We start from the raw sequence: 57671 nt of genomic DNA on the forward strand, positions 1-57671 counted from the left end.
GGGGTTTGCAGGTGTGCCGATATGTACCCGCAAGCGTTCCAAGGCCTGATGGCGGCGCTCTGCGTTATACAGCTGCGCCACCCAGGCTTCAGCCTCAGGCGAGGCCAGGTGTGCAGCCACTGCTCGGTGTAGGGCAGGCATGCTCTGAAAGCCGCGAATGATCGGGGTGGCGGTGGGGGTATAGAGCATCACGCGCCCGTCAGGCGTGCGAAGCGTGAACAGAGGTGCGTCGGCCTCGCCTGTATAACCCTGTACGTGCACTGCAGAAACATCCCCAGGCTGACTCAGGCCGGCCAGGGTCAACGGTTGGTGAGGAGCCACTCCAGCGTAGTGTTCGAGCGCGCTAAGGTCTTGAGGCAATAGCAGCCCTTCTGTCAAAGCCTGGCGAGCGGCGCCTAGCAAGCGCACTTTGGTCAGTAACCTGAAATCGTTACCGTGGGTTTCCCAGAATCGCTCGGTGCGTTGGCGGACATGGTCAGCGAAATCCAGCGCCCAGAAGTCTTCCATCACGGCACTGGGCAGCAATGGGACCTCGTTGCGTTCGTTGTATTCTGTAGCGCCCGGCCCTTGCTGATAAAAGCCGCTGTAAAGGTCCAGGTTGTCAGGGGCGTGCTGAGCGGCTTCGTCGAAACGCCTCACTACCAACTCAGTAAAGGTGAGGGATTCGACCGGAGGTCCGTTATGTGCCCAGCCCGTGAACGGCCCGTGGCGGGTGTGGCTGGTTTCGAAGCGGTGCCACCAGACCTTGTCTGGGTTCCATTGCACACCCGTGTGTTTTAAAAGGCATTGCGCCGCCACTTGCCGAGCCAGCGTATGCAAATCGGGCCAGGCGTCCATGTAGGCGCGCACACGTTGGGCCACGGCATGGGCTTCATCCAAAGGGGTTGAGGGAGGGGGCGATAGGAATAGGTTGGCGTGCATCGTGAGCGCTCCATGCAGTTCAAGGAAGCACTATTAACCGGGATGCGCAGCTGATGATGGTGGTAGATATTCCCTGCCCGGTATGAGCCACTGGCCCCAGGCATTGCACCTGGGGCCATTGACATCAACCGATGGTCATCAAGCTGGCATTGCCGCCGGCTGCCGCCGTGTTCACGCTGACAGAGCGCTCGATGACCAAGCGCTCCAAGGCAATGGCGGTTTCACCCTGCGACAAGCCCTGTACACCTACGATGGCACCCCCACGGTTGGCGATGATCTCGCAGACTTGACGCAGTTGGTCGGAATCACCGTGGTGGATGACAGCGTCAAATACTGCCTCGTCCCGCTTCCAGTCAGCGATTACCTGCACACGCGCTTGTACGTCTTTAGGCAGCTTGCCGAACACTGAACGGGCAGGCTCGCCTTCCACCAGCACGGCGCGGCTACCAACGGCCAGCGTCGCCGCCACTTGGCATAGCAGGTCAGCTTCGTTGTCTGCCAGGCACAGCACGTGTTCACGAGGGAGCACCATGTAGGTGTTGCGCTCGCCGGTCGGGCCAGGCAACAGGCGCGATACGCCGCTTTGAGACTGGGCCGCATACTGGCCGCATACGTCAGCCAGTGTTGCCTGTTGACTACCTTGTGCCCAGGCCTGCAAGGCATGCAGCGGCTTGAGCAACGCCTCGCGAACCCGGCTATCCGGTGCGCTGGTGTCGCCACGCTCGAAGGTACGGTTTACGGCATCGCTTGGACGGGTGGATAGCAGGCGATACAGGTACAGCGGGCCACCGGCTTTCGGGCCAGTGCCGGACAAGCCCTCGCCGCCAAAGGGCTGCACACCCACCACGGCGCCCACTACGTTGCGGTTGATGTACATGTTGCCAGCGTTGACGGTTTCGGTAACCCTGGCGATGGTTTCATCGATACGGGTATGCACACCCAAGGTCAGGCCATAGCCAGAGGCGTTGATTTGGGCGAGCAGGGCGTCAAGGTTTTTGCGCTGGTAACGCACCACGTGCAGGACCGGGCCGAAAATCTCGCGCTTGAGTTCATCAAAGCTTTCCAGCTCGATCAAGGTTGGCATCACGAACGTCCCTCGACGGCACTCGGCGGTGTCGGTGACAGCCATCTGGTAAACGGTGCGGCCTTTTTCGCGCATGGCTTGAATGTGCGCCTCGATCCCGGCCTTGGCTTCGGCATCGATCACCGGGCCGATGTCCACGGCCAGGCGTTCGGGGTTACCCAGGTGGGCCTGAGCCATCGCGCCCTTGAGCATTTCGATCACCCGGTCGGCACTGTCTTCCTGCAAACACAGCACGCGAAGGGCCGAGCAGCGCTGGCCAGCACTGTCGAACGCCGACGACACCACGTCGATCACAACCTGTTCGGTGAGCGCGGACGAGTCTACGATCATCGCGTTCTGGCCACCGGTTTCGGCAATCAGCGGAATCGGACGGCCCTGGGCATCCAGGCGGCCTGCGATGTTACGTTGAAGCAACCGGGCCACCTCGGTAGAGCCGGTGAACATCACGCCTTTGACACGTTCGTCCCCAACCAGGCCCGCACCCACGGTTTCCCCGCGACCTGGCAGCAGTTGCAGCACGCCTTCGGGGATGCCAGCTTCCAGCAGGATACGTACCGCCTGTGCCGCTACCAGCGGCGTCTGCTCGGCAGGTTTGGCCAGGACGGGGTTGCCTGCTGCCAGTGCAGCAGCCACTTGGCCAGTGAAGATGGCCAGGGGGAAGTTCCATGGGCTGATGCAAACCACCGGGCCAAGTGGGCGGTGGTCATCATTATTGAAGTCGTGGCGTGCCTGTACGGCGTAGTAGCGTAGGAAATCCACCGCTTCACGCACTTCGGCTATGGCGTTGGCAAAGGTTTTGCCCGCCTCGCGTACCAGCAGGCCCATCAGTGGTTGAATCTGCGCTTCCATCTGGTCTGCAGCACGTTCCAGAATCGCAGCGCGCTCGGCAGGTGGCGTGGCTTGCCAGATTGGGCCATTGATCAACGCGCATTGGAGCGCGGCATTCACGTCGGCAACATCGGCTTCCTGCACGTGGCCTACCAGGTCACGGTGGTCGGACGGGTTGAGTACAGGCTGAGCCGGTGCCTGGGAGCTTTCGCAGCCCAGCATCGGGCCGGCGTGCCAGCTGTTATGGGCTGTAGCCAGCAATGCACTGCTCAAGGACGCCAGGCGATGTTCGTTGGCCAGGTCGATACCTGCCGAGTTGCTGCGCTCGCTGCCGTACAGGTCACGCGGCAGGGGAATACGCGGGTGTGGCAAGCCGAGCGCACCTTCCTGAGTACCCATTTGTTCGATGATTGCCACAGGGTCGGCCACCAGTTCCTGAATGGAAATGGTGTGGTCGGCAATACGGTTGACGAAAGAAGTGTTTGCGCCGTTTTCCAGCAGCCGGCGTACCAAGTAGGCCAACAGCGTTTCATGGGTGCCAACCGGTGCATAGACCCGGCACGGGCGGTTCAGTTTGCCATCGGCTACCTTACCCACGACTTGTTCGTACAACGGCTCGCCCATGCCATGCAGGCATTGGAATTCGTACTGGCCAGGGTAGTAGTTCTGGCCAGCAAGCTGGTAGATGGCCGACAGGGTATGGGCGTTGTGGGTCGCGAATTGCGGATAGATCGCTTCGGGGACCGACAGCAGCTTGCGAGCGCAGGCGATGTAGGACACATCGGTGTACACCTTGCGGGTATACACCGGATAGCCTTCCAGGCCTTCGACCTGGGCCCGCTTGATTTCGCTGTCCCAATAGGCGCCTTTTACCAGGCGGATCATCAAGCGATGGCGGCTGCGGCGGGCCAGGTCGATCACATAGTCGATCACGTACGGGCAGCGCTTCTGGTAGGCCTGGATCACGAAGCCAATACCGTTCCAACCGGCCAGTTGTGGCTCGAAACACAGGCGCTCCAGGAGGTCCAGAGACAGCTCCAGGCGGTCGGCTTCTTCGGCATCGATATTCAGGCCGATATCGTATTGCTTGGCCAGCAGGGTGAGGGACAGCAAGCGTGGGTACAGCTCTTCCATCACGCGTTCGTACTGAGCACGGCTGTACCGGGGGTGAAGGGCGGACAGCTTGATGGAAATGCCTGGGCCTTCGTAGATGCCGCGCCCATGAGAAGCTTTGCCGATGGAGTGAATGGCCTGCTCGTAGGAGGCCAGGTATTTCTGGGCGTCGTGCTCAGTCAGCGCAGCTTCACCCAGCATGTCGTAGGAGTAGCGGAAGCCTTTGTTTTCAAACCTGCTGGCGTTGGCCAAGGCTTCGCCAATGGTTTCGCCGGTGACGAACTGCTCGCCCATCAAGCGCATGGCCATGTCCACGCCCTTGCGGATCATGGGCTCGCCACGCTTGCCGATGATACGGCTGAGGGAGGAGGTGAGCCCCGCTTCGTTATGGGTAGACACCAGTTTGCCAGTAAGCAGCAACCCCCAGGTCGCTGCGTTCACGAACAGGGACTTGCTGTTACCCAGGTGCGGCTGCCAGTTGCCGTTGCTGATCTTGTCGCGAATCAGTGCGTCGCGGGTGCCTTTGTCCGGGATGCGCAGCAGCGCCTCGGCCAGGCACATCAGCGCTACACCTTCCTGGGATGACAGCGAGAACTCCTGCAACAAGCCCTGCACCAGGCCTGCACGGCCAGTGGCGTTTTTCTGGTTGCGAAGCTTTTCTGCAATGGTGGCAGCCAGCTTATTGGCAGCGCCCGCCATGGGAGCAGGCAAACGGGCCTGCTCCAACAGCATGGGCACCACCTCCTGCTCGGGGCGGCGGTAGGCACCTGTAATGGCCGCCCGCAGTACTGATTGAGGGTGAATGCTTTCGGCGAATTCCAGGAACGGCTGGTGCGCCGGGTCGGGTTGGACCTCACCCGCGTCATCGCCTGCATTGGCGGCGGCCCCGTTGATTTCGGTCAGAGACGCTCCACCCTCGAGCTTTTCAAGGTAATTGAAGATCGCTTGCTTGATCAGCCAATGCGGCGTGCGATCAATGGACTGTGCTGCGGTCTTCAAACGTTCGCGAGTCGGGTCGTCAAGTTTGACCCCAAGGGTGGTCGTCGCCATTTTAATTGTCCTCATCGGGTTGCCACTGTCGCGTGGCTTGTGCGTTGGGCAAGACTATCCCTGCATATGAGCGGGTGCAACCCGGTGCAACCCTAAATATTGAACTATTTCTTAGGCGGTAGCGTGGTACGAAAAAAGCCGAACGCGCACTATTTTTGTGCGTTTTCACTAATTTAACTCGTATCCACAGCGTATTTTTCCATTTTTCACGTAGGACAATTCCTAAACTACCTTTCCTGCCTTGTAACACCGGCGAACCACTCCCTAGGATGCGCCTTCTCGGTGCAACCCTGGTGCACCTCCAATAACAAGGACATGAGACCCGCCGAATGAGTTTGAGTAACCCCACCCTTATTTCTTTCCTTGTTTATATCAGTGTCATGCTGCTGATCGGCCTGCTGGCCTGGCGCGCTACGCGCAACCTTTCCGATTACATCCTCGGTGGGCGGCGGCTTGGCGGGGTAGTCACTGCCTTGTCCGCTGGCGCTTCAGACATGAGCGGGTGGCTACTGATGGGCCTACCGGGTGCGATTTACGTCAGCGGGCTATCAGAAGGGTGGATTGCCTTGGGCCTGGTGATAGGCGCCTACCTGAACTGGCGCCTGGTGGCAGGCCGCTTGCGTATTCATACGGAATACAGCGGCGATGCGCTCACGTTGCCCGATTACTTTGCCGCTCGGTTCAATGACCACAGTGGCCTGCTGCGCGTCATCTCTGCGCTTGTGATTCTGGTCTTTTTCACCATTTACTGCGCTTCAGGCATCGTGGCCGGTGCTCGCCTGTTCGAAAGCACGTTCGGGCTGCCCTATGAAACGGCCTTATGGGTAGGCGCAGGCGCCACCATTGCGTATACCTTCATCGGCGGTTTTCTAGCTGTCAGTTGGACCGACACCGTGCAAGCTTCCCTGATGCTGTTTGCATTGATCCTTACGCCAATCGTTGTATTGCTCGCAACGGGAGGCGTGGACATTACGTTCATGCACATCGACGCGGTAAACCCGGCCAGCTTTGACATCCTGCGAGGTACCACTTGGCTAGGCATTATGTCTCTGCTGGCCTGGGGGCTGGGCTATTTTGGGCAGCCTCATATCCTGGCGCGGTTCATGGCGGCCGATTCTGTGAAATCCATTACCAAAGCACGCCGTATTTCCATGGCCTGGATGATCCTGTGTTTGGGCGGCACCTGCGCAGTAGGGTTTTTCGGCATCGGGTACTTCCAGGCCAACCCCGAGATGGCCGGCGCTGTGACAGCCAACCCAGAGCGGATCTTTATCGAAATCACCCGCATTCTGTTCAATCCATGGGTAGCTGGCGTATTGCTCTCGGCCATTCTTGCCGCCGTCATGAGCACCCTGAGCTGCCAGCTGCTGGTGTGCTCCAGTGCACTGACGGAAGATTTCTACCGTCATTTCCTGCGTAAATCTGCATCGCAGCGTGAGCTGGTCTGGGTAGGCCGTGCAATGGTATTGCTGGTGGCGTTAGTCGCCATTGCACTGGCTGCAGACCCGGACAGCCGAGTGCTGAGCCTGGTAAGTTACGCCTGGGCCGGCTTTGGTGCGGCATTCGGGCCCGTCGTGATCATCTCGGTACTGTGGAAAGGCATGACCCGTTACGGCGCACTGGCAGGTATCGTGACCGGTGCCACAACTGTGGTGGCGTGGAAGATGCTGGGCGCACGTGAAGCCTATGCGTTCATGGCCCAAGTGTACGAAATCATTCCCGGCTTTATCCTGGCTTGTGCGGCCATTGCGCTGGTAAGCCGGTTGACCCACACCAGCGAAACCGTGAAGCAGCGCTTTGCGGCAGCCGATCAGGCCTGGCGCGCCCAGCGCAACTGAACGCCACCTGGCTCCTTGGCCTTTGGCTGAGGGGCCAGGGCGCGGTAAACTCCGGCACCCTGCAGGAGTATCCATGAACTACCGTCACGCCTTTCATGCCGGCAACCACGCCGACGTTTTCAAGCACCTGGTACTGAGCCGGCTTTTTGCGCTGATGACGCGTAAAGAGCAACCGCTGGCCTACCTGGACACTCACGCGGGCGTCGGCCTCTACGACCTGCAAGGCGACCAGGCGAGCCGGACAGGGGAGTACCTTGAAGGCATCGCACGGCTTTGGCAGGCGGAAGCCCCGCCAGAGCTGGCCGCCGACTACCTTCGCATTGTGCGCAAGCTGAACCCGGAAGGTGAGTTGCGTTATTACCCCGGCTCCCCTGAGCTGGCACGCCGGCTGGCCCGCCAGCAGGACAGCCTGCAGTTCAATGAAAAGCACCCCGATGACGGCTTGGCGCTGAAGGACAACATGAAGCGCGACCCCCGCGTGGCTGTTCATCGGGGCGAGGGCTGGCACGTGCCTAGGGCTTTGCTCCCTACGCCGCAAAAGCGCGCGATCATGTTGATAGACCCGCCTTTTGAGCAGCCGGATGAATTGAAGCGCTGCGCGTTGGCTATTAAAGAAGCGATTGCCCGGATGCGCCAGACGGTGGTGGTAGTGTGGTATCCGATCAAGGACGAGCGTGGCATGCGGCGGTTCTATCAGGAGCTGACCAGCACAGGCGCCCCCAAGTTGTTGAAGGCTGAATTGTTTGTGCACCCGGCAGACACGGATACCCGGCTCAATGGCTCAGGCCTGGCCATCGCTAACCCGCCCTGGGGACTGGAAGAAGAGCTGAACACCCTTTTGCCGTGGCTGGCCCAGTTGCTTGGGCAAAGCGGTGGAAGTTGGCGAGTGGACTGGCCGATCCCTGAATAACCGCGTTAACCCGGCAGGCACACCCCCGTGCCGCCGATGCCACAATAACCTTGGGGGTTTTTGGCCAGGTACTGCTGGTGATAGGCCTCGGCGTAGTAGAAAGCAGGCGCTTGCTGAATGTCAGTCGTAATGGTCGCTAGCCCAGCCTTGAGCAGCTCAGCTTCGAATACCGCCTTACTGTCGAGAGCTGCCTGCAATTGCGCTTCGCTGGTGGTATAGATCACCGAGCGATACTGGGTGCCTTTATCGTTGCCCTGGCGCATGCCTTGGGTAGGGTCATGGGACTCCCAAAATACCTTCAGCAGGTCTTCGTAGCGGGTAGCCTTGGGGTCAAAGACCACCATTACCACTTCGCTATGGCCTGTCAGGCCTGAACAGACTTCTTCATACGTGGGGTTCGGGGTGAAACCCCCTGCGTAACCTGCGGCAGTGGTATAGACGCCCGGCTGCTGCCACAGGCGCCGTTCTGCTCCCCAAAAGCAGCCCAGGCCAAAATAGGCAGTGGCCAGCCCCGCAGGGAAGGGGGGCTGAAGCGTATGGCCGTTCACGAAATGCTCAGGTGGCACTGTCATAGCTGTTTCGCGGCCCGGCAAGGCCTGTTGTGCGGTAGGAAGGTCGTTCTTGTGTACGAGAATCTGAGAGCGCAGGACCATGGGCTTCTCCGCAATGGTTTGATGGCAGACCCTCAGTTTGCCTCAGGCAAGCAGGGCTGTCAGGCTGCTGGGCCACGGGGGTAGCGCTTGAGCGCCTCTACCAATCGAGCAGAGGGAATCGGCCGGTCGAACAGGTAGCCCTGGCCTACGTCGCAGCGATGGCGCCGAAGAAAGTTGAGCTGCTCAGCGGTTTCGATACCTTCGGCAACCACTTTTAGCTTCAGGTTGTGGGCCATGGCGATCACGGCAGACGTGATTTCCATATCATCCTGGCTGGTGGGGATATCATTAATGAAGCTGCGATCGATCTTGATGATGTCGATCGGGAATTTCTTCAAATAGCTCAAGGAGGAGTAGCCGGTACCGAAATCATCCATGGCTAACGAGAGGCCCAGGCCTTTGAGCTGCCCTAGCAGCAAGCGGGTGTCCTCCGTAGCTTCCAGCAAAAGCCCTTCGGTTAATTCCAGCTCAAGCAGGCTGGGCGACAGTTGCTCTTCCGTGAGGATCTGGCTGATGGAAGCGACCAGGTCCGGGTCTGAGAACTGCTTGGGAGACAGGTTGATTGCCACATGCAATGGGCCATACCCCGCTGCCGTCAGGTGTTTGCTCATGCGGCAGGCCTGGCGAACCACCCATTTTCCAATGGGAATGATCAAGCCCGTTTCTTCGGCAACACTGATGAACTGGTCTGGGCGAATCATGCCCTTTTCAGGATGATTCCAGCGTAGCAAGGCTTCCATGCCCAACAAACGACCGGACCGTAAGCACAGCTTGGGCTGGTAGAACACTTCCAGTTCATTCTGGGTCAGCGCGCGTCGCAGGTTGTTCTCCACAAACAGCTTGTAGCTGGCCTCGGCATTCAGGGCCTCGGTAAACACTTGCACCTGATGTTTGCCATTGGCCTTGGCCTTGTGCAAGGCAAGCCCTGCGTTTTTCATGAGCGTTTGTGGGTCGCGCCCGTGCAAGGGTGAGCAGGCCAGGCCTACCGAGGCCGTCACATTGATAAGCTGATTGTCCACGAACATGGGCTTGTCGAGCGTTTTCAGTACCTGCAGTGCCAACTGCTGCCCGGCTTCGGGGTCGGTATTGTCCAGCAATACTGCAAATTCGTTACTGGCAAACCGTGCCAGGGTTGCAGAAGGGTCAAGGCTGTTGCGCAACCGTCGAGCCAGGCTGATCAACAGCTTGTCGCCGGTCTGATGACCCAGGCTGTCGTTGATCCGCTTGAAGTTGTCGATGTCCACAAGCATGAGCGCTACGGGAGTTTCCACGTCCGAGGTGAAGCGTTCATCCAGGCTGCGAATGAATGATGGCCGGTTACCCAAGTTGGTCAGGTTGTCGGTATAGGCTAGGCGCTCGATACGCTGTTGCGCCAGTTTGGACTGGGTTATGTCTTCGTAGATACCAATATAGTGAGTCAGTTGCCGCTGATCGTTGAATACCTTGGAGATCGACAACTGCCCCCAATAGGGTTCAAGGTTCTTGCGACGGCTTTTGAACTCGCCCTGCCAGCTGTTGCTTTTGGCCAGGCTGGAGGGTGCGTCGAACAACAGTTCGTTCAGGTTTTCCAGCGCAGGCAGTTCGGACAAGCGATGGCCATGCACCTCATCAGAGGTGTACTGGGTAATAGCCGCAAAGCTTGGGTTCACGTACTCCACCACGCCGTCGCAATTGACCAGCAGGAAGGCATTGGCGCTCTGCTCCACCGCGCGTTGGAACAGATGGAGCGCACTGGCCGCAGTACGGCGGTTGTGGTTGGTGATCACTTGAGCAAACTGGTCTGCCAACTCGCCTGCAAAGGCAATTTCATCCGATTGCCAGGTTCGTTCTGTACTTTGCTCAAGGCACAGCACGCCTACCACTTGGCCATCCACACGTATGCTGGCATCCAGCACTGAAACCATCTTGCCGTGAGGGTCTTGGGGTTCCGAGTGGCGAGGTCTGGGCTCGCCTACCGTGTTATTGGGATCTACCACACGGCTGCGGTGCAGTGCGTCCAAGTAGCCGGCATATCGACTGGCATCAATGGGCGCTGGCATGAAATAGGTGTGGCTGGCGGCCTCGTAAGCCCGGATAGGCACCAGACGCTGCCCTTCAAGGTGCCAAAGGCTAGTGCCATCGATCTGAAAGAGATCGCACGCGCTGCGGGTGATCAGTTCGGCCGCTTCACGTAGCGGATCATTGGTACTGTAACGCTGGCGGGCCAGGCGCAGGATAAGGTCTTGCTGGCCTCGCACGCGTTCCAGGTGCTGAAGCTGTTCTCGCTGGGCGCGGTGGTTCACTTCAAGGGCAATCTGCAACTCACCCTGCTGGCCTTGGGCAGCCGCGCCAAACGCTCCCATGCCGCCTGGCAGATCGTCCACGACCAGCAGGTAACCCCTGAGCAACTGGCGGCTTTGCTGTTTGTAAGGCTCGCCTACTTCCAGAATGCTCAGCGGGCCATGGGATGAATGGAGTACGTAGCGCACTTGATAATGAGAGCGTTTGGCCAGCTGCTCCCCTACAGCCTCATGCAACTGATCGCGGGCTTCGGGTTCCATCAGGCTGGCATAAGGAGCGCCCACCAGTGCGCAGAGTTCTGCGGCAGGCATACCGAAATCTTTTTCACAGCTTGGGTCCAGGTACAATAAGGCCCAATTGGGCTCGTTCAGCCGCTCGAAACGCAGCATGCCCAAGCGGGAGGGCACCGGTAGCTGCGTAACGACCTCGGCCGCCATACGATTGGCGGCATCCGGCTGGCTTTTCATAAGCGCTCGCTTGAGAAATTCGGTTTACACAGATCCGTCTGATGAAAGGGGTGTGCCTGGCAAGGTTGCATCATGGAAGCGCGGCTGACAAGCGCAAGAATGGCCTTGTGCCTTCATTCGGCGCGCTAAGCGTCGGATTGAGTTCATAAGGGAGTCAGTGTTTAGTCAAAAGCAACCGCTCCACTATAGTCGACATCTAATTGGCGTCAAATAGCGAATTGCGCAGTGCCTGCTTTTTGTGCGGTAACTAAGCCTTTCACAGGACGCAAAACGTGCAGCCGCAAAAAACCCCGCCGAGGCGGGGTCTAGGGTTCAAGCAAGTGTTTCAGCGGGCCGCACCTTCACTTGGCGCAGCAGCGCATTACAACAGCATGGACCGGATATCACCCAGTACGTCGCTTAGCCGTTTGGTAAAGCGGGCTGCCGCAGCGCCATTGATCACTCGGTGATCGTAGGACAACGACAACGGCAGCATCAGGCGAGGCTGGAACGCCTTGCCATCCCACACTGGCGCCATAGCAGCCTTGGATACACCTAGAATCGCTACCTCGGGCGCATTGACGATAGGCGTGAAGCCCGTACCGCCAATATGCCCAAGGCTGGAGATGGTGAAGCAGGCACCCTGCATGTCATCCGATGCCAGCTTCTTGGTGCGCGCCTTTTCAGCCAGCGCAGCGGCTTCGGCAGCCAGCTGCAACAGGCTTTTCTGATCGACATTCTTGATCACAGGCACCAGCAGGCCGTCCGGCGTATCCACAGCGAAGCCGATATTCACATACTTCTTGCGAATGATCGCCTTACCGCTAGGTGCCAGCGAACTATTGAAGTCTGGCAGCTCCTTGAGGAGGAAAGCGCAGGCTTTAAGCAGCAATGGCAGCACAGTGAGCTTCACGCCCGCTTTCTCGGCAACCGCTTTCTGCGCCACCCGGAAGGCTTCCAGCTCGGTAATATCGGCCTGGTCGAACTGGGTCACGTGAGGCACGTTCAGCCAGCTGCGGTGCAGGTTGGCGGCGCCCACCTGCATCAGGCGCGTCATTGGTACTTCTTCCACTTCACCGAAGCGGCTGAAGTCTACGACCGGAATTGGCGGAATGCCCGCACCACCGGTTGCGCCGGCAGTAGCAGCGGGCGCTGCCTTGGCCTTGGTCATCATCGCCTTGACGTACACCTGTACGTCTTCTTTGAGGATACGACCGTGAGGGCCGGTAGCGCTGACTTGGGCCAAGTCCACACCGAACTCGCGAGCCAGCAGGCGCACGGCCGGGCCGGCGTGCACCTTGCCACTTGGCGCGGCCGCTGGCGCAGCCGGTGCTTCGGTAGGTGCAGCGGGTACCTTGGCCGTAGGCGCAGCAGGGGCTGCAGATGCCTGGGGGGCTGGTGCTGCTGCCGGTGCTGACGCCGGTGCGCTGCCCGCCACTTTCAGCTTGAGAATCAGGTCCCCGGTGCCTACGTCGCTTTCCAGCTGGGCGATCACGCTTTCCACAATGCCCGCTTCCGGACTCGGGATTTCCATGCTGGCCTTGTCGGATTCCAAGGTAATCAGCGACTGGTCTTTCTCGACCTTGTCACCCGCTTTGACCAGTACCTCGATGATCTTGGCTTTGCCCGACGAACCGATGTCCGGTACGTGAATATCCTTCACGGTATCAGCAGTAGGTGCCGCTGCCGGCGCCGCAGTAGGAGCAGGTGCCTGGTTCTCGGCAGTAGGGGAGGGTGCGCTCGCAGCGGGTGCAGGCGCAGCGCCTGCACCTTTGAGCTTGAGAATCAGGTCACCGGTACCGACTTCGTCGTTCAGGTTCACGCTGATGCTTTCCACTACGCCAGCAGCCGGCGAAGGAATCTCCATGCTGGCCTTGTCCGATTCCAGCGTGATCAGGGACTGGTCTGCTTCAACCGTGTCGCCCACTTTCACCTGGATCTCGATCACTTGGGCCTTGCCCGAGGAGCCGATGTCTGGAACATGCACGTCCTGGCCGGCACCGCCGCTGCTAGCCGCAGGAGCGGGTTCGGACGGCCGGGTTTCCTCGGCTTCATCCACTGCGCTGGCCGGTGCAGGAGCAGGCTCGGCGGCAGGTGCTGCAGCTTGTGCATCGCCCTCGACCTCCAGCTCCAGCAACTCGTCGCCTTCCTTCAGGCGATCGCCCAGGTTGACCTTGATGGCTTTGACCACGCCAGCCTTGGGTGCCGGTACTTCCATACTGGCCTTGTCCGACTCGAGTGTTATCAGGCTTTGTTCGGCTTCGATACGGTCGCCGACCTTTACCTGAATCTCGATAACTTCCCCTTCACCGCTGCCGATGTCAGGTACGCGAATAAGCTCACTCACGAATGTTCTCCTCAGCAGTCCAGGGGGTTGCGTTTGTCAGGGTCAATGCCAAACCGGGCAATGGCTTCGGCCACGACCTTCGGTTCGATATCGCCACGGTCTGACAAGGCTTCCAGGGCAGCCAGCACAATGAAATGGCGGTCCACTTCAAAGAAGTGACGCAGTTTCTTGCGACTGTCGCTACGGCCGAAGCCATCAGTACCCAAGACCTTGAATTCCTTGCTTGGAACCCACTGGCGGATCTGTTCGGCAAACAGCTTCATGTAGTCGGTGGATGCAATCACCGGGCCCTTGCGACCGCTCAGGCACTGCTCTACATAGGTCTGCTCAGGTTTCTGACCTGGGTGCAGGCGGTTGCTGCGCTCTACGGCCAGGCCATCGCGACGCAGTTCGTTGAAGCTGGTAACGCTCCATACGTCTGCACCCACGTTGAACTCCTCACGCAGGATTTTCGCGGCCTCACGCACTTCACGCAGGATGGTGCCCGAACCCATCAGCTGCACATGATGTGCGGCCTCGCGGGTGTCGTCTTCGAGCAGGTACATGCCCTTGATGATGCCTTCTTCAGCGTTCACCGGCAGCGCAGGCTGGGTGTAGGCTTCGTTCATCACGGTGATGTAGTAGAAGATGTCCTGCTGTTCTTCCATCATCTGGCGCATGCCTTCGCGGATGATCACCGCCAGTTCATAGCCATAGGTGGGGTCGTAGGTACGGCAGTTCGGAATGGTCGCTGCCATCAGGTGGCTGTGCCCGTCTTCGTGCTGCAGGCCTTCGCCGTTGAGGGTGGTACGGCCGGCGGTGCCGCCGATCAGGAAGCCCCTGGTGCGGCTGTCGCCAGCGGCCCAGGCCAGGTCGCCAATGCGCTGGAAGCCGAACATCGAATAGAAGATATAGAACGGCAGCATGGGCTGGTTATGGCAGCTGTACGAGGTGCCAGCCGCGATGAAGCTGGACATGGCGCCCGCTTCGTTGATGCCTTCTTCGAGGATCTGACCCTTCTTGTCCTCGCGGTAGAACATCACCTGGTCTTTGTCCACAGGCTCGTACAGCTGGCCCACGGAAGAATAGATGCCAAGCTGACGGAACATACCTTCCATACCGAAGGTACGAGCTTCGTCCGGAATGATCGGAACGATGCGGTGGCCCAGTTCCTTATCCTTGACCAGCTGGGTCAGGATGCGCACGAATGCCATGGTCGTGGAGATCTCGCGATCCCCTGAACCATCGAGAATGGCCTTAAGGGTTTCCAGCGGCGGCACAGGCACGTTGAAGCTCTTGGCCCGGCGTTGCGGTACGAAACCACCCAGAGCGGTACGGCGCTCGCTCAGGTACTTGGCTTCGGCACTGCCCGGCTCAGGCTTGTAGAACGGCAACTTTTCCAGGTCTTCGTCGCGCACTGGCACGTCGAAGCGGTCACGGAATTTGCGCAGGCTGTCCACATCCACTTTCTTGGTGTTGTGGGCCGTGTTTTTCGCTTCGCCAGCACCCGTGCCATACCCTTTAATGGTTTTGGCCAACACCACGGTCGGCTGACCGTTTTTGTTGTTCACGGCGTCATGGTAGGCCGCATAAACCTTGTACGGGTCGTGGCCACCACGGTTGAGCTTCCAGATCTCGTCGTCGGACAGGTCAGCGACCATGGCCTTGAGTTCGGGTGAGTTGAAGAAGTGCTCGCGTACGAAGGCGCCGTCTTTGGCCTTGTAGTTCTGGTATTCGCCGTCGATGACTTCGTCCATGCGACGCTGAAGGATACCGTCGGTGTCCTTGGCCAGCAGTGGGTCCCAGAAGCGGCCCCACACCACCTTGTTCACGTTCCAGCCACCGCCACGGAACACGCCTTCGAGTTCCTGGATGATCTTGCCGTTACCGCGAACCGGGCCATCGAGGCGCTGCAGGTTGCAGTTGATGACGAAGATCAGGTTGTCCAGCTTTTCGCGGCCTGCCAGAGAGATCGCGCCCAGGGATTCAGGCTCGTCGCACTCACCGTCACCCATGAAGCACCAGACCTTCTGCTTGCCGGCCGGGATATAGCCACGAGCTTCCAGGTACTTCATGAAGCGCGCCTGGTAGATCGCCTGGATCGGGCCCAGGCCCATGGATACCGTTGGGAACTGCCAGAAGTCGGGCATCAGCCAAGGGTGCGGGTAGGAGGACAGGCCCTTGCCGTCCACTTCTTGGCGGAAGTTGTCCATCTGCTCTTCGCTGATGCGGCCTTCCATGAAGGCACGGGCGTAGACGCCAGGCGAGGCGTGGCCTTGGAAGAAGATCAGGTCGCCGCCATGCTCATCTGTAGGGGCCTGGAAGAAGTAGTTGAAACCGATGTCATACAGCGTCGCACTGGAAGCGAAGCTGGAAATATGTCCGCCCAGGTCCGGGTCCCTGAGGTTGGTGCGAACGACCATAGCCAGCGCGTTCCAGCGTACCAGCGAACGGATGCGGCGTTCCATGAACAGGTCGCCAGGCATGCGTGCTTCGTGGGTAACAGGAATGGTATTGCGGTAGGGCGTGGTGATTGCGTAGGGGAGTTGCGAACCACTGCGGGTGGCCAACTCGCCCATGCGAGTCATCAGGTAGTGAGCGCGGTCTTCGCCTTCTTTGTCGAGAACCGACTCCAGGGCGTCCAGCCATTCCTGGGTTTCGACGGGATCGAGGTCTTGCATGGCTTGCTCCAGGGCGGAAAGGCCACCAGAATCGATGACCTGAGTTTGCGACTGGCCTTGTGGGCAGACGACATGAATTCTTGGATCACCGGTTGGTTGGCCCGGCGTCCTGTAGTTTTACTACAAATCAGCGTGCATTTCATGCACCGCAGCAACAGGGGCATCAGGAAAACCACCCACCTTAACACTTCAATTCCACATAGGCTTGTCTGCGGAACTGATCGAGCTGACCAGGAAGTAGCCCTGGAAGGTTAAACTACGACGGTTGATGCCAATATTGATCGATTTTCCGCTATTTCTAGCCTTTGTTGGACAGTCTGATCAATAGCGCGGTTTCTCTGGCCCGAACACTGTGCGCATTTGAGCGCCACCAAGGATAGACCATGACCCTCCCGGCGTTGATCCCCCTACCCGACGTACTGCGCGACATGGCAGCTACCCGCTTGGCCAGCCTCGCCCAAGTGCAGGCGTGGCCTGCACGTTACCTTCAAGCCTTTGAGCGGGTAAGCGCAGCCAGCGACTTTGTATTCGAGCAAGCCAGCCGAGACACAGGGCTGTTGCCAGCACTGATCGACAGTGGCGACCTGGACCGCGCCTATGCCCCCGGCGAGCTGCGGCAGCAGATACAGGCCGCCGTGCGTGAGTGTGGGGATGAAGAAGCGCTCGGTCGAATCCTGCGCCGTCAGCGGGCCCGTCACCAAGTGCGAATCATCTGGCGCGATCTTATGCGTGTCACTGACCTGCAAGGCACTTGCAGGGACCTGTCCGACCTGGCCGATGCCTGTATAGACGAGGCCTATCAATGGCTGTACCCGCGGCATTGCCAGCAGTTTGGTACACCTGTCGGCCACCGTTCCGGTGAGCCTCAGCAATTGATTGTGCTGGGCATGGGCAAGTTAGGTGCCGGTGAGCTGAACCTGTCTTCGGACATCGACCTGATCTTTGCTTATCCGGAAGGCGGTGAAACCCAAGGCGTCAAGCGCCCGCTGGACAATCAGGCCTTCTTCATCCGCCTGGGCCAGCGGCTGATCAAGGCATTGGACCCTGTCACGGTCGATGGCTTTGTGTTTCGGGTGGACATGCGTCTAAGGCCTTATGGCTCCGTGGGTGCGTTAGTGCTCAGCTTCAATGCCCTGGAGCAGTACTACCAGGACCAAGGCCGAGACTGGGAGCGCTACGCAATGATCAAGGCGCGTGTGGTGGCCGGGGACCAGGCCGCTGGCGCCCAGTTGTTGCAGATGCTTCGGCCCTTCGTGTACCGCCGCTACCTGGATTTTTCAGCCATCGATGCGCTTCGCACCATGAAGCAGCTTATTCAGCAGGAAGTGCGACGCAAAGGCATGGTCGACAATATCAAGCTTGGTGCCGGTGGCATTCGCGAAGTCGAATTCATCGCCCAGGCGTTTCAGCTGATTCACGGGGGGCGTGACCTCAGCCTGCAGCAGCGACCACTGCTGGGCGTGCTGGACACCTTGGAACAGCAAGCCTACCTGCCGGCCAATGTGATCGCCGAGCTGCGAGAGGGCTATGCCTTCCTCCGCTACACCGAGCATGCGTTGCAAGCCATCGCTGATCGGCAGACCCAGACGCTGCCTGACAACGACCTGGACCAAGCTCGTGTGGCCTTCATGATGGGCTTCAGTGACTGGCCGTTATTCCATGCCAGCCTGACGCACTGGCGCGAGCGAATTGCATGGCATTTCCGCGGTGTGATCGCTGCCCCCGATGAGGACGAAGACACTGGAGAGGTCGTAGTGGGGGCCGAATGGCTGCCCCTCTGGGAACAGCAGCAGGACGATGAGGCCGCCCGCCAGCAGTTGGCCGCAGGTGGTTTTGTGGACCCCGCCAAAGCTTTGGAGCGCTTGGCCAGCCTGCGTAACAGCGGCCAGCTTCGCGCCATGCAGCGTATGGGGCGGGAGCGGCTGGATGCGTTTATCCCTCGGCTGCTGGCCCAGGCCAGCGAGCAGGCCGAGCCTGACCTGGTGCTTGAGCGTGTATTACCTTTGGTAGAAGCCGTGGCCCGCCGCTCAGCCTACCTGGTGCTGCTGGCTGAAAACCCGGGTGCCTTGCGCCAGCTGCTGACACTGTGCGCTGCCAGCCCCTGGATTGCCGAGCAGATAACCCGCTTCCCGCTGCTGCTGGACGAACTGCTCAACGAGTCACGGTTGTTTCATCCACCGCTGGCGCCAGAACTGGCTGCCGAGTTGCATGAGCGCCTGGCCCGCATTCCCGAAGACGACCTTGAACAGCAAATGGAAGCCTTGCGGCATTTCAAGTTGGCCCACAGTTTGCGCGTAGCCGCTTCGGAAATCGCCGGCACGTTGCCGTTGATGAAAGTCAGCGACTACCTGACCTGGCTGGCCGAAGCCATTCTTGCCCAGGTACTGGAATTGGCCTGGCGCCAGACGGTCGCCCGCCATGGCACCCCTGTACGGCCTGATGGCTCCCCGTGCGCGCCGGGCTTTGTGATTGTGGGCTACGGCAAAATGGGTGGCCTGGAGCTGGGGCACGGGTCTGACCTGGACCTGGTGTTCATTCATGATGCCGATGGCGCGGCTGAAACGGACGGCGAGCGCCCTATCGACGGGGCTCAATTCTTTACCCGCCTGGGCCAACGCATCATTCACCTGCTGACCGCACACACCAACTCAGGGCAGTTGTACGACGTGGACATGCGCCTGCGGCCTTCTGGTGCGGCGGGGCTGCTGGTAAGTTCGCTGGGCGCCTTCGAGCGTTACCAGCAACAGGAAGCCTGGACCTGGGAGCATCAGGCACTGGTTCGGGCACGCGTGCTGGTGGGCGATAGGGATGTTGCGCAGTCGTTTGAACGCATCAGGGCTCAGGTACTGGGCCGCAAGCGTGACGTGCAGCCTTTGCGCGATGAAGTCAGCGAGATGCGCGCCAAGATGCGCGACAACCTTGGTACACGGCTGACCCTGGCCGGGACGGCGGCCAATGCCTTTGACAGCCAGGCACGGTTTGACATCAAGCAAGACGCTGGAGGTATCGTCGATATCGAATTTATGGTGCAATACGCGGCCCTGGCGTGGTCGCGCCAGCATCCTTCATTGCTGCGCTATACCGATAATATCCGGATTCTCGAAGGGCTTGAGCAGGCAGGGTTAGTGCGCCCTTCCGATGCCAGCCTGCTGCGAGAGGCCTACAAGGCCTACCGCTCCGTTGCCCACCGTCGGGCCTTGCAGAAGCAGGCCGGGGTGATAGCCGGAGACCAGTTCGTAGCCGAGCGCCACGAGGTGATGCGGGTCTGGGCTTTGCTCGGGCTGCGTTAAACTCTGATTTCCGGGGAGGCGTTGGCCTCCCTGACCGTTGCGGAAAACCCATGAGAATTTTGATCATCGGGCCCAGTTGGGTCGGCGACATGGTGATGGCCCAGACGTTGTTCCAGTGCCTGAAGGTCCGTCACCCCGATTGCCAGATCGACGTGCTCGCTCCGGAGTGGAGCCGGCCCATCCTGGAGCGCATGCCTGAAGTTCGCCAGGCGCTGAGCTTCCCGCTGGGGCATGGCGCACTGGAGTTGGCCACCCGGCGCAGGATCGGCCGCGCGCTTAAAAGCCAGTATGACCAGGCTATTGTATTGCCCAATTCGCTCAAGTCGGCGTTGGTACCCCTGTTTGCAGGGATTGCCCGGCGCACGGGCTGGAAAGGTGAGTTCCGCTATGGCCTGCTCAATGACCTGCGCCTGCTGGACAAGGCGCGCTACCCCTTGATGATCGAGCGCTTCATGGCGCTGGCATTCCCGCCAGGGGAAACACTGCCCACGCCGTACCCTCAGCCACGCTTGCGAATCGACCCCGCCAGCCGTGAGGCTGCCCTGGCGCGCTTTGGCCTGGTGCTGGACCGGCCGGTGCTTGCATTGTGCCCCGGTGCCGAGTTTGGCGAGTCCAAAAGGTGGCCAGCCGAGCATTACGCAGACGTGGCCGAGGCGCGTATTCGCCAGGGCTGGCAAGTGTGGCTATTTGGTTCGAAGAAGGACCAGCCTGTGGCCGAGGCAATTCGCGAGCGGTTGATTCCTGGCTTTAGGGAGGAGTCTGTCAACCTGTGTGGTGATACGTCTTTGGCCGAAGCCATCGACCTGATGTCCTGTGCAGACGCGGTGGTATCCAATGATTCAGGCCTGATGCACGTGGCCGCCGCGCTTAATCGCCCATTGGTCGCCGTATACGGGTCCACGTCGCCTGGCTTCACACCGCCATTGGCTGACCAGGTAGCCGTAGTACGGCTGGGTATCGAATGCTCCCCGTGTTTTGATCGTACGTGCCGTTTCGGCCATTACAATTGCTTGCGCCTGCTGGAGCCGCAGCGGGTGGTCGATGCGCTCAAGGGCATGGAAGCGCCAGATACCGTTCAGCTGATGGCAGGGGCCGATTAAGTGCGGGTATTGCTAATCAAGACGTCTTCACTGGGTGATGTCATTCATACGTTGCCGGCGCTCACGGACGCTGTCAGGGCCGTTCCCGGCATTCGCTTTGACTGGGTTGTGGAAGAAGGCTTTCGTGAAATTCCCACCTGGCACCCGGCAGTCGATAAAGTCATTCCCGTTGCCATCCGCCGCTGGCGCAAGAACCTATGGCAAACGGTGAAAGGCGGCGAGTGGCGCAATTTCAAGGAACAGGTGCGTGAACATACCTATGACCTGGTGATTGACGCCCAAGGCTTGGTTAAAAGCGCCTGGCTTACCCGCTACGTAAAGGCCCCGGTGGCCGGCCTGGACAAGCGTTCGGCACGTGAACCCATTGCAAGCCGGTTCTACGACCGCAAGCTGGGCGTGGTTCGCGGTCAGCACGCGGTGGAACGGATACGCCAGCTGTTCGCTCTGGCCTTGGGTTACGACTTGCCAAACACTTTTGGCCAGTATGGCCTGAGCCGCTCACGGCAACATCAGGTACCCCATGCCATACCCTTCGTGGTGTTCCTGCACGGTACTACCTGGGATACCAAACACTGGCCCGAGGCCTATTGGCGTGAACTGGCCGAGCGCCTGGGCCTGGCCAACATCGGCGTGCGGTTGCCTTGGGGCAATGACGCAGAGTTCCGGCGTGCCCATCGCATTGCCGCTGGCCTGAACAATGTCGCAGTCCTGCCTAAGCTCAACCTGGCAGGCGTGGCAGACACGCTAGTGAAAGCGCGCGCCTGCGTGGCCGTGGACACGGGCCTTGGCCACTTGGCAGCGGCACTGGATGTGCCCACCCTGTCGCTGTATGGCCCAACCAACCCGGGGCTTACCGGGGCTTATGGGCGCACCCAGGAGCATTTGGCCAGCAACTGGCCCTGCGCCCCATGCCTGCAGAAACACTGTACCTACAAGCCGACGCCGGAAGACCTGCAGCGGCATGACATAAAACGTGAGTGGCCCTTGTGCTTCACTCGCGTCAACCCTGAGCGAGTAGCAGGGCGCCTGAGTGCGCTGCTACTGGCCGAGGACCTGCGTTAATGCAACTGGCTTTCGTGCTGTACAAATATTTCCCATTCGGCGGCCTGCAGCGTGACTTCATGCGCATTGCCCTTGAATGTCAGCGCCGTGGGCACCAGATTCGCGTGTATACGCTCATCTGGGAGGGCGATGTGCCGGAAGGTTTTGAAGTGCTGGTCGCCCCGGTCAAAGCCCTGTTTAACCACAGGCGAAATGAAAAGCTCAGCGCCTGGATGGAGGCAGACCTGGCCAAGCGCCCGGTGGACCGGCTGGTCGGCTTCAACAAGATGCCAGGCCTGGACGTGTACTACGCTGCAGACGGTTGCTACGAAGACAAGGCGCAAACCCTGCGTAACCCCCTGTACCGGCGCTGGGGCCGTTACCGTCACTTCGCCGAGTATGAGCGCGCTGTGTTCGCACCCCAGGCTCGCACTGAAATCCTGATGATTTCCGAAGTTCAGCAACCCCTGTTCGTCGAGCACTACGGCACGCCAGCGTCCCGCTTCCATTTGCTGCCGCCAGGTATTTCACAGGACCGCCGCGCGCCGGCCAATGCCGCCGAGGTGCGTGCTGCGTTCCGGGAGGAATTCGGCCTGGGTGCGCAGGACCGCCTGCTGGTACAGATCGGCTCGGGCTTCAAGACCAAGGGCGTAGACCGCTCTCTCAAGGCGCTAGCCGCGTTGCCCCAGGCCTTGCGTCAACGTACGCGCCTGTTCGTGATTGGCCAGGACGACCCCAAGGTGTTCCAGCTGCAAAGTACCGCGTTGGGCTTGAACGAGCAGGTAACGTTCATGAAAGGCCGTAGCGATATTCCGCGCTTCCTGCTGGGTGCCGATGCCTTGATCCACCCGGCCTACAACGAAAACACCGGCACTGTGCTGTTGGAGGCGCTGGTCGCCGGGCTGCCGGTGCTGGTTTCAGCCGTGTGCGGCTATGCCCACTACATTAACGAAGCCCAGGCGGGCATCGTGCTGGGCGAGCCGTTTGACCAGGCAGAGCTCAATAGTCAGCTCAAACGGCTGCTGGAGCAGGATGAGGCACGCGCCGAGTGGGCACGCAATGGCTTGGCCTTCGCAGCAACGGCGGATTTATACAGCATGCCCGAGCATGCGGCGGACGTGATCCTGCAGGAGCGTGTGGCATGAAGCTGATGCTGGCCGAGCCCTTCAAGCACCTGTGGTCTGCGACTGATCCGTTCGCGGGGGTCGAGGCCCTTCAGGGCGAGGTGTACCGCGAGCTGGAAGGGCGGCGTACCTTGCGTACGGAAGTGGAAGGGCGCGGCTACTTCGTGAAAATCCACCGCGGTATTGGCTGGGGTGAGGTGTTCAAGAACCTGTTCAGCGCCAAGCTTCCTGTGCTGGGGGCGGGCCAGGAGTGGGCCGCCATCCGCCGCCTCCATGAGGCAGGCGTGCCCACCATGACAGCCGTGGCCTATGGCGAACGCGGTGCCAACCCGGCAGCTCAGCATTCGTTTATCGTGACCGAAGAACTGGCACCTACGGTCAGCCTGGAAGACTACAGCCTGAACTGGCGTACTCAGCCGCCGGCACCGCGCACTAAATGGGCGCTGATCGAGCGTGTTGCCCAAATGACAGGGGGCATGCACCGCGCCGGCGTTAACCACCGCGACTGCTATATCTGCCATTTTCTGCTGCATACGGATTGCCCGTTCAACCCGGTCGATTTCCGCCTGTCGGTGATCGATTTGCACCGGGCACAAACCCGCCCTCGCATTTCCCGGCGCTGGCGCAACAAAGACCTGGCGGCCTTGTACTTCTCTGCTCTGGACATCGGCCTCACGCGCCGCGACAAGCTGCGCTTTCTGCGTACCTATTTCCAGCAACCCCTGCGCGACGTGATGCGCAACGAGGCGCAGTTGTTGCGTTGGCTGGAGCACAAGGCAGGCAAGCTGTATGACCGAAAGCTGCGTTATGGAGATGCGCTCTGATGGCAGGCTGGCAGCTGGACCCTAGCGACCAGGGGCTTTCCAATGTATTTGGCAGCCTGGACGCGGTGTTCGCCCTCCAAGGTGAACGCCTTACACGCGACCCGCTCTCCGAGCTGGTCAAAGTAATGCATGAAGGTGTGGCCTACTACGTCAAGCGTTACAACAGTGCAGGTAAAGGCTTACGCCGTTATCTAGGCAAACCGCGGGTAAAAGCTGAGTGGCAAAACCTCAAGCGGTTCGCCAAGTGGGGTATTCCCACGGCACATGTGGTGGGGTTCGGGCTGGAACGCGACAACGTATCGTTCGAGCGCGGCGCCATGATTACCCGCGAGCTTCCCGCCACCGAAGACCTGCTCGCACTGGTAAAGCGCCAAGACCTTCGCCTACGGGACAGGGCCTGGGTGCAGCAGGTGAGCCAGCAGTTGGCGCGGCACACCCGTAACCTGCATGACCACCATTTCACCCATAACGATCTCAAGTGGCGCAACCTGCTAGTGGATGAGACAGGCAAGGTCTACCTGATCGACTGCCCTAATGGCGCCTTCTGGTGGGGCTTCATGTTGCGTTACCGGATCACCAAGGACCTGGCCTGCCTGGACAAAGTCGCCAAGTACCAGTTGTCTGCCACCCAGCGATTGCGGTTCTACCTGCAGTACCGCGGGCGCCAGCGGCTCAATGCGTCGGACAAGAAGCGTATCCGGCACATTGTGAGTTTTTTTGAGGGCCGGGAATAACGTGAAGCCTTTTATCGCACCGGGGGATCAACCCTTACTCGCCCGCCATGGCCTTGTGGATTTCGAGGCCTTGTGGGCGCTGCCTCTCACAGCCGTGGACGAAGCCAACGTAGGCCGGGGTGGCTGGAGCCAGGTGTTTCGGCTGGACGTCGGCACCCAGGGCTTTTATCTCAAACGCCAAGCCAACTACCTCACCCGCAGTGTGCGCCACCCCTTTGGCGAACCCACTGTGGCCAGGGAGTTTCGCAACATTCGCCTCTACACCCAGCGGGCTGTGCCCGCGCTTGAGGCCAGCTACTTTGCCGAGCGCCATAGGGGCGGCGAGTGGCAGGCCATGCTGCTGACCCGGGCCCTGGATGACTGGAGCGAGCTGGGCGCCTGGCTGGCGCAATGGCCAGTGCTGATGCCTGCACGCCGTGCGGCACTGGTAAAGGCCTGTGCCGAACTGGCGCGGCAGCTTCACGGTGCGGGGCTTGTGCATGGCTGCTTCTACCCCAAGCACATCTTCCTGAGGGCCGAGGGCGAAGGCTTCCAGGCCCGCCTGATTGACCTGGAGAAAACCCGCAGCGCCTGGCTGGGGCAACGTGACCACGTGCGTGACCTTGAGCCTTTGCTGCGCCGCGCCACGGCATGGTCTGAGGGCGATATTCGCGGCTTCCTTGCCGCCTATCTTCAGGCGGCGCCCACAGACAAGCGGGTTACCACCTGGCTGGAGCAACTGGTAGCCCGTCGGCGCCATAAGGAGACACGTTGATGTCGTTGCACCTGTTGGCTAAGGCGGGGCGCACCCCGGCTTTGCCACTGACACTGTCGCTTGCAGATGCTGCGGGCCCAGCGGAGCTGCAACTGCTGACGCTGCTTCGCGTCTTGCCAGGGCAGCGCTATGTAGGTGCAGGCGTATGGCGTGGTCGCCCAGTCCTGGCCAAGTTGCTGGTAGGGCCGCGCGCCGCCAAACAATTCCAGCGTGAGCGTGAAGGGGCACGTTGGCTGGCCGGCCAGGGTATTCCTACACCTGCCCTGGTGGCCCAAGGGCTACGCGACGGAGAAGGTGGCTGGTTACTGTTCGAGTTCCTTCAGGGCAGTGAAAGCCTAGGTGCCGCTTGGAACAAGGTGGAAGCGTTGGCGCCATTGGCCGATGCACAACGTGATGTGCTTGGGCAAGCGCTTGAATCCATTGCCGCGCTGCATGCTCAGGGCTTGTGGCAGGAAGACTTGCACCTGGACAACTTGCTGCGCCGGGATGGCCGTGTGTACGTGGTCGATGGCGGTGGTGTACGCACGGAACAGCCTGGCGCGCCGCTGTCACGCCAGCGAGTGCTTGAAAACCTCGGCGTTTTTTTCGCTCAACTGCCTCAGGCGCTGGCCCCTTTTATCGAGGAGCTGCTAGTGCATTACCTGTTGGCCAACAGTGAACATGCCCTTCCCATGGAAGCCTTGGAAAAGCAGATTGAAAAGGTGCGTACATGGCGCTTGCGTGATCTGCTGGCCAAGGCCGGCCGGGATTGCACCCTATTCAGCGTAAGCCAAACGCCTTGGATGCTCCGCGCCATGCCCCGTGACGAAGAGACGGCTATGGTACCTGTGCTAGAGCAGGCCGATGCATTGATCGCCCGAGGGCACCTGTATAAAACCGGGGGTGCCGCCACAGTTGCCAAGGTTACGGCCGATGGCCGCGTGCTTCTGATCAAGCGCTATAACATCAAGAACGTAACCCATTGGTTCAAGCGTTTCTGGCGGCCCAGCCGGGCTTGGCACTCCTGGATCGAAGCGCAGCGGCTTCGCTTTCTCGACATTGCCACGCCTCGACCGCTGGCCGTGTTGGAAAATCGCACCCTCGGGCTGCGCGGCACAGCTTATCTGGTAACTGAACACCTCCCAGGCCCGGACCTGATGCAGTGTTTCAGCACCCATGTACAAGACGGGAGCGTGCCGGAGAGGCAGCTGCAGGCGCTTGATCAATTGTTCGCCAGCCTGATCCGTGAACGTATCAGCCATGGCGACCTGAAGGGCAATAACCTGTTCTGGGCACAGGGCCAGTGGGCCCTGATTGACCTTGATGCCATGCAGCAGCATTCAAGCATTGCCAGTTTCGCCCCAGCCTTTGCCCGCGACCGGGCCAGGTTCCTGCGAAACTGGCCCAAGGGCAGCTGCCTGTACCGGCTGCTCGACAAGCGGTTGCCCTTGCTGTAATGCCGCGGTGCCCAGGTAGGCTACAGGTCAAACCAATCGCTGCTCAGGCTGCTTTGCCGCACTTTGGCCTGCCAGGTGCCGCCTTGTGCCTGGCGTACCATAAGCGTCAGTGGGGACTCCAACGGCTGTGCATGTGCCAGGCTCACAATGTAGCGGCCCGGCAATAGGCTGGGGCGTACGGCTAGCACGTGGTTTCCGATACGTAGGTAGTGGCGGTTCTCGATTACGGTGACCTGATTGGCTTGCAGGCTGGCGGGAGGCGCGGGCAACTGCGCCAGTTGCAGCAGTGCGGCTTTGTCAGGCTCAACACCTTTCCAGCGTATCGCGTCCACCATTTCCCAGTCGCCTGCTGCGTTCTTGCGCACAATTGGTCGGTGCCTGGCCTGCGGCATGCGTGGGTCAATGACACGCCAGTGCTGGCCGTCATGCGTCACTTGATATTGCTGCCTTTGGCGGTCCTCGATAAAGAACTCAGAGGCGCCTCCTTCGACCTGCTGTGCTTCGTAAACGCCCTCGGAATAGTCAGTGGCCAGCCGATACCTCAGGAAGGTGCGCTGTGGCTTCACCGCATACTGGGTATGTAACGGAACAGGGTTGCTCATGGGTAGCTCGCGTACCAGCTTGCCGAATATTGGGCTGGTGGAGAGTGCCACAGACGCCTCGAACAGATTGGCACAGCCTTCGCTCACATGCAGCAATACGGTTTCGGCCGGCGCCTCGCCTATCGCTTCCCAGGCCTGGACAAAGCTCCAGAGCGCGCGGGTGAGGGAAAACACACCTGCCACGCGCCCTGGAAGGAACATGCAAGCCACTTCCGTCAACGTCATCGCCAGTTGGGTAGCGGTCTGCAGGTTGATCTCACGGTTCGAGGCACTCTGGGCGTCGGCATTGGCCATGACCAGCCGTGTCTCGGACTGATAAGCATTGTAAAAGAAATTGGCACTTACCCAGCGTGCCTCCACATGGGTTGCCAGCGCGGGGGTACCCAGCAAGCGCCCAATGGCCGCGCGCTCGGCCAGTGCAACATGTTGGAGGATGTACTCCCGCGTGGCAGGTGCGTTCAGCCATTGCGCTGCAAAGCGTTGACGGTTGTCGAACCATTGCCAGCTTTTTCGGAAGGGGCTGTCACCGGCATACAGCAGCACAGGCTGAACGCCAGGCTCTGCAACAGGACCCAGCAGGTAGACCCCTTCCAGCGGAGTGTTTCGAATAAAGACCTGCCAAACGCCCAAGTTAATAGTGCCCACCTGGCCCCTGGCATCGGACAGCGGTTGATCCAGCACCGCCTTGATCCATTGCCAGCCGAGCGCATCAGGGCCTAACTGCCCACGAAACCTGGCTTTGAGCCCTTCAACGGACATTTTCGCTCGCAACAGCCGCTCATGGCGTTCGCGTCGCCATTGGGCTTCGGGGCCATGGCGCAACCTGGTTAGTAGGTGGCGACCATAGCTGCCACCGACGTTTGCGTGTCGTATCAATCGGCGTACGGTTGGGCCCGTCAAGCCTGGTATGGGCCGGCCTTGGTTATCACGCACCTGTGCCGTAAGCAGGTAATCGAAATCCAGTGGCGAGATGTTTTTCAGGGCCAATTGCACTAGGCTGTAGACATGGGCGGTGTGGGTAATGGATGGGCCAGTACGCTCCAGAGATCTCCCAGCCACAGAAGATGAAGGCTGCAGCGGGTTTACCAAAGGGCCCGTGCCGTCGCTAGACGTGACAGTAATAAATACGCGCTCTGGCGCTACCAGAATGCCTAGGGCTCTGAGCTCGCCGGCTAGCAATCTACTGGCATACAGGCGTAGCCAGGTAGTATCGGCGAACTCCTGGGCGGTGGGCAGGCCTGGGGCAATCGCATTGGCGGTAGCCAGTGCCAGTTCACGCATGCCAAGAATCAGTTCAAGGCGTTGGTTATGGGACAGGCCATGCATCCAAGTCGGCATGTCACGCTCCAGCAAATGAACGTAACGCGTGAGGCGCAGGCCTTGGCTGGCGATCAAGGGGGCAATATCGGCAGCTGCTTGCAGCAGGGCGCTGGCGCCATCCAGATCACGCAGCTCGAACAGTGCGAGTGCCTTCGGCCAGGCGTGGCGGAGGGCATCTTGCTGGCGACGCTCCAATTGGCTTACACACCAGCCAAACACATCGCTGCTCACTGGCTCAAAGGTCAAAGCGTCGCCGTAGAGAGCTGAGTCTTGGGAGTCAGGAGGAAGTGGCGCCAGCAGGGCCGGGCCTTGCTCGTCGTTCTCCAAGCGTTCAGCTAGCTCCTGACGTAGGGCGCTCACAGATGCAAATGTCTCGAAACCCTGGGGTAAGGTGCTGAACACTACGGGCTCCGAGGGATGTGTCGTGGGCGAATGGCGGCAGATTACGAACGCGCCAGGAATCACCCAGCGATTGTGCCCTTGGTGCACAACGACAGTCCCCACCCAAGGGTGGGGGCCAGTGCCCGCCACGCCGAGCAATAGGCGTGCAGCCTGCTCAGGCAGGGTTCGATCAGTCAGGCGCAGTTGAATCTGAGCACGCCATTGTGCGTGGTACAGCTTACGCAACCATGTTCGGGCCAATTGGCCTTCAACATAGGTAAACCCCCAGAAGCGCTTTATTGCGTCCAGATAAAGCTGCAGCAGGCCGTGGCCAGTACGCGCCAGGAAACGCAATACCCACTGGTTCTGCTGCAGGCTGACCGGCAAAAAGCCCTCAGAGGTGAGACGCTGTACCGTGCCCTCAGGGAGAGGGTTGCCTAGGGCCAGTTGACACAGGTGGTGAGTAAGCGGCGCCTCGTTCAGGTACAGCTGGTCCAGTGGTACGGTGCCCAATGGATCTGGCATGGCATTTTCAAAGCGCCATGCCAAGGTCGACAGCAGCGAGGGCAGCGGCTTTAAGCCTTTCCTGAGTGACTCGTCAAGGGCATCTAGCTGGGCAAGTGGGTCGGGTATAGTCATCGGTAGCCTCCATCGAAAGAGGCCAAGCCTGCGCAAGTCAATCGGGCCATAGGGCGTGCATAGGTATTGGGTCTTGAACGGTTGGGTTATACTCGCGCGTTTTCGATCACCAGCAATAGCGGCCCACGCCTGGGCGCCTATTGAGTACACAGAGGCTCTGACCCTTGGCATTGACGATTCTCGGGCTGTCCGGCGCCCTCAGCCACGACCCCTCCGCTGCGTTGTACATCGACGGCAAACTCATTGCCGCCGCTGAAGAAGAGCGCTTTGTACGGGACAAGCATGCCAAGAACCGCATGCCCTACGAGTCGGCCAAGTTCTGCCTGGAGCAGGCCGGCATCAAGCCAGCAGACGTTGACGTGGTGGCCATTCCCTTTGCCCCTATAAGCCTGTTCGGCAAGGCTCGCTGGCACTATGCCAAGCGCTACTGGTATGCCCCGGATCGCGCCCTTGACGCGTTGCTGATGGGCAACCGGCGCTACAAGCGCTACCGCAACAAGATCGTGTGGTGCCTGGAACAACTAGGTTTTGACCCTAAAAAAGTGAAGATCGAGCCAGTCGAACACCACTTGGCCCATGCCTCCAGTGCCTATCACTGCTCCGGTTTCACGGAGAAAACCGCCATTCTGGGTATCGATGGCAAGGGCGAGTACGCCACCACCTTCTTCGGCTATGGTGAAAACGGCAAGATCCATAAGCTCAAGGAATTCTTTGACCCTGATTCGCTAGGCGGCCTGTATGGCGCGATCACCGAATTCCTGGGCTTCGAGATGCTCGATGGTGAGTTCAAGGTCATGGGCATGGCGCCCTATGGCGATGCCAGCCAATACGACTTCTCGCGCCTGGCCTCCTTCGAGAACGGCGAACTGGTGATCAACACCGACTACGCCAACGTGATCGGCCTGCGCCGCTACAAGGAAAAGGGCAAGGGTTTCTACTTCTCGCCCAAGCTGATCGAATGGCTGGGCCCAAAGCGCGAGGGCGACATCGCTGACGAGCCCTATATTCACTATGCCGCCAGCATGCAGGCGCTGTTTGAAAAGCTTGCCTTGCAGATGATCGACTACTACCTGGGCGACGTGCTAAAGGAAACCGGCAAGCTTGCCTTCGCCGGCGGTTGCGCGCTGAACGTGAAGCTGAACCAGAAGATCATTGCCCGCCCGGACGTAAAGGAGCTGTTCGTGCAGCCCGCTTCAGGTGATGCCGGTACGGCCGTCGGGGCGGCGGCCTATGTGTCCCATGCTCGCGGTGTGCCTGTCGAGAAAATGGAACACGTATACCTGGGCCCTTCGTACTCCAATGAGGACGTGATTGCCGCCTGCGCACGCCACCCAAGCAAGCCGGTGTGGAAGCAGATCGAAAACATGCCCCAGGCAATCGCGAAAATCATGGTGGAGGGCAACCCCGTCGCCTGGTTCCAAGGGCGTATGGAGTTCGGCCCCCGTGCACTGGGCGGCCGGTCGATCATCGGCTGCCCGAGCGTGCCGGGTGTGGCCGACCGCATCAATCACCAGATCAAGTTCCGCGAGCGGTGGCGCCCCTTCTGCCCGTCCATGCTCGATACCGTGGCACCGCAGATGATCAAGGTCGACCACCCGGCCCCCTTCATGACCTTCACGTTCGAAGTGGCTGAAGAGTGGAAAACCCGCGTGCCGGAAGTGGTTCACGAGGACGGGACCTCCCGTGCCCAAGTGCTCAAGCGCGAATACAACCCGCGCTACTACGACATGATGAAGGCCCTCGAAGACCTTACAGGCAACGGGGTATCCCTCAATACGTCGCTCAACCGCCGTGGTGAGCCCATGATCTGTTCGCCTACTGACGCACTGAACATGTTCTTTGGGTCGGACCTGCAATACCTGATCATGGAGGATATTCTGGTGGTGAAGGAAGGCGTGAACGCCCATGACACAAGCGCCTGAGCGGCGGATACTGCAGTTCTGCCACGGGTATGACGGTCCTTTTCTGGACTGCGCCCGGCAGTACGCCAGCCTGTTCGCCGGCAGTGGTTACTCGGTGACAACGGTGTTCCTTACAGGCCGTGCCAACCCTGAGGTGGCTGCGGCCTGTGATTCAGCCGAGGTGCTGTTCATGGAGCTGTCTTCGCGTGACGTGCGTGGCTTGAAACTGAAGGCCATTGCTCAGCTTCGCGCCATCGTGGCCAGCCGGAACTTCGCACTCTGCATTGCCCACCGTTTCAAGCCGATCTACATCACGCTGCTGGCCACCCGTTTGCCTGTTATAGGCGTGCATCACGCCTTCGGCGATTACCAGCGGCCGGGGCGGCGCCTGTTCGCTCACCTGTTCAAGCGCCGGCTCAGCCTGCTGGGGGTATCGAATGCCGTACGGGATGATATGCGCCGCTGCCTGGCTGGCTGGTCTGCCGAGCGCATCCAGACTTTGTACAACCGGGTAGACATCAAGGCCCGCCAGCACAGGCTGTACAGTGCAGCAGATGCACGCAAGGCGTTAAGCCTGCCGGAGGCCGACTGGATTGTGGGCACCGCTGGCCGGCTGCACCCGGATAAGGACCAGGCCACGTTGTTGAGAGGGTTTGCCCAGGCGTTACCGTGCCTGCCTTCGGCAGCACGGTTGGTGATCATGGGTGAGGGCAGGCTGGAAGCTGCGCTAAAACAGCTCGCTCTGGAGCTAGGTATTGTCGAGCGCGTAACGTTTACCGGCCAGGTTACCCATGCTGCACGTTATTTCCGGGCCTTCGACGTATTCGCCCTTAGCTCGGATCATGAGCCCTTTGGGATGGTGTTGCTCGAAGCGATGGCTGCAGGCGTTCCTGTCATTGCCACCGCGTGTGGCGGCGCACAGGAAGTGGTGGAAGGCGTCGGTTTATTGTTTCCGCTTAGGGATACGCAAGCGTTGGCCGGCCTGCTGGCCGAAGTGGCCGGTTACGACCAGAGCCGTCGTGACGCCCTAGCCAAGGCACTTCAGGATCGCGTACAGGACCGTTTCAGTGACGATTCGGTAAGAAGCACCTTCTGGCAGTTGCCTACGGTGGAGCTGTTGAGTAAGCGCCAATGATATTAAACAGGTTTCAATACTGGCGCGAGCGAGGCTGGGACGTGATAGGCGCTGCTGACTATGCCAGCGCTTGGGCCCGGTTTGGAGGCAGTGTAGCGACTCACCCTGACGTGGTGGAGCGCTTGGCGGGCCTGGCCGATATCCCGGTTCGCTACCTGGGCTGGCAGCAAGGCGGCGAGCTTTGTGCCGCATTGCCTGTCTGGGGCAGGCACCTGGCCTTGTCCAAGGACGTGCTCAAGCAACGGGGCAAAAAGGGGATGTTCGACCTGGGCAATGCGGAAATCATTCTGCCCGCAAAGCCCGGCACCCTGGCGCCATTGCGCCATTGCGGGCGTTACCTTGGTGAGCCGAATACCGGGCGGTTCAGTGGCCTTTCGGTGCAGGCCGAAACCTTGGCGCTGGCACGTGAACCTGAGGCCTTGTCCAAGAAGTTTCGCTACAACCAGCGCCGCGAACTCCGGTTGCTGGAAGACGCAGGGGGACAAGTGCGGGCCGTCAGCGAGTTTTCACCGGCGGAATTTGCCACGCTCTACTGTGAGTTGTTCCAGCGGCGCTGGGGCTTCCCGGCTACGGGTGCCGATCGTATGGCGGATGTACTGACGCTGTTACAAACGTTCATGATGGGCTCTGTACTGTTTCTCAATGACGCCGCCATAGCCATACAGCTTGTCTACCGTGTAGAAGCGCCGGAATGGGTCAGCGTGGAGTACGTCAACGGCGGCGTGGACCCGCAGACGCGAGCGTTTAGCCCAGGCAGTGTGCTCAGTTACTTGAATACTCAAGCCGCCTGGGAGGATGCACGCGCACTGGGTAAAGACCTGCGGTTTTCGTTCGGGCGTGCCGACCGTGAGTACAAGGCCCGCTGGTGCAATGCCATACCGGTATTCAAGGTATGAGCCGCAAGCAGGCGCTGCTCAAGCGTCACCGCCGCAACAAACGGTTGGCATTGTTCGTAGGCATCAGTGCCTTCCTGTTTATTGGCATATTCGTCGCTTGGTGGGTGACCCCGATAGTAGCGCTATTGTCGTGGGCCGCTCATGAAGCCTGGTTCGCTGACCACCTGTTTTACTCGCCCCGGCAAGATTACCAGTACGCGTTTGGCGAGGGTGCGCTACAGGCCAAGGCAAGCTGGGTTGATGGCCGGCTGTGTGTGACAAACCCCCTGCCCACAGGGAGCGACCTGACTATCATTGTCGAGGTACAGCTTCGCGGCACGGTGCCAAGTCGTTTTCTGGACCCGGCGGTCCTCATTGAGCACGCCGATGTTCAGACGTTCGAGCGAAACTGTGCAGGCCTGCGTTACCTGAACCTTTCTGCACACGCCAGCGCTCTCCAGGAAGGTGTACGCTTGAAGGGCCGGTACTGTCGCATCGTCGGCGAGCCGAAGGTATGGGTGTTTGTCCAGCCCAATTACCGTGAACAGCGTGTAATGGTGATTGCGCCGCATGCCGATGATGCGGAGCTGGCAGCCTTTGGGCTGTACAGCCAGGCTGTGGAAAGTTGGATCGTCACCCTTACCGCAGGTGAGGTAGAGTCTGAGCACTACAAAGCCATGGGCCTTGCCAAGGAACAGGCAGCCCAGCTCAAAGGGCGCCTTCGTGCCTGGGACAGCATTGCCGTACCGCGCTGGGCAGGTGTGCCTGAAGCCCGCTGTGTGCAACTGGGATACTTCTGCTTGCAGCTCGAGGCCATGCGAGCCGCGCCGCAACAGCTCGTTTCTTCTCGAGAGGCCGGCTTGTGCGATACGCGCCTGTTCCGGCAGTTCAATACCCTGGCGTTACCGGGTGATGATGGAAAGCCCACATGGCACAACCTGGTGGCAGACTTGCGCGCGCTGATTGAGCAGGCCCGCCCAGGCGTGATCGTTTTGCCAGATACCACGCTCGATCCGCACCCTGATCATGTGCAGGCGCACCACGCCGTGCGGGAAGCATTGCGCAGTACCCACTGGCAGCCCACACACCTGCTGGGCTATGCGAACCACCTGCATGACAACGATCGCTGGCCCATGGGCAACGCTCATGAAGGTATTGCCCTGCCGCCGGTGTTCGAGCCTGGTACAACCTTCTGGCCCGTCAGCCTGCCGCTGGATGAACACGCTCGAATGAACAAAGCGATGGCACTTGGCATGATGCATGACCTGCAACCTCGGCTCGCACTCAAACGACGTGTACGTCGCGTGCTTCAACACGCGTTGGCCGGTCGGCGCTGGGCCGTGGAAGGAGAGAATGAGTTTTTCCGTAAGGCCGTGCGGCGCCATGAGCTTCTATGGCGGCTTGAACGATGATGCGTGACACCCTGGCAGGCGATGAGAGACGTTTATGAAGGTTCTGTTTCTAGTGCAAAAGGACCAGCGCGCCATCCTGGATGAGCTGTACAAAGGTATTGCCGAACATTGCGAGTGCGACCTGCGTTGGCTGGACAGTGATGAGCAGCGACATCTGCGTCGGTATTTCAAGCAAGAGGTCGATGTAAGCCGGTATGACCGCATCCTGTTCTTCTTGCGTTTCAAACAGGAGATTCGGCAGGTAGCGTTTATCCGCACGCTGCCTAACCTGGTCATCCTTGAACACGATGCCTACCAGAATTACATAGCCTGCAAATACACCGGAAAATTCAGTGAGCATTACCGTCAACTGCCTTGGGCACGGGTTATCAGCTCAGGGGCTCAGGTAGCTCGTCGGCTGCGCGAAGAAGGCTTTGACGCACATTTCGTACCCAAGGGTTATGACCAGACCCTTGTTGGTGAGTTAGGGCTTGTACGCGACATAGAGCTGGGCTTTGTAGGCAGCTTGAAAAGCGTTGCCTACGCTCAGCGCAAGGCGTTCCTGGAAGCTTTAGCCGATGTAGAGGATTTGCTTGTAACCCGGACGGAGTCGGGCGCCGATTACAACACCATGCTCAACCGTATCCGCTTCTTTGTAAGCGCTGATGTGGGCATGGGTGAATACATGATCAAGAATTTCGAAGCCATGGCCGCTGGCTGTGTGCTGTTTGCCTACGATCAGGGTGAAGAGGAAAACCGGGCACTGGGATTTGATGACATGCAAAACGTGGTGCTTTACCAAGACCTGGCGCACCTACGGCATAAGTTGCGCGTGCTGCGAGAGCAGCCTGAGCTGGCACGGGAAATCGCCGCCCAAGGGCAGGCGCTGGTTCAAGGGCGTTACGGGTTTCACAGCATAGGTGCGCAGATCGTGGAATGCCTGCGAGCACCCTTGCGATTGCAGCCGGCGCCAGGCCCCTTGGCCCGCTTACGCGCTGCATTGGGTTTCTGAGTACAGCTTCATGGACGTCTTGGCCTGTTAGGCGTATTTACACAGGCGGCATGTGTGTCGCTTACATTGCATTAAGCCTGAGGGGCCGTTTTTGACAAGTCAGTCTTACCACCGCTATTTCACGTACGCTTTGGTGGCATTCATCCTGAGCTTTGTCCTCCAAGGCTCGGCGAAGTGGACCAACAACCTGTATTACGCCTTTGTCGCACTGCCTGGGTTGGTAGCATTGATCCGCTGTAGGGGGGCAGGCCTGTTCAGTCAGCCCATTGCAATCGGGTGGTTGGTGCTTCTGGCGTGGTGCCTGGTACCCGCGGCGCGAGAAGAGGGTACGCAGTTTTACAAGCATATCCTCTATACCGGGCTGTTCGTGTTCATAGTGGCCAGCCTGCCAGAGCGGGACTTTTTCTACCGAGGCGGGGTGGCTCGGGCGTTGTTCTGGCTGATCGCCCTGTACACCTATGCTTGTGCCGCGTACGCCTACCTGTCAGGCCACATATCCTTTGGTTCGCGAGTAGACATACTGCCCGCCCGAATGGAAAACGTGATTTATACAAGCATCTGGCTCATGTGCGCGCTTGGCCTGGCGCTGCCTACATGGACCCGTGAGCGACGGTATGTAGAAATGGCCCTGGCCGGTCTGCTGGCCTTCGTGGCCGTAGCCTTTGTGCTGCAGACACGTACTGGTATCGTAGGGGGGCTTTTCATCGTGGGCCTATGGAGCCTCTACAGCATCTACCGCTACCCGCGCATCGCAAGTGCAATTGTCACGGTACTGGTGCTGGGCACGGGCGTAGCACTGTGGGCCATGTGGAACGAGCCTTGGCTGACTTCGCTGATCGGCCGGGGCGACTCCTACCGTATGGACCTGTTCCGCATCATGACCGGCGAATGGGCACATTGCGGCTGGGCACTAGGGTGCGGGGTGAATTTCCACACCACTCAAACCTTGCCCGGAGGCATTCCTATTCCGCATCCGCACAACATCTTCGTGGCGTTCGGGCTGTACACCGGCGGGGTATCCCTGTTGATCTTCCTGCCCCTCATGATTGCCACGCTTTGGCAGGCCTGGCGCCAGCGTGATCCATGGGGGCTGTACCTGGCCGGTGCCTTGCTGATGCTTAACTTCGATGGCAGCAAGCTGGTAGGCAACCCGGATGAGCTATGGGTGCTGGTGCTACTGCCAGCCGCCGTTATTCTAGGTGGCGCATTGCATCAGCGGATCAAGACCCTGCCAGCGCCGCGCTGACGGCGTGTGCCGGGCAGCACTGCTGCCCGGCCATGTACCCTGCTACGAAAGCGTCGCCTTTCTCGGCAAGCCATTGTCGGTCCTGGGGGTAACGCAGCATATGCTTGAAATTGCGCTCGCGCAGTGAACGACTCAGGGGGCGGCGGTAGAGGCGGAGGTCGGCAATGTCGATCAAACCCAATGTGCCTTCGGGGGTTAGTACTACGTTACCCAAGTGAGCAGAACGGAAGTACACACCTGTTTCGTGCAGATGGGCAATGAAACCTCCCAATTGCCTTTGTAGCGCAGGTGATACAGCCCCTTGGCCAATGAGCTGGCGAAGGGTGTGGCCAGGCAAGGGGGCGTAGTGCACGGCATCGCGTTCGATCTCGCTGATGCGATACAGGCCCGTCACCTGCGGGCAAGGAATGCCACGCGCTGCCAAGCGGTTGCAATTGTCGGCGAAGCGTTTGGCGTAGGGATACCAGGCTGCCGAGGTGAACAGGCGCTTTCGCCGGAACAGCTTGAGCATGGAGCCGTCTTGGAGCCGTAGCACCTTGTCCCCGGAGCCATCGGCTTCCAGTACCTGAGCTCCTTCTCTCAAGGCCATGTAACGGCCGCAATCAAGCGCTTGCATTCCTACTCCTGCACAGGCCCTCCAAGGTGGGGCGACCGCTATGGTAGCGCACCCGGCCGTATGATGGCCCCTGTGGTACACTGCGCGGCTCTTTCAATACGATGATTTCTCATGAGCAACCCTGAGCCCTCCGCGCCCTCGAGCCTGAAAATCTATCTGCGACTACTGTCCTATATGCGCCCGTATGTAGGCTTGTTCAGCCTCAGTATCGTTGGCTTTGTGGTATTTGCATCCACCCAGCCCATGTTGGCGGGTATCCTCAAGTATTTCGTCGACGGGCTGAATAACCCAGAGGCGGTACTGTTCCCTACTGTGCCTTACCTACGCGACCTACAATTGTTGCAGGCAGTCCCTTTACTTATCGTGCTGATTGCCGCTTGGCAGGGGCTGGGTTCCTACCTGGGCAACTACTTTCTTGCCAAGGTCTCGCTCGGGCTCATCCATGACCTGCGGTTGTCGCTGTTCGACAAGCTGTTGGTGCTTCCCAACCGTTATTACGATACCCATAACTCAGGGCACTTGATTTCGCGCATTACGTTCAACGTGACCATGGTCACGGGCGCCGCTACGGATGCCATCAAGGTTGTGATTCGCGAAGGCCTGACGGTGGTCTTCCTGTTTGGTTACCTGCTGCTGATGAACTGGCGCCTTACTCTGGTGATGTTGGCCATCTTGCCGATCATTGCAATCATGGTCAGCAGCACCAGCAAAAAATTTCGCAAGCAAAGCAAAAAGATCCAGGTCGCCATGGGTGATGTCACGCACGTGGCTTCCGAAACCATCCAAGGTTATCGGGTCGTCCGTAGTTTCGGCGGTGAGCACTATGAGGCTGAGCGTTTTCGGCAGGCTAGCCAGAGCAACACCGACAAACAATTGCGCATGACCAAGACCAGTGCCATCTATACGCCGATGCTGCAACTGGTGATCTACACCGCCATGGCGGTGCTGATGTTCCTGGTGTTGTGGCTGCGCGGCGATGCCAGCGCAGGCGACCTTGTGGCCTATATCACGGCCGCCGGCCTGTTGCCTAAGCCGATTCGACAGTTGTCGGAAGTGAGCTCGACCATTCAACGCGGTGTGGCAGGAGCGGAGAGTATCTTCGAACAACTGGACGTAGCGCCTGAAGTAGACACAGGTACGCTAGAGCGTGATCAAATCAGCGGCCGGCTTGAAGTGCGTAACCTTACGTTCACTTACCCCGGTACTGACAAGCCCGTTTTGAATGACATTACGTTTACGGCAGAGCCCGGGCAGATGATCGCCTTGGTAGGCCGTTCCGGCAGTGGCAAGTCCACGCTGGCCAACTTGATCCCACGCTTCTACTACCATACTGAAGGCGCCATTCTCTTGGATGGCCTGGAAGTGCAGGATTATCGGTTGCGCAACCTGCGCAAGCATATAGCTCAGGTCAATCAGCAGGTCACACTGTTCAACGATACTGTCGCCAACAATATTGCCTATGGCGATCTGGCCGGTGCGCCGCGCGAACACATCATTGATGCAGCCACGGCTGCCTTTGCCCGGGACTTCATCGAACAGCTTCCCCAAGGATTTGATACCGATGTAGGGGAGAACGGCGTGCTGTTGTCAGGTGGCCAGCGCCAACGCCTGGCGATCGCGCGTGCCCTATTGAAGAATGCCCCCCTTCTTATCCTGGATGAAGCGACCTCCGCCTTGGATACCGAATCCGAACGGCATATCCAAGGGGCCCTTGATCACGTTATGAAAGGGCGTACTACACTGGTCATTGCGCACCGGCTATCCACAATCGAAAAAGCCGACCTCATTCTGGTCATGGACCAGGGCCGGATCGTAGAGCGCGGGACTCACCAGGCGCTGCTTGAGAAAAACGGGTTCTACGCCAGGCTGCATGCGATGGGCCTGGAAGAGCCGGGCAAGAGGGACATTGCCTGATACGTTGGCTGAAGTAAGCAACCGGACGAACCGCTAGTGTGTCCCCTGTGGCAATTTGCTACTGTCTGCTCTGGCCTGCATGGCCCTGCCAGAGGGGATACTGTCCTGTCTCACCGTGAAGTCATTACTTGTCAAAACGCTAGCTAGCCCATCAATGGGCAGCTCGTCGGGGGGCGGGCTACAGGCCCGTGGCCCACGGAGGCTACCTGAGCCCTTCCGTACCAACCGATGCCTCTTTATCAACGTGTTCGGCTGTGAAGGCGACGCGATCCATGCCGCCTTATTCGGTGCTACCAACCCCGGCCATGTGCCGCTACGGTGGTATGAGCGCACGTTTCCCGAGCATTACGCCACCAGCTTCAAGTTTGCTTTTGTGCGCGACCCTGTAGAGCGCGCTTACGTGGCCTGGGCGCGGCTAATGGAAGCTGAGCTGTTTCGGGCAGCAGAAGCGGCTACGGACATGGATGCCGATGAAGGTTTCGACCGCTTCGTGGCGCGCTGGATGACTCCTGCGACGATCCTGAATCACCCTGAATTCGCACCTCAGAGCGATTTTCTCGTGGACGCCAGAGGTGATCTCAAGCTTGATTTTCTGGGCCATTACGAAACACTGCTACGGGACTTTGGCTCACTACGGGATTTTCTGTGTATTCCCGCCGTACTGCCTTGGTCCGACACAGCCTACGAGCGTACTCCGCAGCGGGTGCGCTATGCCGTAGGCGCGTTGACCCGCAAGCGGCTACGAACGCTTTATGCGCAGGACTACGAGCTGCTGGGGTACGCCTGAGCCCTTGGAATACCCCGCCGGGCACCGAGGTTCGGGGGTTTTGCTGCCCTGTGTTACTATCGCCGCCCTGTTAACTGTAGATGGGTTGGGCCATGAAGTTGTCGATGCCGCGTTTCGATCAAGCACCTGTCTTGGTGGTCGGTGATGTGATGCTCGATCGCTATTGGCATGGCGGCACTTCCCGCATTTCGCCGGAAGCACCGGTGCCTGTGGTGCGCGTAGACCAGATCGAAGACCGCCCAGGTGGTGCAGCGAACGTGGCCTTGAACATCGCGGCCCTGGGTGCGCCGGCGTCCCTGGTGGGCGTAACCGGCGAAGACGAGGCGGCCGAAAGCCTGTCGGCCAGCCTAAGCGCTGCTGGCGTGAACACCAGGTTCCAGCGTATCAGCCACCAGCCGACTATCGTCAAGCTGCGTGTCATGAGCCGCCACCAGCAGTTGTTGCGTATCGACTTTGAAGAGCCTTTTGCTACCGACGGTGTTCAAATGAGCCAAGATGTCGAGTCGCTGCTTGCAGGCGTAAAGGTGCTGGTACTGTCCGATTACGGCAAGGGCGCCTTGCAAAACCACCAGGCCTTGATTCAGGCGGCCGTTCAGCGCGGCATCCCGGTACTAGCAGACCCAAAGGGCAAAGACTTCACGCGCTACCGCGGGGCCAGCCTGATCACGCCAAACCTGAGTGAATTCGAGGCGATCGTGGGCCGTTGTGCTGACGAAGCTGACCTGGTTGCCAAAGGCGCTTCGCTGATGGCAGAGCTGGAGTTGGGCGCATTGCTAGTGACGCGTGGCGAGCATGGCATGACGCTGCTGCGCCCGGAGCATCCTGCGCTACACCTGCCGGCGCGTGCCCGTGAAGTGTTCGACGTCACCGGTGCAGGTGATACCGTCATCTCTACCCTGGCCGCTGCCATCGCAGCAGGCGAAGCCCTTCCCCAGGCCGTGGCACTGGCCAACCTGGCGGCAGGTATCGTGGTAGGCAAGCTGGGCACGGCGGCCATTAGCGCCCCCGAGTTGCGCCGTGCCATTTCCCGTGAGCAAGGGTCCGAGCGCGGTGTACTAACCCTGGACCAGTTGCTGCTGGCCATCGAGGATGCCCGTGCGCATCACGAGAAGATCGTATTTACCAACGGTTGCTTCGATATCCTGCACGCTGGGCATGTGACCTACCTGGAGCAGGCCAGAATGCAAGGGGACCGCTTGATCGTGGCCATCAATGACGATGCATCGGTGGCCTGCCTGAAAGGACCTGGTCGCCCGATCAACAGTGTGGACCGGCGTATGGCCGTACTGGCGGGGTTAGGGGCGGTCGATTGGGTCGTCAGCTTTTCGGAAGACACCCCTGAAAACCTGCTGCGTCAGGTTAAGCCGGACGTGCTGGTCAAAGGGGGCGACTATGGCGTGGATCAGGTGGTAGGCGCCGATATCGTCAGGGAATACGGCGGCACTGTGCAAGTGCTGGGGTTGGTGGAAAACAGCTCCACCACAGCCATTGTAGAGAAGATACGCAACCGCTAAGGCTTGCCGCCTTTGCCTTTGCGCACCAGCCGCATGAACGCCTTGGCTTTGGTAGTAATGCGCTTAAGCCCGGTCTTGGGCTTGACCGGCGCGTGTATGCCCTGGCGTGCCAGCCATTCGCGCCAACGTACTCGGTCCTCACTGACCACCCAGCCTTCCTGGCGGCCGAAGCTTTCAGCCAAGTACAGGCCACGGGTAGGCGCCTTGGTCAGTCTGCCTTTACGCAAGGTATACAGTTCTGGCAACGGTGCGCCGTTTTTCAACGGGATCAGGTATAGGTCAGGGCGGCTTTTATCAAGTCGCGTAACCAGCTCCCCTTTTTCCAAGCGTTCGTCCACGTGATACAGGCTTAGGCCTTGGGCCTCCCTAGGCACTTCCAGGCGCATGTCGTAGACGAGTTGCAACGAGGCCGTGGGCAAGTGCACATAAGCACGTGGCTGTTCGATAAGGGTAAGGTTGCCACTGCGCACGGGCAGGGCTTCACCCTTGGCAGGGCTCAGTGTGAAGGGAGCTGTTTCGCGATACCGCAGTGCGGGGCTATAGGGCGTTGGCAGCCAGGTATCCTTGAAGCGGCCATTCAGCCAACCTTCTGGGGTTTCCAACAGGCATTCTTCGGCAACCTCTTGAACAGCGGTGTGAAGCGGCAAGTTTAGCTCATGTGCTGGCACATACCCGGAAATCAACTTGAGTACAACATCGCCACGGTCGACCCGCTGATGGCGCACCAGCACCCAGTATTCTAGGCCTTCCCATACCAGCGTCATGCGCACGGACACGCCTAGGTTAGCCAGTTCCACACGAAAGCGGTGCGGGTCCTCCACGGTGATGGGGCGGCGCTTTTCGAGGGTTTGGCTAAAGTTGATTGGCATGCCCACCCCCTGATAGGCAAGCCCTTCAGGGGTCGCCTCTACCGAGAGGGGCAAGGTCTTGAAATTGGCAGGGTTGTTGCGAAGAAGGGTGCGCGGCATGAACATTCCTTATTAGCGTGCCGCCACGGCCTTCAAAGAGTGTTCAGGACCTTGGCGACAGTGGCCACGTTATGGGCCAGGTGCACGGGGTTGATAGTGCCGACTATGGCGGCGGTCACGCCCGGCTGAGTAAACAGGGCTTCAAAACTCGCGCGTACCGGATCAATGCCTGGCTGCTGACATGCGTGGCCGCTGGCCAGTGCCTTTTTGATCAACAGGCCTTTGTCATGTAACGCTGCGTATTCAATGACCGGCCGTTCCGCCTGTTCGTTCAGATTGTAGGTCACCATGGCGCAGTCACCGTGCTCCAGCGCCTTGAGCCCGCCTTCCACGGTTTTCCCCGAGAAACCATAGGCGCGCAGCTTGCCTTCCTGCTTGAGCCGGGCCAGGGTTTCGTACACATCGGTGTGTTCCAAAATATGCAGGTCATTGCCGTCTGAATGCACCATTACAAGATCAATGCAGTCGGTTTCCAGCCGGCGCAAGCTGCGCTCCACAGAAAGGCGAGTGTGCTCGGCACTGAAGTCAAAGCGGGACTGATTGTTCTCGAACTCCTCCCCCACTTTGCTCACGATGACCCATTGGTCGCGCTGGCCACGCAGTAGCGGGCCCAGGCGGGTTTCGCTGTGCCCATAGGCAGGGGCGGTGTCCAGCAAATTGATGCCCAGTGCTTGCGCCTGACGCAAGAGTGCAGCAGCGGCCTGGTCGTCCGGGATGGTAAAGCCATTGGGGTATTTCACGCCCTGGTCTCGGCCAAACTTGACGGTGCCCAGGCCGAGAGGTGAGACGGCCAGGCCGGTGGCCCCCAGGGGACGGTGCAGATCATGCAGGGAAGGCAGGCTCACGGCAGTGCCTCCCAGGCAGTTTTGCCCAAAGGTGGTTGGGGGAGCTCAGGCAAAGGCATTGCAGGGCCGGGCTGGATGCCATCGCGGTTGAACGCTGCCATTACCCTGTCAGCAAAGTCGGGTGCCAGCGCCAGCTTGGTCGGCCAGCCCACCAGCAGCGGGCCATCGTCGGCAAGAAAGGCGTTGTCCGGGCGTACCAGGCCGGATTGGGCAGGTTCGGCACGGTCTACGCGCAAGGTTGCCCAGTGCACTTGGCTTAAGTCTACCCAGGGCAGCAACTGGCTGACTTCGCGGCGTGCGGCCGCGATCTGCTGCGTTTCGCTGCGAGCCACGCCCTCGGCCTCGGCCAGCTCCCCGCCCAGGTACCACACCCATTGGCCATCTGGGGCAGGGTGGGTGGTCACGGTCATGCGCGGCTTGGGGCCTCCTCCCAGGCAATGGGCGTATAGCGGCTTGAGCGCAGCGCCTTTGGCCATGACCATATGCAGCGGCCGGCGCTGCATGGCCGGCTGGCTGACACCCAAAGCGTTGAGCAACGTCTCGTTGCCCGCGCCAGCGCTCAGTACAAGCCGCTGTGTACGCACTTCCCGCCCGTCGACAAGCAGCCCTACCACCTGGCTGCCCTCACGCAGGGGTTCAAGGCGTTCAGCGGCCAGCAGGCTGCCCTGTGCCAGCTCTGCCAATCGAGCAACCAGGCTGGGCACATCCACAACCAATTCAGCCAAGCGGTAAACCTTGCCTTTGAAGGCAGGGTGTTGCAGCGCGGGTGGCAGTTGGTCACCCTTGACCGCATCCACGCGCCCACGCACCGCTTTGCTAGCGAAAAAGCTGGTGAGGTTGCCTGCCAGCGTGCCCGGGGACCACAAATAATGGGCTTCGGAGAGTAGGCGCACGCCGCGTAGGTCCAGCTCACCGGTACCGGCCAGGGCCTCACGCCAGCGGCGTGGCATGTCGGCAATGGCTTCCGAAGCGCCGGTCAGCGCGCCATGCAGGGCGTATTTGGCACCCCCGTGAATAATGCCCTGGGACTTGAGCGTCTGCCCGCCCCCAAGGCTGCCTTGCTCCACCAGTACAGTAGACCAGCCTGCCCGGCGCAGGCGTGCGTTGAGCCATAGGCCAGCGACGCCAGCGCCGACAATCAGCACATCAGTGGAAATAGGGGTGGGCATCAGTGACCTCATTGCGCAAAACAGGCCGTCAGTATACCTGTGTAGTGGTCACCGAAACCGCAAACTCGCCGCAGGGGTCAGTGGCCCGCCGTTTTCGAAAACAGCTGGATCACCACAACCCCCGCCACGATCAGCCCCATGCCGGCCATGGCCGGTACATCCAGCCGTTGCCCATAAACAAACAGCGCCGCAATGCTCACCATCACGATCCCCATACCCGCCCAGATGGCATAGGCAATGCCTACGGGAATCGAACGCACCACCAGCGTGAGCATGAAAAACGCAATGCCATAACCGATAATCACCAGTGTGAGCGGAAGCGGTGTACTGAACCCCTTGACAGCCTTCATGGACACGGTGGCGATCACTTCAGCACAGATGGCGATAGCCAGGTAGTAGTAGGCGGTCATGGCAAGTCCTTAGGGTGTTTGCAGCATTCTAAATCAAGGGGGGAGAAGAGGAGCAAGCTACGTGGTTGAGGTCGTCTCTCAGTCAAGCTAGCATAACGGGAGCGTCAAAAAGTACAGCTTGAGAGAAGATGTCAATATGGAATCGAATCATTTTTTTCTCGTTTTCTTGTTACTAAAGCAAACTCGAAAATGCCCTCTGCTCGAAGCGATGCTACCCCGACCTTGCCGACTGAAGTGGCCGCTATTATCGCAAGCGGTCGCAAAAGTACTAGTGAAATCAAGGCGGCCTTTAAAAGCGCCTCGCTTCGTCTAAGGCAGGGTTGAAAAACAGATGGCCGATGGAAGCTACAATTACATATACAAGGAGTTGGTGGAGAGTGAAGATGGCATACTGGGGATTATCGCCTATTCCCTGTATAAGCGGCAAAAAATAGAATACATCCGAAATTTCAAAGATAAGACTGGAAATAATCCTGCTGATAAAGATCTCGTCCCGTTTCATGACGTTAGTAACAGCGCATCACAGCTTGAAAGCTATAGCAATCAGGCTAGCCAGCTAGCCCAGAATTTTCTTGATATAAGCTTGAGCACTGAAGCTCAGCGTCTGGAAAAATACTATGCCGATAAGGCTAATGAAGAGATAAAGAGCGTTAGGCCTGGATTCTGGATCGGCGTCTGGCAGAGTGTCGTTGGATCCGTGGTTTTTGTTTCTTTATTGGGGTTTCTGGTGTTTTTCACGTGGAGCTTGAATCAAGGGCCAAAACAGGTGATTGAGCAGGTGTTTGATATAAAAATCATTAGCGGCACCGATGCCGAACTTGACAGTGCTCAAGTGGATAGGGCTGTTGATGGTTGATGAATAGCAGTTTTTCTAGAATATTGGCCAAAAGAAAAAACACTTGCGCTCATCAAGAGCCCTAGCACCTGGGGTACACTTCCTCGCCATGAAAAGACCCCTTTACACCCTCCTGTTTCACCTCGGTTTACCGCTGATCGCCCTGCGCTTGTGGTGGCGTGCTCGCCGGGCGCCGGCGTATGCCCAGCGCATTGGCGAGCGCTTTGGGCGCGGGTTGCCTGCCATGACGCAGGGCGGCCTTTGGGTGCATGCCGTGTCGGTGGGCGAAAGCATCGCCGCCGCGCCTTTGGTACGTGCGCTGCTGGAGCGCTACCCCCAGTTGCCGATCACCCTCACCTGCATGACGCCTACCGGTTCCGAGCGCATCAGGGCGTTGTTTGGCGACAACCCTCGCGTGCAACATTGCTACCTGCCCTATGACCTGCCGTGGGCCATGGGCCGCTTCCTCGACCATGTACGGCCCAGCCTGGGCATCATCATGGAAACCGAACTGTGGCCCAACCTGGTGGACCAGTGCACGCGGCGTGGCATTCCTGTGGCATTGGCCAATGGCCGACTCTCTGCCCGTTCTGCGCGAGGCTATGGTCGATTTGCCGGCCTGACTGGCCCTATGCTCAGGCAGATGAGCCTGCTGGCGGTGCAGACCGACACCGAGGCCCAGCGTTTTCTTGACCTGGGTGCGCGGGCTGAAACTGTCACGGTGACCGGTTCCATCAAGTACGACCTTCACCCCGACCCTTCCCTGGGGCAGCGGGCGCATGCGCTACGTGAGCAATGGCAGGCTACCCAGCGGCCGGTCTGGATCGCCGCCAGTACGCACCAAGGAGAGGACGAAGTCGTTCTCGCCGCACACCGGCAACTGTTGGCCAGCCACAGTGATGCGCTGCTGATACTGGTGCCCCGGCACCCGGAGCGCTTCGCTCAGGTAGGTGATGTAATCGAGCAGTCGGGCTTTAGCTTTGCTCACCGCTCCGCAGGCGAAGCGGTAGGGCCCGGTACACAAGTGGTGCTAGGCGACACCATGGGCGAGTTGCTGTTTCTGTATGCACTGGCCGACATTGCCTTCGTGGGGGGCAGCCTGGTAGCCAATGGCGGCCACAACCTGCTCGAACCTGCCGCCTTGAGCAAACCGGTGCTCAGTGGCCCCCACCTGTTCAATTTCCAGGACATTGCCCAGCGCCTGCAAGACGCCAAGGCGCTGGAGGTAGTAGAGAATGCCGAGCACCTGGCCGAGGCCGTGCGCAACCTGATCGAACTGCCCCAGAATGCTCGCCATAAGGGCGAAGCCGGGTTGGCTGTGATGAAAGCGAACCAGGGTGCGTTGGAGCGGTTGCTGGCAGCGGTAGGTGGGTTGGTGAAAAAACAGCGCTGACGGGGTTTGTGTTCCCGGCCTCCGCCTTCGGCTGCGACCGGTCCTACAAGATATGCCTCTATAACGCGGTGCGGCGCAATCTGCGCCCCAGGACTATTTGCGGTTTGGCTTGAGCAGGGCTTGCGCCTGGGCCTGAAGGTCTGGTGGCAAGAAGTCCTTGTCCGGGTTGTAGTCCGGCTTGAGGTACTGCCCCAGGTCTTGCAAGTCCTGAGGGCTCAGGGTCCCGGCAGCCTGTTTCAATCGCAGGTTGTCCAGGATGTAGTCGTAGCGGCTGTTGTTGTAGTCCCGTACCGAGGCATACAGCTGGCGTTGGGCGTCCAGTACATCCACGATGTTGCGGGTGCCCACCTGGTAGCCGATTTCCGTGGCCTCCACGGCGCTCTGGTTGGAAATGATCGACTGCTTGCGCGCGCCCACCAGTTCCACGTCCGTGTTGACCGCGCGATGCAGGTTGCGGGTGTTCTCTACCACCTGGCGGCGCAGGCCTTCGCGGCGGTATTCGCTCTGGCTGAAACGCTGATAGGCCTCACGTACCTGGGAGCTGGTCAGGCCACCACTGTACAGCGGAACCTCCAGGCGCAAACCAATGGTGCGCCGCTCCACATCGCCGCCGTACTCCAGCCCGTTGATACCGGTCGGGTTGCTCAACTGGAAATTGTCGTTGTCGCCCTTTTCGTATTGGGCGATGGCGTCCAGGGTAGGAGCATGCCCGGCCTTGCGCTGACGCAGTGTCTGCTCGGCGGCATCCACGGCAAAGTTGCTGGCCTGCAACTGTAGGTTCTGCTGTGACGCCGTATCCACCCAGGCGCGGGCGTCATTAGGCAACGGCGGCAGTATGGGCAGGGTATGCACTACACCCTGAATCGCGTTGTATTCCCGGTTGGTAAGGGTGATAAGGGCCTGGAAGGCATCCGCCACCTGGCGTTCGGCCAGGCTGCGGTTGGCGCGCGCGGTATCGTAGCTGGCTTGGGACTGCAGCTCGTCGGTCTTGTCGGTAAGGCCTACGTTGAAGCGTTCCTTGGACTGGTCCAGTTGCCGGCGCAAGGCATTTTCTTCTGCACGTGCCGTGGCCAGGCCATCCTGGGCGCGCAGCACGGCAAAATACCGCTCGGCGGTTTGCAGGATAAGGTTCTGCTCGGTGTACGACAGTTCCAGCCCCGCCTGCTCATCGGTAGCCTTTGCAGCCTTGAGCTGGAACCAGCGGTCTGCTCGGAAAATCGGCTGGCTAAGGCTTGCACGATAGGACGTGCCACTGCGGCTGGCCGTTCTGGCGGGTTGCTCCAGGGCCAGGCGAGTGTCGTTCACATCGGCGCCCGCGGACAGGTTCGGCAACAGCCCAGCGCGGGCCTGGGGTACGGCTTCCTGGCGCGCTGCGAAGTCTGCACGCGACGCCGCCAGGTCTGTATTGTTCTCGGTCGCCTGCTGGTACACGCTCATCAGGTCATTCTGGCTGGCCAACGGTGCGGTGGCCGCATAAGCGCCCAAAGCCTGCAAGCCCACCATCCCCACTGCCACCCGTATTGCGCGAAACATAGTCAATCCTTTGTTATTAAGCCCACTGCAATCTGGCCTGTCAGACCTGCGCCATGGAAGTATTATCCATGAGCGGTTGGCGTTACCACTGCTATGTGGCTATGCTTTGCATCGTTCTTGTCGGGGTGCCCCAAGCGAGGGGCTGAGATCGGATAATTCCGGATCCCGTTGAACCTGATCAGGTTGATGCCTGCGTAGGGAACAAGATTTCTCGCTTCCCGGCGAGTCCTCTTTGTGCTCGGTCCGGGATGTCGTTTGCGAAAACGCCTCTTTCCGCTCCAGCACAGCTTCGCTGCCACAGGTCCATTGCGCCCCAGGTTCGCCCCGACGTTCCTTTGCCTGGCTGGAGCACCTGTATGAGCGATCAGAAAAACAACGTATCTCACCTCAGTGAATCGGCCCAGGTCGATCAGCAGTCCGTCCAACCCTTGCCACGGTCCCGCAAGGTGTACGTTCAGGGTTCTCGACCGGACATCCGTGTGCCCATGCGCGAAATCAGCCTCGACGCCACACCCACGGACTTTGGCGGTGAAATCAACCCGCCGGTGGTGGTGTATGACACGTCGGGCCCCTATACCGACCCCACCGCCCGCATCGATGTACGCAAAGGCCTGGCCGATGTACGTTCGGGCTGGATCGATGACCGGGGCGACACCGAACGCCTTCCAGGCCTGAGCTCCAGTTTTGGGCAGCAGCGCCTGGCAGATGCCGAATTGACCAAGCTGCGCTTCGCCCACGTGCGCAACCCGCGCCGCGCCAAGGCAGGCGCCAACGTGAGCCAGATGCACTATGCCCGGCAAGGCATCATCACCGCCGAGATGGAATACGTCGCCATCCGGGAGAACATGAAGCTGCAGGAAGCCCGGGCAGCCGGCCTGCTGACCGACCAACACCCCGGTCACAGTTTCGGCGCCAGCATTCCCAAGGAAATCACGCCCGAGTTCGTGCGCGATGAAGTGGCCCGCGGCCGGGCGATCATCCCTGCCAACATCAACCATACAGAGCTGGAGCCGATGATCATCGGGCGCAACTTCCTGGTGAAGATCAATGGCAACATCGGCAACAGCGCGCTGGGGTCGTCCATTGAAGAGGAAGTGGCCAAGCTCACCTGGGGCATCCGCTGGGGGTCGGACACCGTCATGGACCTGTCCACCGGCAAGCATATCCATGAAACCCGTGAATGGATCATCCGCAACTCGCCAGTGCCTATCGGCACCGTGCCCATCTACCAGGCCTTGGAAAAAGTAGGCGGTGTGGCCGAAGACCTCACCTGGGAGCTGTTCCGTGACACGCTGATCGAACAGGCGGAGCAGGGCGTGGACTACTTCACCATCCACGCCGGGGTATTGCTGCGCTATGTGCCTCTGACCGCCAAGCGCGTGACCGGCATTGTCAGCCGTGGCGGTTCGATCATGGCCAAGTGGTGCCTGGCCCATCACCAGGAGAACTTCCTGTACACGCATTTCGATGAAATCTGCGAAATCATGAAGGCCTATGACGTGAGCTTCTCTCTGGGCGACGGCCTGCGCCCCGGTTCCATTGCCGATGCCAACGACGCAGCCCAGTTTGGCGAACTGGAAACCCTGGGCGAGTTGACCAAGATCGCCTGGAAACACGACGTGCAGTGCATGATCGAAGGGCCGGGCCATGTGCCCATGCAGTTGATCAAAGAGAACATGGACAAGCAGCTGGAATGCTGCGACGAGGCGCCGTTCTATACCCTCGGCCCACTGACCACGGACATTGCCCCTGGTTACGACCACATCACGTCTGGCATTGGCGCGGCGATGATCGGCTGGTTCGGCTGCGCCATGCTCTGTTACGTCACCCCCAAGGAACACCTGGGGCTACCCAACAAGGATGATGTGAAAACCGGGATCATCACCTACAAGATCGCTGCCCACGCCGCCGACCTGGCCAAGGGGCACCCTGGGGCGCAGATCCGTGACAATGCCCTGTCGAAGGCGCGCTTCGAATTCCGCTGGCAGGACCAGTTCAACCTGGGGCTGGACCCGGATACTGCACGGGCGTACCACGACGAAACCCTGCCGAAGGAGTCAGCCAAGGTGGCGCATTTCTGCTCCATGTGCGGGCCGAAGTTCTGCTCCATGAAAATCACCCAGGAGGTCCGCGAGTACGCCGCGAACCAGATTCCCAGCGTGGAGGTAAACGCTGAGGAGGGGATGCGCCAGCAGGCCCAGCGGTTCAAGGCCGAAGGCAGCCAGCTGTACCACAAGCTTTGAAGCCCTGCGCGCCTGGCTAAGCCGGGCGCTCGTTTATCTTGCTGCGAGAGCCTGCCCCTTGACTCACTATTCGCCTGACCTTCCTGTTGCACCTGAGCATCGTGTATTCGGTGCCCGTGATCTGTTTACCCTGTGGTTCTCTCTGGGCGTCGGCCTGATGGTCTTGCAGACCGGCGCTTTGTTGGCACCGGGCCTTGGCCTGGCCCACGGCGTGCTGGCCATTGTGCTGGGCACGGCGGTGGGGGTGCTGCTGCTGGCTGCCGTAGCGGTGATTGGCGCCGATACGGGCCTGTCAGCCATGGCGTCGCTCAAAACCAGCCTGGGCCGCCAAGGCGTGATGCTCCCCACGCTGCTCAACCTGTTGCAGTTGATAGGGTGGGGGGCATTCGAGCTGATCGTGATGCGCGATGCGGCCAGCCTGTTGGCCACCACACACTGGGGTGAAGCCAGCCCATTGGCCAACCCGCTGCTCTGGACTCTCGCCTTCGGTGCCTTGGCCACGCTACTGGCTGTGGGCGGCCCGCTCACCTTTGTGCGTCGTGTGTTGCGCAAGTGGGGTATCTGGCTGCTGCTGGCGGCCTGCCTGTGGCTAACCTGGAACCTGTTTGCCAAGGCCGACCTGGCCGCACTCTGGGTGCGCACAGGGGATGGCTCCTTGAGTTTGGCCGTAGGGTTCGACATCGCAATCGCCATGCCGCTGTCCTGGCTGCCGCTGATTGCCGACTACTCCCGTTTTGGCCGGTCGGCACGTCAGGTATTCACGGGTACGGCCTTGGGCTTCCTGCTGGGCAATGTCTGGCTGATGGGCCTGGGAGTGGCTTATACCTTGGCGTTCGCGCCCAGCGGGGAAACCAATGCATTGCTGCTGGCGCTGGCCGGGGCAGGCCTGGGCATTCCGCTTCTGTTGATCCTGCTGGACGAGTCTGAGAATGCGTTTGCCGATATTCATTCAGCAGCGGTTTCTACGGGCCTGCTGGTGCGGCTTAAGGTCGAACACCTGGCGGTGATGGTGGGCGTGGCCTGTACCCTCATCGCGGCGTTCGCACCGCTGGCCCAGTACCAGAATTTCCTGCTGCTGATCGGCTCGGTATTCGCGCCACTGTTCGGCGTGGTGCTGGTGGACCACTACCTGCTGCGCCAGCGTCGTGTGGCAGGCACCTGCCCGGCGTGGCGTGCCCCAGCAGTGATGGCGTGGGTAGCGGGGATTGCGCTGTACCACTTTTTGGCCCGTTACTGGCCAGACGTGGGCGCCACGCTACCATCTTTGGTCATGGCAGGGGCGCTGCACGGGGGGATGTCAAAAGTGCTCAGCGGCGTGGGCGCAGTTCCGGCCGAATCACACCGTTGAGCCGGGCATAGGGGATTTTTAGCTCGACGTGGCCCATGGCGTACGGCGCAATGCTATAAACATTGTATTTGAGCACCACGGCATCGGACGCCAGGGCGATGTTGTCAGTACGCTGGAACGGCCAGTTCTTGATGAATTCAGCGTCCTGGTCCAGCTTGGACGCGATCAGCCAGCCCCGGTGCGCTTCCTGGGCGGCCAGCCAAAAGGTGGCTTCCTGGCCTGGCACTACCATATCAGCCAGGGTCAGTGCCTTATGTTGCTCACGTGACCACGTAATGAACCCGCGGCCCGGCATGCCATGGGCACCACCGGTGTCCAGGTAGCTGGACAGTTCCACAATCACCAGCCCGTCATGCTGTTCCCTTACCTTGGCTTGCAGGTAGGTGGCGTTGCCTGTTTGTGCCCTGCCCAGAAACTGTTGCTCGTAGGCCGGCAACGACGTAGTAGGCGCAACATCTGGATTGTCCTGGGTCATCTGGACCAAGCGTTGCTGTACAAGCGTATCCAGTGCAGGCTCATCGGGAAAATGCACGGTGTCCAGGTTTACCAGCGGGCAGTCTGCTGTGGTACAACCGGGCTTGATGTGTTCCCAGGCCTCATGCTCGGTTTTGAGCGGTTTGTCGTAATTGGGTTGAAAAAGGCTTTGGCAGGCGCCAAGACTCAACGCTAGAAGCGCCAGCGCTGAAATTTTCAAGGGTGACATGGAAATCCCTGGCGATGATGAAGTCGGGGTTGGACTATAAACGCTAAGGCGAGTTCGCCATAGGCTGACGGCGCTGCATTAGGCACGCGGGTTGCAAGTGTGTCAGGCACGTGTAACCCAAACGATGGGAAAAGAGGATTCGTATGACAGACGCTAACCATTCGGTGCCGACGAAAGTCGAGATCACCCGCCGCGAAAACTGCTTCAAGGGTTTCTACAAAGTAGACAAGCTGTTCCTGCGCCATGAACTGTTCTCGGGCGGGCTGTGCAAGGAAATCAGCCGTGAGCTGTTTGTGCGTCACGACGCTGTGTGCGTGCTGCCCTACGACCCCCAGCGGGACGAAGTGGTGCTGATCGAGCAGTTTCGCGTAGGGGCCATGGGCAAGGTAGCCAACCCCTGGCTGATTGAAATGGTTGCCGGCCTGATCGACAAGGACGAACAGCCCGAAGAGGTTGCACACCGCGAAGCGGAAGAGGAAGCTGGGCTGAAATTCCAGGCGCTGTGGCCGATAACCAAGTACTTCCCTTCACCAGGCGGCAGCGACGAATACGTTCACCTGTACCTGGGCCGGTGCTCCAGCGAGGGCGCGGGTGGGCTGCATGGTTTGGAAGAAGAAGGCGAAGACATCCGTGTACGGGTGTGGGCCTTTGAAGACGCACTACAGGCGGTACGCGATGGCAGGATCATCAATGCCGCCGCGCTGATTGCCATTCAATGGCTGGCGCTGAACCGCGAAGAAGTCAGGGGGTTGTGGAAGTGAATCTGTTGCGCGAACGCTACCGGGTCGACTTGGCCGGGTTGCAAGCGGCCTGTGAGGCCAACTATGCACGCTTGATGCGCCTGCTGCCCGGCATGCGCGGGGAGCAGCGTTTGCGCCATATTGGCCTGAGCCAGGGGGACCGGGCATTGGGCGTGATCAGCCTTGAGGTGATTCAGGCCAGCCCCTACACCACCACGATCAGTGTGAGCCAGAAGCACAGCCTGCCGTGGTTGCCTGTGCCTCGCATGGAAGTGCAGGTGTACCACGATGCCCGCATGGCCGAAGTGATCGGTGCCCAACACGCACGCCGCTTCCACGGTATCTATCCCTATCCCAATGCGGCCATGCACCAGCCTGACGAGAAAGCCCAGTTGAACCTGTTCCTGGGCGAGTGGTTGAGCCACTGCCTGGCGTGTGGGCATGAGTATGAGCATGTGAGGTAGCACATGTTGGACCGGGCAAAGCCCGGAACAGTCTTGCCAGGGGTAAACTGGGTCTTTGGCTGTTGGGATCACCACTCGATATCGCGCTTTTCTCCCAACCACACCATAATCCTAGGTGTATTCGCCCTAGGAGACGGCCCTTGCCTGACCGACATATAGCCCCCGATGCTTCGGTCCTGTTGTTGCAACTGACCGATAGCCACTTGTTTGCCGAAGCCGAAGGCACCCTGCTGGGCATGAACACGGCCGACAGCCTGCGTCAGGTCGTGGCACGGGTGATGGCCGAGCTGCCAGCGGTGGACTTGATGATTGCCACGGGGGACCTGTCCCAAGACGGCACGCTAGCGTCGTACCAGCGTTTTCAGGCCATGACCGCCTGCATTGATGCACCTCACCGTTGGATGGCAGGCAACCACGATGAAGCGGCGATCATGGCGGACCATTTCGGTACTACCCAATTGATGCAGCAGGTGGTGGATGTTGGCAACTGGCGTATCACGCTACTGGATTCGTCCGTGTCCGGGTCTGTGCCGGGCCGGCTGGCTGATGACCAGCTTCAAGTGCTTGAGAACGCCTTGAAGGGCGCGCCCGAACGCCATCATCTGGTATGCCTGCATCACCATCCGGTGTCCATCGATTGCAAGTGGATGGAGCCGATCGGCCTGCGCAACGCCGAGGCCTTCCTGGCCATCATCGACCGTTACCCGCAGGTGCGTGCCGTTCTCTGGGGGCATGTTCACCAGCACCTGGACCGCGAGCGCAACGGCGTGCGCCTGCTGGCAACGCCGTCCACCTGCGTGCAATTCAAGCCGTTAAGCGAAGACTTTTCCGTGGACCGTATTGCGCCAGGTTATCGTTGGCTGAAGTTGCACCCGGACGGGCAACTGGACACGGCTATTTCCCGCGTACCGGCGTTCGAGTTCGGCCCCTCGTTTGGTGGCAGTGGTTATTGAACATCGCTGCCTGCGATACACTCGGCTGTCATGATTTACCCACGGGGGCTGAATGTCCGCTTCTATCCTTTATATCCACGGGCTTAACAGCTCCCCAGCTTCGCAAAAGGCGCGCCAGCTGATCGCCGCTGCCCAGCAATTGGGACTCCAAGACCAGCTGCAAGTGCCGGCGCTGCATCATCACCCTCGCCAGGCTATCGCTCAACTGGAAGCGGCCATTGCAACGCTGGGTGAGCCACTACTGGTCGGTAGCTCCCTTGGGGGCTACTATGCGACCCACCTGGCTCAGCGCCACGGGCTGCGTGCGGTGCTGATCAACCCGGCAGTCAATCCTCACCAGTTGTTCGACGGCTACCTAGGCACGCTACAGAACTACTACACCGGTGAGGTGTGGCAACTGACCAAAGACCATGTGCAAGCCTTGGCCGAGCTTGAAGTAGCGCCGCCTGTGGTCGGCGACCGCCTGCAGGTGTGGCTGCAAACGGCTGACGAAACGCTGGATTACCGCCGTGCCCAGGCTTTTTACCAAGGCTGTTCGGTGGACGTGCGCCAAGGCGGCAATCACAGCTACGAAGGCTTTGCCGAGCGCTTGCCGGAACTGCTGCAACTGGCGGGCATTGATCCTGTACGCTGCGCAGCCCTCGACATCGCCACTTTGTAACCCTCCATAACGATTGACGAAGAGAACCCATGGCCACTCCCAGCGCTAGCTCCTATAACGCCGACGCCATCGAAGTCCTCTCGGGCCTCGACCCGGTGCGTAAACGCCCGGGCATGTACACCGACACCCAGCGGCCCAACCATTTGGCCCAGGAAGTCATCGACAACAGCGTGGACGAAGCGTTGGCTGGGCACGCCTCATCCATCCAGGTCATTCTGCATGCCGACCACTCCCTTGAAGTGATCGATGACGGGCGCGGCATGCCCGTGGACATCCACCCGGAAGAGGGCGTGCCCGGTGTGGAACTGATCCTCACCAAGCTGCACGCTGGCGGCAAGTTCTCCAACAAGAACTACCAGTTCTCTGGCGGCCTGCACGGTGTGGGTATTTCCGTGGTGAACGCCCTGTCCAACCTGGTACGCGTGCGTGTGAAGCGCGACGGCCAGGAATACGAAATGACCTTCGCCGACGGCTTCAAGGCCACGGACCTGAAAGTTATTGGCACCGTGGGCAAGCGCAACACCGGCACCAGTGTGTACTTTGCGCCGGACCCGAAATATTTCGATTCCCCCAAGTTCTCCATCAGCCGCCTCAAGCACGTGCTCAAGGCCAAAGCCGTACTGTGCCCCGGCCTGTCCGTTACCTTCGAGGACAAGGCCAGCGGCGAGAAAACCGTATGGCACTACGAGGATGGCTTGCGCTCCTACCTGGCCGATGCGGTCAGCGAGTTCCAGCGCCTGCCCGCCGAGCCATTCTGTGGCAGCCTGGCAGGCAACAAGGAGGCCGTAGATTGGGCCTTGCTGTGGTTGCCTGAAGGGGGTGACAGTGTTCAGGAAAGCTACGTCAACCTGATCCCTACCGCCCAGGGCGGCACCCATGTGAACGGCCTGCGCCAGGGGCTGCTGGACGCCATGCGCGAGTTCTGTGAGTACCGTAACCTGTTGCCGCGCGGCTTGAAGCTGGCGCCGGAAGACGTGTGGGAGCGCATCGCGTTCGTGCTGTCGATGAAAATGCAGGATGCCCAGTTCTCTGGCCAGACCAAGGAGCGGCTGTCGTCCCGAGAGGCAGCAGCCTTCGTATCCGGTGTGGTGAAGGATGCCTTCAGCCTTTGGCTCAACGCACACCCCGAGCTGGGCCTGCAGTTGGCAGAACTGGCCATCAACAATGCCGGGCGCCGCCTGAAGGCCAGCAAAAAGGTGGAGCGCAAGCGCATCACCCAAGGCCCGGCACTGCCCGGCAAGCTGGCCGACTGTGCCGGGCAGGACCCGGCCCGTGCCGAGCTGTTTCTGGTGGAGGGGGACTCTGCCGGTGGCTCCGCCAAGCAGGCCCGGGACAAGGAGTTCCAGGCCATCCTGCCGCTGCGCGGGAAAATCCTGAACACTTGGGAAGTGGATGGCAATGAAGTACTGGCCAGCCAGGAAGTGCACAACATTGCCGTGGCTATCGGGGTGGATCCGGGCGCTACGGACATCAGCCAGCTGCGCTATGGGAAAATCTGCATCCTGGCGGACGCCGACTCCGATGGCCTGCACATCGCAACCTTGCTGTGCGCCCTCTTCGTGCAGCACTTCCGCCCCTTGGTCGACGCTGGAAATGTGTACGTGGCCATGCCGCCGCTGTACCGCATCGACCTGGGCAAG

Annotated in this window: 42 protein-coding genes and 1 riboswitch (2 of these 43 only partly in view); of the genes, 28 read left to right on the forward strand and 14 right to left on the reverse strand. The window is 59.9% G+C overall.

Annotated elements, in window-relative coordinates; all coding sequences use genetic code 11:
- Together ACSAMW_RS16345 and putA are read right to left on the reverse strand one after the other, a co-directional pair.
- Window positions 1-921, reverse strand: the 5' portion of a protein-coding gene (locus ACSAMW_RS16345) for a dermonecrotic toxin domain-containing protein (protein WP_500591179.1). 1599 nt of this gene lie to the left of the window's left edge; only the first 921 of its 2520 coding nucleotides appear in the window; its start codon is at window positions 919-921; its stop codon lies beyond the left edge, outside the window.
- 124 nt (window positions 922-1045) lie between these two features.
- Window positions 1046-4996 carry a trifunctional transcriptional regulator/proline dehydrogenase/L-glutamate gamma-semialdehyde dehydrogenase gene (gene putA, locus ACSAMW_RS16350; protein WP_500591180.1) on the reverse strand — a complete coding sequence of 1317 codons (3951 nt, stop codon included), beginning with the start codon at window positions 4994-4996 and terminating at the stop codon, window positions 1046-1048.
- Between the two features lie 329 nt (window positions 4997-5325).
- Between putA and putP the strand changes: the two genes are divergently transcribed.
- Together putP and ACSAMW_RS16360 are read left to right on the forward strand one after the other, a co-directional pair.
- Window positions 5326-6834, forward strand: coding sequence for a sodium/proline symporter PutP (gene putP / locus ACSAMW_RS16355; protein WP_500591181.1), 1509 nt, complete (start codon window positions 5326-5328; stop codon window positions 6832-6834).
- A gap of 73 nt (window positions 6835-6907) precedes the next feature.
- Complete coding sequence (locus ACSAMW_RS16360) at window positions 6908-7744, forward strand: 23S rRNA (adenine(2030)-N(6))-methyltransferase RlmJ (RefSeq protein ID WP_500591182.1); 837 nt, start codon at window positions 6908-6910, stop codon at window positions 7742-7744.
- A 5-nt stretch (window positions 7745-7749) separates the two neighbouring features.
- Here the strand turns inward: ACSAMW_RS16360 and msrA are convergent, their stop codons facing one another.
- The 4 genes from msrA to aceE form a co-directional block, all read right to left on the reverse strand.
- Window positions 7750-8397: a peptide-methionine (S)-S-oxide reductase MsrA gene (gene msrA / locus ACSAMW_RS16365; protein ID WP_500591183.1), complete on the reverse strand. Its 648-nt coding sequence runs from the start codon at window positions 8395-8397 to the stop codon at window positions 7750-7752.
- Window positions 8398-8456: 59 nt separating this feature from the next.
- Entirely contained in the window at window positions 8457-11144 is a 2688-nt protein-coding gene (locus ACSAMW_RS16370) for a sensor domain-containing phosphodiesterase (RefSeq protein WP_500591184.1), read from the reverse strand.
- Between the two features lie 361 nt (window positions 11145-11505).
- On the reverse strand, window positions 11506-13470 hold the full coding sequence (gene aceF, locus ACSAMW_RS16375; RefSeq protein ID WP_500591185.1) for a dihydrolipoyllysine-residue acetyltransferase: 1965 nt from the start codon (window positions 13468-13470) through the stop codon (window positions 11506-11508).
- 11 nt (window positions 13471-13481) lie between these two features.
- A complete protein-coding gene (gene aceE / locus ACSAMW_RS16380; RefSeq protein WP_168084991.1) occupies window positions 13482-16130 on the reverse strand; it encodes a pyruvate dehydrogenase (acetyl-transferring), homodimeric type in 2649 nt (882 codons plus the stop codon).
- Window positions 16131-16558: 428 nt separating this feature from the next.
- On the opposite strand from aceE, the gene glnE reads away from it, so the two are divergent.
- The 8 genes from glnE to ACSAMW_RS16420 are packed head-to-tail and all read left to right on the forward strand — an operon-like array spanning window position 16559 to window position 26433.
- Window positions 16559-19420, forward strand: coding sequence for a bifunctional [glutamate--ammonia ligase]-adenylyl-L-tyrosine phosphorylase/[glutamate--ammonia-ligase] adenylyltransferase (gene glnE, locus ACSAMW_RS16385; RefSeq protein ID WP_500594061.1), 2862 nt, complete (start codon window positions 16559-16561; stop codon window positions 19418-19420).
- A 50-nt stretch (window positions 19421-19470) separates the two neighbouring features.
- A complete protein-coding gene (gene waaF / locus ACSAMW_RS16390; RefSeq protein ID WP_500591186.1) occupies window positions 19471-20520 on the forward strand; it encodes a lipopolysaccharide heptosyltransferase II in 1050 nt (349 codons plus the stop codon).
- Window positions 20521-21582: a lipopolysaccharide heptosyltransferase I gene (gene waaC / locus ACSAMW_RS16395; protein ID WP_500591187.1), complete on the forward strand. Its 1062-nt coding sequence runs from the start codon at window positions 20521-20523 to the stop codon at window positions 21580-21582.
- Complete coding sequence (locus ACSAMW_RS16400) at window positions 21582-22706, forward strand: glycosyltransferase family 4 protein (protein WP_500591188.1); 1125 nt, start codon at window positions 21582-21584, stop codon at window positions 22704-22706. Before waaC ends, ACSAMW_RS16400 begins: the two co-directional genes overlap by 1 nt.
- Entirely contained in the window at window positions 22703-23509 is an 807-nt protein-coding gene (rfaP, locus tag ACSAMW_RS16405; RefSeq protein WP_500591189.1) for a lipopolysaccharide core heptose(I) kinase RfaP, read from the forward strand. The genes ACSAMW_RS16400 and rfaP overlap by 4 nt, the downstream gene beginning before the upstream one ends.
- Window positions 23509-24243: a lipopolysaccharide kinase InaA family protein gene (locus ACSAMW_RS16410; protein ID WP_500591190.1), complete on the forward strand. Its 735-nt coding sequence runs from the start codon at window positions 23509-23511 to the stop codon at window positions 24241-24243. Before rfaP ends, ACSAMW_RS16410 begins: the two co-directional genes overlap by 1 nt.
- A 1-nt stretch (window position 24244) precedes the next feature.
- Entirely contained in the window at window positions 24245-24997 is a 753-nt protein-coding gene (locus tag ACSAMW_RS16415) for a lipopolysaccharide kinase InaA family protein (RefSeq protein WP_500591191.1), read from the forward strand.
- On the forward strand, window positions 24997-26433 hold the full coding sequence (locus tag ACSAMW_RS16420) for a lipopolysaccharide kinase InaA family protein (RefSeq protein ID WP_500591192.1): 1437 nt from the start codon (window positions 24997-24999) through the stop codon (window positions 26431-26433). Before ACSAMW_RS16415 ends, ACSAMW_RS16420 begins: the two co-directional genes overlap by 1 nt.
- Before the next feature lie 20 nt (window positions 26434-26453).
- Here ACSAMW_RS16420 and ACSAMW_RS16425 read toward each other — a convergent pair whose 3' ends face one another.
- Window positions 26454-29375 (reverse strand): dermonecrotic toxin domain-containing protein, encoded by a 2922-nt coding sequence (locus ACSAMW_RS16425; protein WP_500591193.1) that lies wholly within the window; start codon window positions 29373-29375, stop codon window positions 26454-26456.
- Between the two features lie 164 nt (window positions 29376-29539).
- Between ACSAMW_RS16425 and ACSAMW_RS16430 the strand changes: the two genes are divergently transcribed.
- The 6 genes from ACSAMW_RS16430 to ACSAMW_RS16455 all read left to right on the forward strand — a co-directional run bounded on the left by ACSAMW_RS16430 (window position 29540) and on the right by ACSAMW_RS16455 (window position 36935).
- Window positions 29540-31297 carry a carbamoyltransferase family protein gene (locus ACSAMW_RS16430; RefSeq protein WP_500591194.1) on the forward strand — a complete coding sequence of 586 codons (1758 nt, stop codon included), beginning with the start codon at window positions 29540-29542 and terminating at the stop codon, window positions 31295-31297.
- On the forward strand, window positions 31281-32411 hold the full coding sequence (locus tag ACSAMW_RS16435) for a glycosyltransferase (protein WP_500591195.1): 1131 nt from the start codon (window positions 31281-31283) through the stop codon (window positions 32409-32411). Before ACSAMW_RS16430 ends, ACSAMW_RS16435 begins: the two co-directional genes overlap by 17 nt.
- Window positions 32411-33307 (forward strand): GNAT family N-acetyltransferase, encoded by an 897-nt coding sequence (locus ACSAMW_RS16440; RefSeq protein WP_500594062.1) that lies wholly within the window; start codon window positions 32411-32413, stop codon window positions 33305-33307. The genes ACSAMW_RS16435 and ACSAMW_RS16440 overlap by 1 nt, the downstream gene beginning before the upstream one ends.
- Complete coding sequence (locus tag ACSAMW_RS16445) at window positions 33304-34698, forward strand: PIG-L deacetylase family protein (protein ID WP_500591196.1); 1395 nt, start codon at window positions 33304-33306, stop codon at window positions 34696-34698. Before ACSAMW_RS16440 ends, ACSAMW_RS16445 begins: the two co-directional genes overlap by 4 nt.
- A 34-nt stretch (window positions 34699-34732) precedes the next feature.
- Window positions 34733-35689, forward strand: coding sequence for a glycosyltransferase family protein (locus ACSAMW_RS16450; RefSeq protein ID WP_500591197.1), 957 nt, complete (start codon window positions 34733-34735; stop codon window positions 35687-35689).
- 91 nt (window positions 35690-35780) lie between these two features.
- Window positions 35781-36935 carry an O-antigen ligase family protein gene (locus tag ACSAMW_RS16455; protein WP_500591198.1) on the forward strand — a complete coding sequence of 385 codons (1155 nt, stop codon included), beginning with the start codon at window positions 35781-35783 and terminating at the stop codon, window positions 36933-36935.
- Here the strand turns inward: ACSAMW_RS16455 and ACSAMW_RS16460 are convergent.
- Window positions 36910-37551: a phosphotransferase gene (locus ACSAMW_RS16460; protein ID WP_500591199.1), complete on the reverse strand. Its 642-nt coding sequence runs from the start codon at window positions 37549-37551 to the stop codon at window positions 36910-36912. The two genes, ACSAMW_RS16455 and ACSAMW_RS16460, sit on opposite strands and share 26 nt — an antisense overlap.
- A gap of 111 nt (window positions 37552-37662) precedes the next feature.
- On the opposite strand from ACSAMW_RS16460, the gene msbA reads away from it, so the two are divergent.
- The 3 genes from msbA (at window position 37663) to hldE (ending at window position 41766) form a co-directional block, all read left to right on the forward strand.
- Window positions 37663-39465, forward strand: coding sequence for a lipid A export permease/ATP-binding protein MsbA (msbA, locus tag ACSAMW_RS16465; protein WP_500591200.1), 1803 nt, complete (start codon window positions 37663-37665; stop codon window positions 39463-39465).
- Between the two features lie 154 nt (window positions 39466-39619).
- Window positions 39620-40252: a sulfotransferase family 2 domain-containing protein gene (locus tag ACSAMW_RS16470; protein WP_500591201.1), complete on the forward strand. Its 633-nt coding sequence runs from the start codon at window positions 39620-39622 to the stop codon at window positions 40250-40252.
- Window positions 40253-40344: 92 nt separating this feature from the next.
- The gene (gene hldE / locus ACSAMW_RS16475) at window positions 40345-41766 is read left to right on the forward strand and encodes a bifunctional D-glycero-beta-D-manno-heptose-7-phosphate kinase/D-glycero-beta-D-manno-heptose 1-phosphate adenylyltransferase HldE (protein ID WP_500591202.1); all 1422 of its coding nucleotides are present in this window, start codon (window positions 40345-40347) and stop codon (window positions 41764-41766) included.
- Here hldE and ACSAMW_RS16480 read toward each other — a convergent pair.
- From ACSAMW_RS16480 to ACSAMW_RS16495, 4 genes are all read right to left on the reverse strand, one after another.
- On the reverse strand, window positions 41763-42734 hold the full coding sequence (locus tag ACSAMW_RS16480) for a metal ABC transporter ATPase (protein ID WP_500591203.1): 972 nt from the start codon (window positions 42732-42734) through the stop codon (window positions 41763-41765). The genes hldE and ACSAMW_RS16480 overlap by 4 nt on opposite strands.
- A gap of 32 nt (window positions 42735-42766) precedes the next feature.
- The gene (locus ACSAMW_RS16485) at window positions 42767-43579 is read right to left on the reverse strand and encodes an aldo/keto reductase (RefSeq protein WP_500591204.1); all 813 of its coding nucleotides are present in this window, start codon (window positions 43577-43579) and stop codon (window positions 42767-42769) included.
- A complete protein-coding gene (locus ACSAMW_RS16490) occupies window positions 43576-44748 on the reverse strand; it encodes an NAD(P)/FAD-dependent oxidoreductase (RefSeq protein ID WP_500591205.1) in 1173 nt (390 codons plus the stop codon). Before ACSAMW_RS16490 ends, ACSAMW_RS16485 begins: the two co-directional genes overlap by 4 nt.
- Window positions 44749-44825: 77 nt before the next feature.
- Window positions 44826-45158, reverse strand: coding sequence for a DMT family transporter (locus tag ACSAMW_RS16495; protein WP_500591206.1), 333 nt, complete (start codon window positions 45156-45158; stop codon window positions 44826-44828).
- A gap of 331 nt (window positions 45159-45489) precedes the next feature.
- On the opposite strand from ACSAMW_RS16495, the gene ACSAMW_RS16500 reads away from it, so the two are divergent.
- Window positions 45490-46014 (forward strand): hypothetical protein, encoded by a 525-nt coding sequence (locus ACSAMW_RS16500; RefSeq protein ID WP_500591207.1) that lies wholly within the window; start codon window positions 45490-45492, stop codon window positions 46012-46014.
- A gap of 88 nt (window positions 46015-46102) precedes the next feature.
- The gene (gene waaA / locus ACSAMW_RS16505; RefSeq protein ID WP_500591208.1) at window positions 46103-47386 is read left to right on the forward strand and encodes a lipid IV(A) 3-deoxy-D-manno-octulosonic acid transferase; all 1284 of its coding nucleotides are present in this window, start codon (window positions 46103-46105) and stop codon (window positions 47384-47386) included.
- Window positions 47387-47479: 93 nt separating this feature from the next.
- Here waaA and ACSAMW_RS16510 read toward each other — a convergent pair whose 3' ends face one another.
- Window positions 47480-48919: a TolC family outer membrane protein gene (locus tag ACSAMW_RS16510; RefSeq protein WP_500591209.1), complete on the reverse strand. Its 1440-nt coding sequence runs from the start codon at window positions 48917-48919 to the stop codon at window positions 47480-47482.
- A 111-nt stretch (window positions 48920-49030) separates the two neighbouring features.
- Window positions 49031-49137: riboswitch (TPP riboswitch) on the forward strand.
- Window positions 49138-49275: 138 nt separating this feature from the next.
- On the opposite strand from ACSAMW_RS16510, the gene thiC reads away from it, so the two are divergent.
- Entirely contained in the window at window positions 49276-51162 is a 1887-nt protein-coding gene (thiC, locus tag ACSAMW_RS16515; protein WP_168084965.1) for a phosphomethylpyrimidine synthase ThiC, read from the forward strand.
- 58 nt (window positions 51163-51220) lie between these two features.
- Window positions 51221-52510, forward strand: coding sequence for a putative hydroxymethylpyrimidine transporter CytX (gene cytX, locus ACSAMW_RS16520; protein WP_500591210.1), 1290 nt, complete (start codon window positions 51221-51223; stop codon window positions 52508-52510).
- On the opposite strand, the gene ACSAMW_RS16525 is transcribed toward cytX, so the two are convergent.
- Window positions 52470-53213, reverse strand: coding sequence for an RsiV family protein (locus tag ACSAMW_RS16525; RefSeq protein ID WP_500591211.1), 744 nt, complete (start codon window positions 53211-53213; stop codon window positions 52470-52472). The two genes, cytX and ACSAMW_RS16525, sit on opposite strands and share 41 nt — an antisense overlap.
- Window positions 53214-53356: 143 nt before the next feature.
- Between ACSAMW_RS16525 and ACSAMW_RS16530 the strand changes: the two genes are divergently transcribed.
- From ACSAMW_RS16530 to parE, 5 genes are all read left to right on the forward strand, one after another.
- The gene (locus ACSAMW_RS16530; RefSeq protein WP_500591212.1) at window positions 53357-53974 is read left to right on the forward strand and encodes an NUDIX domain-containing protein; all 618 of its coding nucleotides are present in this window, start codon (window positions 53357-53359) and stop codon (window positions 53972-53974) included.
- Entirely contained in the window at window positions 53965-54417 is a 453-nt protein-coding gene (locus ACSAMW_RS16535) for a DUF1249 domain-containing protein (RefSeq protein ID WP_168084962.1), read from the forward strand. Before ACSAMW_RS16530 ends, ACSAMW_RS16535 begins: the two co-directional genes overlap by 10 nt.
- A 140-nt stretch (window positions 54418-54557) precedes the next feature.
- Window positions 54558-55370, forward strand: a complete 813-nt coding sequence (gene cpdA, locus ACSAMW_RS16540; RefSeq protein ID WP_500591213.1) for a 3',5'-cyclic-AMP phosphodiesterase — start codon at window positions 54558-54560, stop codon at window positions 55368-55370.
- Between the two features lie 52 nt (window positions 55371-55422).
- On the forward strand, window positions 55423-56031 hold the full coding sequence (locus ACSAMW_RS16545; protein ID WP_500591214.1) for a YqiA/YcfP family alpha/beta fold hydrolase: 609 nt from the start codon (window positions 55423-55425) through the stop codon (window positions 56029-56031).
- Window positions 56032-56060: 29 nt separating this feature from the next.
- Window positions 56061-57671, forward strand: partial view of a DNA topoisomerase IV subunit B gene (gene parE / locus ACSAMW_RS16550; RefSeq protein ID WP_500591215.1) — the 5' portion only. 294 nt of this gene lie beyond the right edge of the window; only the first 1611 of its 1905 coding nucleotides appear in the window; it begins with the start codon at window positions 56061-56063; its stop codon lies off the right edge, out of view.

The sequence above is a fragment of the Pseudomonas sp. AB39(2026) genome (assembly GCF_059831485.1).

Excerpts from the sequence above, each read along its gene's own strand:
- putA (WP_500591180.1), bottom strand. The coding sequence starts at position 4,996 with ATGGCGACGACCACCCTTGGGGTCAAACTTGACGACCCGACTCGCGAA.
- putP (WP_500591181.1), top strand. The coding sequence starts at position 5,326 with ATGAGTTTGAGTAACCCCACCCTTATTTCTTTCCTTGTTTATATCAGT.
- ACSAMW_RS16360 (WP_500591182.1), top strand. The coding sequence starts at position 6,908 with ATGAACTACCGTCACGCCTTTCATGCCGGCAACCACGCCGACGTTTTC.
- msrA (WP_500591183.1), bottom strand. The coding sequence starts at position 8,397 with ATGGTCCTGCGCTCTCAGATTCTCGTACACAAGAACGACCTTCCTACC.
- ACSAMW_RS16370 (WP_500591184.1), bottom strand. The coding sequence starts at position 11,144 with ATGAAAAGCCAGCCGGATGCCGCCAATCGTATGGCGGCCGAGGTCGTT.
- aceE (WP_168084991.1), bottom strand. The coding sequence starts at position 16,130 with ATGCAAGACCTCGATCCCGTCGAAACCCAGGAATGGCTGGACGCCCTG.
- glnE (WP_500594061.1), top strand. The coding sequence starts at position 16,559 with ATGGCAGCTACCCGCTTGGCCAGCCTCGCCCAAGTGCAGGCGTGGCCT.
- waaF (WP_500591186.1), top strand. The coding sequence starts at position 19,471 with ATGAGAATTTTGATCATCGGGCCCAGTTGGGTCGGCGACATGGTGATG.
- ACSAMW_RS16400 (WP_500591188.1), top strand. The coding sequence starts at position 21,582 with ATGCAACTGGCTTTCGTGCTGTACAAATATTTCCCATTCGGCGGCCTG.
- rfaP (WP_500591189.1), top strand. The coding sequence starts at position 22,703 with ATGAAGCTGATGCTGGCCGAGCCCTTCAAGCACCTGTGGTCTGCGACT.
- ACSAMW_RS16410 (WP_500591190.1), top strand. The coding sequence starts at position 23,509 with ATGGCAGGCTGGCAGCTGGACCCTAGCGACCAGGGGCTTTCCAATGTA.
- ACSAMW_RS16420 (WP_500591192.1), top strand. The coding sequence starts at position 24,997 with ATGTCGTTGCACCTGTTGGCTAAGGCGGGGCGCACCCCGGCTTTGCCA.
- ACSAMW_RS16425 (WP_500591193.1), bottom strand. The coding sequence starts at position 29,375 with ATGACTATACCCGACCCACTTGCCCAGCTAGATGCCCTTGACGAGTCA.
- ACSAMW_RS16435 (WP_500591195.1), top strand. The coding sequence starts at position 31,281 with ATGACACAAGCGCCTGAGCGGCGGATACTGCAGTTCTGCCACGGGTAT.
- ACSAMW_RS16445 (WP_500591196.1), top strand. The coding sequence starts at position 33,304 with ATGAGCCGCAAGCAGGCGCTGCTCAAGCGTCACCGCCGCAACAAACGG.
- ACSAMW_RS16450 (WP_500591197.1), top strand. The coding sequence starts at position 34,733 with ATGAAGGTTCTGTTTCTAGTGCAAAAGGACCAGCGCGCCATCCTGGAT.
- ACSAMW_RS16460 (WP_500591199.1), bottom strand. The coding sequence starts at position 37,551 with ATGCAAGCGCTTGATTGCGGCCGTTACATGGCCTTGAGAGAAGGAGCT.
- msbA (WP_500591200.1), top strand. The coding sequence starts at position 37,663 with ATGAGCAACCCTGAGCCCTCCGCGCCCTCGAGCCTGAAAATCTATCTG.
- ACSAMW_RS16470 (WP_500591201.1), top strand. The coding sequence starts at position 39,620 with ATGGGCAGCTCGTCGGGGGGCGGGCTACAGGCCCGTGGCCCACGGAGG.
- hldE (WP_500591202.1), top strand. The coding sequence starts at position 40,345 with ATGAAGTTGTCGATGCCGCGTTTCGATCAAGCACCTGTCTTGGTGGTC.
- ACSAMW_RS16480 (WP_500591203.1), bottom strand. The coding sequence starts at position 42,734 with ATGCCGCGCACCCTTCTTCGCAACAACCCTGCCAATTTCAAGACCTTG.
- ACSAMW_RS16490 (WP_500591205.1), bottom strand. The coding sequence starts at position 44,748 with ATGCCCACCCCTATTTCCACTGATGTGCTGATTGTCGGCGCTGGCGTC.
- ACSAMW_RS16495 (WP_500591206.1), bottom strand. The coding sequence starts at position 45,158 with ATGACCGCCTACTACTACCTGGCTATCGCCATCTGTGCTGAAGTGATC.
- ACSAMW_RS16500 (WP_500591207.1), top strand. The coding sequence starts at position 45,490 with ATGGCCGATGGAAGCTACAATTACATATACAAGGAGTTGGTGGAGAGT.
- waaA (WP_500591208.1), top strand. The coding sequence starts at position 46,103 with ATGAAAAGACCCCTTTACACCCTCCTGTTTCACCTCGGTTTACCGCTG.
- ACSAMW_RS16510 (WP_500591209.1), bottom strand. The coding sequence starts at position 48,919 with ATGTTTCGCGCAATACGGGTGGCAGTGGGGATGGTGGGCTTGCAGGCT.
- thiC (WP_168084965.1), top strand. The coding sequence starts at position 49,276 with ATGAGCGATCAGAAAAACAACGTATCTCACCTCAGTGAATCGGCCCAG.
- ACSAMW_RS16525 (WP_500591211.1), bottom strand. The coding sequence starts at position 53,213 with ATGTCACCCTTGAAAATTTCAGCGCTGGCGCTTCTAGCGTTGAGTCTT.
- ACSAMW_RS16530 (WP_500591212.1), top strand. The coding sequence starts at position 53,357 with ATGACAGACGCTAACCATTCGGTGCCGACGAAAGTCGAGATCACCCGC.
- ACSAMW_RS16545 (WP_500591214.1), top strand. The coding sequence starts at position 55,423 with ATGTCCGCTTCTATCCTTTATATCCACGGGCTTAACAGCTCCCCAGCT.